The sequence below is a fragment of the Microcoleus pseudofavosus SVA1_A4 genome (assembly GCF_036700565.1).
In the GTDB taxonomy this organism is placed as follows: domain Bacteria; phylum Cyanobacteriota; class Cyanobacteriia; order Cyanobacteriales; family Microcoleaceae; genus Microcoleus.
The window spans coordinates 1-56,433 of sequence record NZ_JAUBPE010000039.1 but is presented as its reverse complement, the minus strand read 5'-3'; the positions used below and the strand labels follow the sequence as shown (position 1 = coordinate 56,433).

Annotated in this window: 58 protein-coding genes (1 of these 58 only partly in view); 28 read left to right on the top strand and 30 right to left on the bottom strand. The window is 45.7% G+C overall.

The window, feature by feature from the left end; all coding sequences use genetic code 11:
• Window positions 1–854 carry the 3' portion of a hypothetical protein gene (locus QUA02_RS18050; RefSeq protein ID WP_333029606.1) on the top strand. The gene continues 139 nt to the left of window position 1, outside the view, so only the last 854 of its 993 coding nucleotides appear in the window; its start codon lies beyond the left edge, outside the window; the stop codon is at window positions 852–854.
• Window positions 855–919: 65 nt separating this feature from the next.
• Window positions 920–1,726, top strand: a complete 807-nt coding sequence (locus tag QUA02_RS18045) for a DUF4142 domain-containing protein (protein WP_333029605.1) — start codon at window positions 920–922, stop codon at window positions 1,724–1,726.
• A 384-nt stretch (window positions 1,727–2,110) separates the two neighbouring features.
• On the opposite strand, the gene QUA02_RS18040 is transcribed toward QUA02_RS18045, so the two are convergent.
• Window positions 2,111–2,479, bottom strand: a complete 369-nt coding sequence (locus tag QUA02_RS18040) for a Lin0512 family protein (RefSeq protein WP_333029603.1) — start codon at window positions 2,477–2,479, stop codon at window positions 2,111–2,113.
• A 272-nt stretch (window positions 2,480–2,751) separates the two neighbouring features.
• On the opposite strand from QUA02_RS18040, the gene QUA02_RS18035 reads away from it, so the two are divergent.
• Window positions 2,752–3,666, top strand: coding sequence for a branched-chain amino acid transaminase (locus tag QUA02_RS18035; RefSeq protein WP_333029602.1), 915 nt, complete (start codon window positions 2,752–2,754; stop codon window positions 3,664–3,666).
• 164 nt (window positions 3,667–3,830) lie between these two features.
• Window positions 3,831–4,115 carry a tetratricopeptide repeat protein gene (locus QUA02_RS18030; RefSeq protein ID WP_333029601.1) on the top strand — a complete coding sequence of 95 codons (285 nt, stop codon included), beginning with the start codon at window positions 3,831–3,833 and terminating at the stop codon, window positions 4,113–4,115.
• Between the two features lie 22 nt (window positions 4,116–4,137).
• On the opposite strand, the gene fghA is transcribed toward QUA02_RS18030, so the two are convergent.
• Both fghA and QUA02_RS18020 read right to left on the bottom strand, forming a co-directional pair.
• Entirely contained in the window at window positions 4,138–4,992 is an 855-nt protein-coding gene (gene fghA, locus QUA02_RS18025; protein ID WP_333029599.1) for an S-formylglutathione hydrolase, read from the bottom strand.
• A 230-nt stretch (window positions 4,993–5,222) separates the two neighbouring features.
• A complete protein-coding gene (locus QUA02_RS18020) occupies window positions 5,223–6,332 on the bottom strand; it encodes an S-(hydroxymethyl)glutathione dehydrogenase/class III alcohol dehydrogenase (protein ID WP_333029597.1) in 1,110 nt (369 codons plus the stop codon).
• Between the two features lie 78 nt (window positions 6,333–6,410).
• Here QUA02_RS18020 and QUA02_RS18015 point away from each other — a divergent pair, with 78 nt between their 5' ends.
• From QUA02_RS18015 to sppA, 3 genes are all read left to right on the top strand, one after another.
• Entirely contained in the window at window positions 6,411–7,094 is a 684-nt protein-coding gene (locus QUA02_RS18015; protein ID WP_333029595.1) for an SDR family oxidoreductase, read from the top strand.
• A 144-nt stretch (window positions 7,095–7,238) separates the two neighbouring features.
• Window positions 7,239–8,288 (top strand): type 2 isopentenyl-diphosphate Delta-isomerase, encoded by a 1,050-nt coding sequence (fni, locus tag QUA02_RS18010; protein WP_333029594.1) that lies wholly within the window; start codon window positions 7,239–7,241, stop codon window positions 8,286–8,288.
• A 261-nt stretch (window positions 8,289–8,549) separates the two neighbouring features.
• A complete protein-coding gene (gene sppA / locus QUA02_RS18005; protein WP_333029592.1) occupies window positions 8,550–10,370 on the top strand; it encodes a signal peptide peptidase SppA in 1,821 nt (606 codons plus the stop codon).
• Between the two features lie 313 nt (window positions 10,371–10,683).
• On the opposite strand, the gene QUA02_RS18000 is transcribed toward sppA, so the two are convergent.
• A complete protein-coding gene (locus tag QUA02_RS18000; RefSeq protein ID WP_293149310.1) occupies window positions 10,684–10,953 on the bottom strand; it encodes a GlsB/YeaQ/YmgE family stress response membrane protein in 270 nt (89 codons plus the stop codon).
• A 299-nt stretch (window positions 10,954–11,252) separates the two neighbouring features.
• On the opposite strand from QUA02_RS18000, the gene QUA02_RS17995 reads away from it, so the two are divergent.
• Entirely contained in the window at window positions 11,253–12,440 is a 1,188-nt protein-coding gene (locus tag QUA02_RS17995; protein ID WP_333029591.1) for a glycosyltransferase family 2 protein, read from the top strand.
• A gap of 124 nt (window positions 12,441–12,564) precedes the next feature.
• On the opposite strand, the gene QUA02_RS17990 is transcribed toward QUA02_RS17995, so the two are convergent.
• Window positions 12,565–13,275: a carbonic anhydrase gene (locus QUA02_RS17990; RefSeq protein ID WP_333029590.1), complete on the bottom strand. Its 711-nt coding sequence runs from the start codon at window positions 13,273–13,275 to the stop codon at window positions 12,565–12,567.
• Between the two features lie 218 nt (window positions 13,276–13,493).
• Here QUA02_RS17990 and QUA02_RS17985 point away from each other — a divergent pair, with 218 nt between their 5' ends.
• Window positions 13,494–14,309, top strand: a complete 816-nt coding sequence (locus QUA02_RS17985) for an MOSC domain-containing protein (protein ID WP_333029589.1) — start codon at window positions 13,494–13,496, stop codon at window positions 14,307–14,309.
• A gap of 19 nt (window positions 14,310–14,328) precedes the next feature.
• Here QUA02_RS17985 and ylqF read toward each other — a convergent pair whose 3' ends face one another.
• From ylqF to QUA02_RS17970, 3 genes are all read right to left on the bottom strand, one after another.
• Entirely contained in the window at window positions 14,329–15,183 is an 855-nt protein-coding gene (ylqF, locus tag QUA02_RS17980; RefSeq protein WP_333029588.1) for a ribosome biogenesis GTPase YlqF, read from the bottom strand.
• A 166-nt stretch (window positions 15,184–15,349) separates the two neighbouring features.
• Window positions 15,350–15,409 (bottom strand): hypothetical protein, encoded by a 60-nt coding sequence (locus tag QUA02_RS33660; protein WP_445305183.1) that lies wholly within the window; start codon window positions 15,407–15,409, stop codon window positions 15,350–15,352.
• A gap of 80 nt (window positions 15,410–15,489) precedes the next feature.
• Window positions 15,490–15,903 carry a universal stress protein gene (locus tag QUA02_RS17970; RefSeq protein ID WP_333029586.1) on the bottom strand — a complete coding sequence of 138 codons (414 nt, stop codon included), beginning with the start codon at window positions 15,901–15,903 and terminating at the stop codon, window positions 15,490–15,492.
• Window positions 15,904–16,087: 184 nt separating this feature from the next.
• Here QUA02_RS17970 and QUA02_RS17965 point away from each other — a divergent pair, with 184 nt between their 5' ends.
• The gene (locus QUA02_RS17965) at window positions 16,088–17,287 is read left to right on the top strand and encodes a phosphoglycerate kinase (RefSeq protein WP_333029584.1); all 1,200 of its coding nucleotides are present in this window, start codon (window positions 16,088–16,090) and stop codon (window positions 17,285–17,287) included.
• A gap of 219 nt (window positions 17,288–17,506) precedes the next feature.
• Window positions 17,507–18,223 (top strand): pentapeptide repeat-containing protein, encoded by a 717-nt coding sequence (locus tag QUA02_RS17960; RefSeq protein ID WP_333029581.1) that lies wholly within the window; start codon window positions 17,507–17,509, stop codon window positions 18,221–18,223.
• 226 nt (window positions 18,224–18,449) lie between these two features.
• On the opposite strand, the gene QUA02_RS17955 is transcribed toward QUA02_RS17960, so the two are convergent.
• From QUA02_RS17955 to QUA02_RS17940, 4 genes are all read right to left on the bottom strand, one after another.
• Window positions 18,450–19,115: a response regulator gene (locus tag QUA02_RS17955; RefSeq protein ID WP_333029580.1), complete on the bottom strand. Its 666-nt coding sequence runs from the start codon at window positions 19,113–19,115 to the stop codon at window positions 18,450–18,452.
• Between the two features lie 316 nt (window positions 19,116–19,431).
• On the bottom strand, window positions 19,432–20,778 hold the full coding sequence (locus QUA02_RS17950) for an EAL domain-containing response regulator (RefSeq protein ID WP_333029578.1): 1,347 nt from the start codon (window positions 20,776–20,778) through the stop codon (window positions 19,432–19,434).
• Window positions 20,779–21,179: 401 nt separating this feature from the next.
• On the bottom strand, window positions 21,180–21,449 hold the full coding sequence (locus tag QUA02_RS17945) for a hypothetical protein (RefSeq protein WP_333029575.1): 270 nt from the start codon (window positions 21,447–21,449) through the stop codon (window positions 21,180–21,182).
• An 80-nt stretch (window positions 21,450–21,529) separates the two neighbouring features.
• Window positions 21,530–23,434 (bottom strand): protein kinase domain-containing protein, encoded by a 1,905-nt coding sequence (locus QUA02_RS17940; protein WP_333029573.1) that lies wholly within the window; start codon window positions 23,432–23,434, stop codon window positions 21,530–21,532.
• A 309-nt stretch (window positions 23,435–23,743) separates the two neighbouring features.
• On the opposite strand from QUA02_RS17940, the gene QUA02_RS17935 reads away from it, so the two are divergent.
• The 3 genes from QUA02_RS17935 (at window position 23,744) to QUA02_RS17925 (ending at window position 26,119) form a co-directional block, all read left to right on the top strand.
• Entirely contained in the window at window positions 23,744–25,294 is a 1,551-nt protein-coding gene (locus QUA02_RS17935; RefSeq protein ID WP_333029570.1) for a phenylacetate--CoA ligase family protein, read from the top strand.
• A gap of 85 nt (window positions 25,295–25,379) precedes the next feature.
• The gene (locus QUA02_RS17930; RefSeq protein ID WP_333029569.1) at window positions 25,380–25,796 is read left to right on the top strand and encodes an element excision factor XisH family protein; all 417 of its coding nucleotides are present in this window, start codon (window positions 25,380–25,382) and stop codon (window positions 25,794–25,796) included.
• Window positions 25,784–26,119 (top strand): XisI protein, encoded by a 336-nt coding sequence (locus tag QUA02_RS17925; protein WP_333029568.1) that lies wholly within the window; start codon window positions 25,784–25,786, stop codon window positions 26,117–26,119. Before QUA02_RS17930 ends, QUA02_RS17925 begins: the two co-directional genes overlap by 13 nt.
• A 42-nt stretch (window positions 26,120–26,161) precedes the next feature.
• On the opposite strand, the gene QUA02_RS17920 is transcribed toward QUA02_RS17925, so the two are convergent.
• The 6 genes from QUA02_RS17920 to QUA02_RS17895 form a co-directional block, all read right to left on the bottom strand.
• Window positions 26,162–26,899 carry a Uma2 family endonuclease gene (locus QUA02_RS17920; protein ID WP_333029623.1) on the bottom strand — a complete coding sequence of 246 codons (738 nt, stop codon included), beginning with the start codon at window positions 26,897–26,899 and terminating at the stop codon, window positions 26,162–26,164.
• Between the two features lie 153 nt (window positions 26,900–27,052).
• The gene (locus QUA02_RS17915) at window positions 27,053–28,141 is read right to left on the bottom strand and encodes a Rho termination factor (modular protein) (RefSeq protein ID WP_333029567.1); all 1,089 of its coding nucleotides are present in this window, start codon (window positions 28,139–28,141) and stop codon (window positions 27,053–27,055) included.
• A 579-nt stretch (window positions 28,142–28,720) separates the two neighbouring features.
• Window positions 28,721–29,434 carry a ParB N-terminal domain-containing protein gene (locus QUA02_RS17910; protein WP_333029566.1) on the bottom strand — a complete coding sequence of 238 codons (714 nt, stop codon included), beginning with the start codon at window positions 29,432–29,434 and terminating at the stop codon, window positions 28,721–28,723.
• Window positions 29,434–30,936: an AAA family ATPase gene (locus QUA02_RS17905; RefSeq protein ID WP_333029565.1), complete on the bottom strand. Its 1,503-nt coding sequence runs from the start codon at window positions 30,934–30,936 to the stop codon at window positions 29,434–29,436. Before QUA02_RS17905 ends, QUA02_RS17910 begins: the two co-directional genes overlap by 1 nt.
• Before the next feature lie 182 nt (window positions 30,937–31,118).
• Window positions 31,119–32,168, bottom strand: coding sequence for a fatty acid desaturase (locus tag QUA02_RS17900; RefSeq protein WP_333029563.1), 1,050 nt, complete (start codon window positions 32,166–32,168; stop codon window positions 31,119–31,121).
• 257 nt (window positions 32,169–32,425) lie between these two features.
• A complete protein-coding gene (locus QUA02_RS17895; RefSeq protein WP_333029562.1) occupies window positions 32,426–32,707 on the bottom strand; it encodes a hypothetical protein in 282 nt (93 codons plus the stop codon).
• Window positions 32,708–32,827: 120 nt separating this feature from the next.
• Here QUA02_RS17895 and thrC point away from each other — a divergent pair, with 120 nt between their 5' ends.
• Entirely contained in the window at window positions 32,828–33,952 is a 1,125-nt protein-coding gene (thrC, locus tag QUA02_RS17890; RefSeq protein WP_333029560.1) for a threonine synthase, read from the top strand.
• Window positions 33,953–34,191: 239 nt separating this feature from the next.
• Window positions 34,192–35,046 carry a formyltetrahydrofolate deformylase gene (purU, locus tag QUA02_RS17885; protein WP_333029558.1) on the top strand — a complete coding sequence of 285 codons (855 nt, stop codon included), beginning with the start codon at window positions 34,192–34,194 and terminating at the stop codon, window positions 35,044–35,046.
• 130 nt (window positions 35,047–35,176) lie between these two features.
• On the opposite strand, the gene QUA02_RS17880 is transcribed toward purU, so the two are convergent.
• Window positions 35,177–35,791 carry a hypothetical protein gene (locus tag QUA02_RS17880; RefSeq protein WP_333029556.1) on the bottom strand — a complete coding sequence of 205 codons (615 nt, stop codon included), beginning with the start codon at window positions 35,789–35,791 and terminating at the stop codon, window positions 35,177–35,179.
• A 255-nt stretch (window positions 35,792–36,046) separates the two neighbouring features.
• Here QUA02_RS17880 and QUA02_RS17875 point away from each other — a divergent pair, with 255 nt between their 5' ends.
• A complete protein-coding gene (locus QUA02_RS17875) occupies window positions 36,047–37,072 on the top strand; it encodes a YihY/virulence factor BrkB family protein (RefSeq protein ID WP_333029555.1) in 1,026 nt (341 codons plus the stop codon).
• A 51-nt stretch (window positions 37,073–37,123) separates the two neighbouring features.
• Here QUA02_RS17875 and QUA02_RS17870 read toward each other — a convergent pair whose 3' ends face one another.
• Window positions 37,124–37,312, bottom strand: a complete 189-nt coding sequence (locus tag QUA02_RS17870; RefSeq protein WP_333029553.1) for a hypothetical protein — start codon at window positions 37,310–37,312, stop codon at window positions 37,124–37,126.
• Here QUA02_RS17870 and QUA02_RS17865 point away from each other — a divergent pair.
• Window positions 37,311–37,973 (top strand): hypothetical protein, encoded by a 663-nt coding sequence (locus tag QUA02_RS17865; RefSeq protein WP_333029551.1) that lies wholly within the window; start codon window positions 37,311–37,313, stop codon window positions 37,971–37,973. The genes QUA02_RS17870 and QUA02_RS17865 overlap by 2 nt on opposite strands.
• A gap of 165 nt (window positions 37,974–38,138) precedes the next feature.
• Here the strand turns inward: QUA02_RS17865 and QUA02_RS17860 are convergent, their stop codons facing one another.
• From QUA02_RS17860 to QUA02_RS17850, 3 genes are all read right to left on the bottom strand, one after another.
• Window positions 38,139–38,831 carry an MAE_28990/MAE_18760 family HEPN-like nuclease gene (locus tag QUA02_RS17860; protein ID WP_333029550.1) on the bottom strand — a complete coding sequence of 231 codons (693 nt, stop codon included), beginning with the start codon at window positions 38,829–38,831 and terminating at the stop codon, window positions 38,139–38,141.
• 111 nt (window positions 38,832–38,942) lie between these two features.
• On the bottom strand, window positions 38,943–39,476 hold the full coding sequence (locus QUA02_RS17855) for a DUF262 domain-containing protein (RefSeq protein WP_333029548.1): 534 nt from the start codon (window positions 39,474–39,476) through the stop codon (window positions 38,943–38,945).
• Window positions 39,477–39,703: 227 nt separating this feature from the next.
• Entirely contained in the window at window positions 39,704–39,937 is a 234-nt protein-coding gene (locus QUA02_RS17850) for a hypothetical protein (RefSeq protein WP_333029547.1), read from the bottom strand.
• Window positions 39,938–40,142: 205 nt separating this feature from the next.
• On the opposite strand from QUA02_RS17850, the gene QUA02_RS17845 reads away from it, so the two are divergent.
• The 4 genes from QUA02_RS17845 (at window position 40,143) to QUA02_RS17830 (ending at window position 41,463) form a co-directional block, all read left to right on the top strand.
• A complete protein-coding gene (locus QUA02_RS17845; protein ID WP_333029546.1) occupies window positions 40,143–40,319 on the top strand; it encodes a ribbon-helix-helix domain-containing protein in 177 nt (58 codons plus the stop codon).
• Between the two features lie 53 nt (window positions 40,320–40,372).
• Complete coding sequence (locus QUA02_RS17840; protein WP_333029545.1) at window positions 40,373–40,549, top strand: ribbon-helix-helix domain-containing protein; 177 nt, start codon at window positions 40,373–40,375, stop codon at window positions 40,547–40,549.
• A gap of 157 nt (window positions 40,550–40,706) precedes the next feature.
• Complete coding sequence (locus QUA02_RS17835; RefSeq protein WP_333029544.1) at window positions 40,707–40,997, top strand: hypothetical protein; 291 nt, start codon at window positions 40,707–40,709, stop codon at window positions 40,995–40,997.
• A gap of 7 nt (window positions 40,998–41,004) precedes the next feature.
• Window positions 41,005–41,463: a hypothetical protein gene (locus tag QUA02_RS17830; protein ID WP_333029543.1), complete on the top strand. Its 459-nt coding sequence runs from the start codon at window positions 41,005–41,007 to the stop codon at window positions 41,461–41,463.
• A gap of 84 nt (window positions 41,464–41,547) precedes the next feature.
• On the opposite strand, the gene clpB is transcribed toward QUA02_RS17830, so the two are convergent.
• Complete coding sequence (gene clpB / locus QUA02_RS17825; RefSeq protein ID WP_333029542.1) at window positions 41,548–44,163, bottom strand: ATP-dependent chaperone ClpB; 2,616 nt, start codon at window positions 44,161–44,163, stop codon at window positions 41,548–41,550.
• Window positions 44,164–44,248: 85 nt separating this feature from the next.
• Between clpB and QUA02_RS17820 the strand changes: the two genes are divergently transcribed.
• Both QUA02_RS17820 and QUA02_RS17815 read left to right on the top strand, forming a co-directional pair.
• Entirely contained in the window at window positions 44,249–44,548 is a 300-nt protein-coding gene (locus QUA02_RS17820) for a type II toxin-antitoxin system RelE family toxin (protein WP_333029541.1), read from the top strand.
• A 79-nt stretch (window positions 44,549–44,627) separates the two neighbouring features.
• A complete protein-coding gene (locus QUA02_RS17815; RefSeq protein ID WP_333029538.1) occupies window positions 44,628–44,834 on the top strand; it encodes a type II toxin-antitoxin system prevent-host-death family antitoxin in 207 nt (68 codons plus the stop codon).
• Window positions 44,835–44,910: 76 nt separating this feature from the next.
• On the opposite strand, the gene QUA02_RS17810 is transcribed toward QUA02_RS17815, so the two are convergent.
• The 5 genes from QUA02_RS17810 to polA form a co-directional block, all read right to left on the bottom strand.
• A complete protein-coding gene (locus QUA02_RS17810; protein WP_333029536.1) occupies window positions 44,911–45,294 on the bottom strand; it encodes a hypothetical protein in 384 nt (127 codons plus the stop codon).
• Window positions 45,295–45,500: 206 nt separating this feature from the next.
• Complete coding sequence (locus QUA02_RS17805) at window positions 45,501–47,216, bottom strand: sensor histidine kinase (protein WP_333029535.1); 1,716 nt, start codon at window positions 47,214–47,216, stop codon at window positions 45,501–45,503.
• 259 nt (window positions 47,217–47,475) lie between these two features.
• On the bottom strand, window positions 47,476–47,997 hold the full coding sequence (locus QUA02_RS17800) for a hypothetical protein (RefSeq protein WP_333029534.1): 522 nt from the start codon (window positions 47,995–47,997) through the stop codon (window positions 47,476–47,478).
• Window positions 47,998–48,549: 552 nt separating this feature from the next.
• Window positions 48,550–49,122: a thermonuclease family protein gene (locus QUA02_RS17795; RefSeq protein ID WP_333029533.1), complete on the bottom strand. Its 573-nt coding sequence runs from the start codon at window positions 49,120–49,122 to the stop codon at window positions 48,550–48,552.
• 11 nt (window positions 49,123–49,133) lie between these two features.
• On the bottom strand, window positions 49,134–52,211 hold the full coding sequence (polA, locus tag QUA02_RS17790; protein WP_333029531.1) for a DNA polymerase I: 3,078 nt from the start codon (window positions 52,209–52,211) through the stop codon (window positions 49,134–49,136).
• Window positions 52,212–52,348: 137 nt separating this feature from the next.
• Between polA and QUA02_RS17785 the strand changes: the two genes are divergently transcribed.
• The 3 genes from QUA02_RS17785 to QUA02_RS17775 all read left to right on the top strand — a co-directional run bounded on the left by QUA02_RS17785 (window position 52,349) and on the right by QUA02_RS17775 (window position 53,889).
• Complete coding sequence (locus QUA02_RS17785; RefSeq protein ID WP_333029530.1) at window positions 52,349–52,615, top strand: hypothetical protein; 267 nt, start codon at window positions 52,349–52,351, stop codon at window positions 52,613–52,615.
• Window positions 52,616–52,801: 186 nt separating this feature from the next.
• Window positions 52,802–53,068, top strand: coding sequence for a hypothetical protein (locus QUA02_RS17780; RefSeq protein WP_333029529.1), 267 nt, complete (start codon window positions 52,802–52,804; stop codon window positions 53,066–53,068).
• A gap of 161 nt (window positions 53,069–53,229) precedes the next feature.
• Entirely contained in the window at window positions 53,230–53,889 is a 660-nt protein-coding gene (locus tag QUA02_RS17775) for a LuxR C-terminal-related transcriptional regulator (protein WP_333029527.1), read from the top strand.
• A 148-nt stretch (window positions 53,890–54,037) separates the two neighbouring features.
• On the opposite strand, the gene QUA02_RS17770 is transcribed toward QUA02_RS17775, so the two are convergent.
• Window positions 54,038–56,017, bottom strand: coding sequence for a sensor histidine kinase (locus QUA02_RS17770; RefSeq protein ID WP_333029526.1), 1,980 nt, complete (start codon window positions 56,015–56,017; stop codon window positions 54,038–54,040).
• 96 nt (window positions 56,018–56,113) lie between these two features.
• Between QUA02_RS17770 and QUA02_RS17765 the strand changes: the two genes are divergently transcribed.
• Window positions 56,114–56,433 (top strand): hypothetical protein (locus QUA02_RS17765; protein ID WP_333029524.1); only part of this gene is annotated, 320 nt, incomplete at its 3' end.

The following is a 56,433-nucleotide window of genomic DNA, read 5'->3' as shown; positions in this document are numbered from 1 at the left end:
GTGCTGGAGGCAGTGGCACAAGCGGTACGACTGGTACAACTGGCACAAGCGGTACGACTGGTACAACGGGCACAAGCGGTACAAGCGGTACGACTGGTACAAGCGGTACGACTGGTACAAGCGGTACGACTGGTACAAGCGGTACGACTGGTACAAGCGGTACTGGCACAACCGATACAACTGGTACAAGCGGTACGAGTGGCACCGGTACAAGCGGTACAAGCGGTACGAGTGGCACCGGTACAAGCGGTACAAGCGGTACGAGTGGCACCGGTACAAGCGGTACGAGTGGCACCGGTACAAGCGGTACGAGTGGCACCGGTACAAGCGGTACGGGTACAAGCGGTACAAGCGGTACAAGCGGTACGGGTACAAGCGGTACAAGCGGTACAACCGGTACGACAGGCACCGGTACAAGCGGTACAAGCGGTACGACAGGCACCGGTACAAGCGGTACAAGCGGTACAAGCGGTACGACAGGCACTGGTACAAGCGGTACAACCGGTACAAGCGGTACAAGCGGTACAACCGGTACGACAGGCACCGGTACAAGCGGTACAACCGGTACGACAGGCACCGGTACAAGCGGTACAAGCGGTACGAGTGGCACCGGTACAAGCGGTACAACTGGTACGACAGGCACCGGTACAAGCGGTACAACTGGTACGACAGGCACCGGTACAAGCGGTACAACTGGTACGACAGACGGTACGACATCGGCGCCGACTGACACGAATTCTGGAGTTTTGAGTGCTCGGCGCGATCGCCACAACAATTTGGGGTGGCTGGGTGCCCTGGGCGCGTTTGGTTTGCTCAACTTGTTTCGGAAAAGCGGTACAGCGTCCCATCGCTAGTTTCGGGCGATTCCCGTAGGGATAGCTTCGCGCGTACTTTTGAAAACTTAGAGGCTTAGAAATTCATGACTTCACTCAATCGCAAAAGTTTGTTCCAAAAATTGGTAACAGTTGCCGGAATTGCCGGCGTTAGTTCCTCGATAGCTGTGCCGGGATTCGCAGAATTAAACCGCCAGAGTCACGGCTTCAACCTGTCGGGCGATCGGGTTTTTGAGCTTGCTCAAAACGATTCCAACAATCTTAGTCCTTCTGACTCTCCTATTATCGATCCCAACAACAATAACAATCCCGGCCGTTCTCCCAACACTCCCAATAGCCCCAACAACAATAACAATCCCGGCAGTTCTTCCGACACTCCTAATAGCCCCAGCAACAATAACAATCCCGGCCGTTCTCCCAACTCTCCCAGAGGCGAAAATTCTCCTAATTCTCTCAGCAGCAGAGACAAAAACTTTGTCATGCAAGCCGCTCAAACTGGTATGCTGGAAGTGCAGCTCGGCAGGTTAGCCGTGCAGCGCGGTTCTAGCGCTAGTGTCAAGCAGTACGGGCAACAAATGGTTGACGAACACACGCAGAAAAATCAAGAACTGATGCAGTTAGCAATGCAAAAGGGCCAAGAAGTTCCAACCGAAATGAGCAGCCAGAACAAAGCTTTGAGCGATCGACTTTCCCGGCTATCGGGTACAAGTTTTGACGCAGCTTACAAGCAGGCCATGATCGACAGCCACAATCAGGCTATTGCTCTGTTTCAGGCTCAATCTCAACAGGGACAAGAGCCCGAGTTGAAGGCTTGGGCCGCCCAGACTTTGCCGAACCTTCAGGCGCACTTGCAAATGGTTAACCAAATGTTGGCAGATACCACCCAACAGTAATATTAGGTAGAGTCCGATCGCTTCAAACCCGATCGGACTCTACCTTTGCTGCTGGGACAGGGAACAGCAATAAATTTTTCTAAATGCTATAATTTTTGAGGACAATGGAAGATTTTCTGCGCCGTTTGTTGGGTAGCAACATTACAGTGACGTGGCTGTTCTTAATCGTAGGGTTTTGCTGGATTGCTTACATACCCGGACGCCTGAGAAATTAAAAATTATCAATTAAAACTTAAAAATATTCTCGGGTGCGTCAGAACCTCACATTTTCTCCCGTATTGCATGAGAACCATCAGACGCACCCTACCACGATCGTTCGATCGCCCGATCGCGGAAACAAGCTTGCGTGCGATCGGGCGATTTATTCAAACAACAAACAATTAGTTAATCCTGAGTGTCCACAAAAACAGTCACAGCCGCCACAGCGATTAGCATTTCATCATTTTTATCATTCAGAGAGGCGATCGCCCTTCCTGCCACAATCATGCCCCCTTGCTCGACAATCAGAGTTTTGCTCCCAAAAGGCAGCACCGCCAACACCTCATCGGGCCGCACTTGTTCCGGGTAAGGAACAGCCACCTTTACCTCAACAATCATCTGATTGGGGTCGCTCAAACCCGCCACTTCCCATACGCCTAGGAGAGCATTGTGGGCGATCGCATTCCGCACAGCCCTAGCACAGGCTACAGTCGGTTCCTGCCCGTGCTGGTCTATACCCATCCCCATTTCAATGATGAAACATTTACGCGCCATAGTTGCCCCTTGGTTGATTTTTGTTTGTAGTCGTTAGCACTCTTTCCCAAAACAATTATCAACCAAACAGACCGCTCTTGATATTATTTTATAAATTGATATAACAACAAAAGAATAATCCCAGTGTCAAAAAAGAATTCAACTGTAGGCAAGCTTCAAACCCTTATGAAATCAGTCATTTTAAATCTCAAATCTAAAATGGTATAACTTATGGTAATATAACCAAATTCACCATTCCTCGCGGACTGCCAAACTCATCGCCAGCTTGAATCATGGATAGTTTTCTACCAATTGCCTACTTTCAAAACCAATTTCTCCCATTTAGCGACGCCAAAATTTCCATAGCCACCCACGCACTGCACTACGGAACCGGAGTTTTAGGCGGGTTGCGGGGAATTCCAGACCCCCAAAATGCCGATCGAATATTGCTATTTAGATTAGACCGCCACTGTCAAAGATTAAGTCAAAGTGCCAGCTTCCTCCACTGCGATTTGCCTGCCAGCAAAATCCAACAAATAATCCTTGATTTTGTCCAGAAAAACCAGCCAACAAAATCATTTTATATCCGCCCTTTTATCTACACCTCCAGTTTGGGAATTGCCCCCAGACTGCACAACGTAGAAACCGACTTTTTTGTCTACGGATTAGAACTTTCAGACTATTTGCCCAAAGAAGGAGTCAACTGTAGAATTAGCTCTTGGTACCGCCAAGAAGACCGCAGTTTGCCTTTAAGAGGTAAAATTAGCGGTGCTTACATCACCTCAGCATTAGCCAAAACAGAAGCAGTAGAATCCGGCTTCGACGAAGCAATTATGATGAATTCTCAAGGAAAAGTCAGCGAAGCTTCAGGAATGAACATATTTGTCGCCAGAAACGGTAAATTAGTTACTCCCGGTTTCGAGCAAGATATTCTCGAAGGAATTACCAGAGACAGCGTAATCACAATCGCCCGAGACTTAGGAATTGAAGTCATAGAAAGACCAGTTGATAAATCAGAATTGTTGATTGCAGACGAGATTTTCCTCTGCGGAACCGCAGCCAAAATTACGCCAATTAATCGAGTGGAAAACTATCAATTGCCCAAAAACCGACCCCTCACCGAAAAACTCTTGCACAAACTCACGGGAATCATCGAAAATCGCGATAGTAACTACCAAGACTGGGTATTTCCCATCAACCTAAATTAACCGTTTGTAGTGAGGAGTTCAGTCCTTCTTGTAAGGACTAAATTCCTCACTATAAACCATCAACTGGACTGCTGTGTCCTTACACCCGTCTGCTGTATTTCATCGGCTTGAAAACTTCTATATCGACGCTCCATAATTAACTAGATCGATAATTAAGAAATGCGATGGAAGCTCAAGAATTTTACGAACAAGGATTCGACCTCGGTCGCAGGGGGCTTTACGAGGAAGCAGTTGCAGCTTTTACTCAAGCAATAAATCTCAATCCTGACTTTGTAGAAGCTTACATGATTCGTGCTACTGCTCGAAGTGGAACAGGAGATTTACAGGGGGGAATTGAAGATTTTGAGAAAGCTATGGATATCTACAGGGCTAGAGGACAATCGCAAATAGCTGATATGCTTTTAGTCCCCTGGAGTGCGCTGCACAATGAAATTAGGTTTAAGGACTAAAGTCCTTACTACAAACTAAAGTTCACTCACACAAAACAGCCGCGTGATGCCGAATGTGCTCCTCCATAAAACTCGCAATAAAATAATAGCTGTGATCGTAACCTTCCTGCATCCTTAAAATTAGCGGCTGTCCCGCTTTTGCACAAGCTTCCGCGAACACTTCCGGCAACAACTGCCCGTCAGCAAGAAACAAATCAGCAGTGCCGCAGTCAATCAAAATCGGACGATTGTATTGCGCTGCAACAACCAATTCACTAGCATCCCAAGCCCTCCAAATCTCTTTGTCGCCGCCGAGGTAGTTTGCAAAAGCTTTTTGTCCCCAAGGGCAGCGCATTGGCGCGGAAATAGGCGCAAAAGCGGAAACTGAAAGATAGCGATCGCCATTTTTCAAAGCGCAAATTAAAGCCCCGTGTCCGCCCATCGAATGACCGAAAATTCCCTGTTTTTCCGGTATCGCCGGAAAATTTTCGGCGATTAAATTCGGCAATTCATCAACCACATAACTGTACATTCGATAGTGAGAATTCCAAGGTGCGGCTGTCGCATCAACATAAAAACCCGCACCACTTCCTAAATCCCAATCGTCATCTTCGCCAGGAATACCAGTATTGCGCGGGCTTGTGTCGGGCGCAACCAGCATTAAGCCGTATTTTGCCGCAAATTGTTGCGCCCCCGCTTTTGCCATAAAGTTTTCTTCCGTGCAGGTTAAACCTGATAGGAAATATAGGACGGGTACGGGTTGAGATAAAGCTTGCGGCGGCTGATAAACCGCGAATTTCATCTCGCTGTTGCAAGCGGAGGATTGATGGCTGTAAAAGCCGAGTTTGCCGCCGAAACTTTTATATTCTTTGTGCAGTTTTAGGGATTCAGAGAGCATAATTAGGAATTGGGAATTGGGAATTGGGAATTAAGCTTTGTTCTATCTCACATCTTGCACCATTCTCAAGAACAGGCAAGATGCCTGTTCCACAAAGAGTGAATTTTCTTGTGGAACAGGCATCTTGCCTGTTCATAAAAAGCTTATTGAGAATGGTGCAATATCTCCGTTCTATCCGTTACATCCGTTACAAAATCCGTTGCCGAACCTCTTCCTTCACCTTCACAAACTCAAAAAGTCAAAACTGTGCGAATTACTTCGCCTTTGTGCATTAAATCAAAGGCTTCATTGATTTTGTCGATCGGCATTACCCGAGATACCAGACTGTCAATATCAATTTTACCGTCCATGTACCAATCAACAATCTTAGGAACATCAGTTCGGCCTTTTGCCCCCCCAAAAGCCGTGCCTTTCCAAACCCTGCCAGTTACTAGCTGAAACGGGCGGGTGCTAATTTCTTGACCTGCTCCCGCTACCCCGACAATTACGCTCACGCCCCAACCTTTGTGGCAGCATTCCAAAGCTTGACGCATCACATTAATGTTGCCGATACATTCAAAACTGTAATCTGCTCCGCCTTTGGTTAAATCTACTAAATAAGGCACTAAATCGCCTTCGACTTCGCGGGGATTGACAAAGTGAGTCATGCCGAATTTTTCCGCCATCTCTCGCTTGTCGGGATTCAAGTCTACCCCGACAATCATGTTAGCTCCCACCATGCGAGCCGCTTGAATTACATTCAAACCCACGCCGCCCAAACCGAAAACTACCACATTAGAACCGGGTTCTACTTTTGCAGTATTAATGACAGCGCCGATGCCAGTTGTGACGCCGCAGCCGATCAAACAAACTTTATCAAAAGGAGCATCTTCGCGAATTTTTGCTACTGCAATTTCCGGCAATACTGTATAATTAGCAAAGGTAGAAGTTCCCATGTAATGGTAAAGTTTTTGCCCGTCTAGGGAAAACCTACTCGTGCCGTCGGGCATCACTCCCTTGCCTTGAGTCACGCGAATTGCTTGACAGAGATTGGTTTTTTGGCTCAAACAATATTCGCAGTTGCGACATTCGGGAATGTAGAGAGGAATTACCCGATCGCCCACTTTGACACTCGTGACTCCCGGCCCCACTTCTGCCACAATCCCGGCTCCCTCGTGGCCTAAAATAGCCGGAAACAAACCTTCAGGATCGGCACCGGAAAGAGTGTAAGCATCAGTGTGACAAACACCCGTGGCTTTAATTTCCACCAGCACCTCTCCAGCCCTCGACCCATCTAGATCAACCGTTTCAATGCTCAAAGGTTGGCCGGCACTGCGAGCAACGGCTGCTTTTACTTTCATGCTTTCTCCCTGCGATCGATTTGTCAATTAACCAGTCAATATGTATTGTATTACTTAAGGTCAAAATTCAGCAAATCTATGACAAAATTAATTGTAATTACCGGAGTCAGTCGCGGTCTCGGTCTTGCCATGACTGAAAAGTTTATTGAATTGGGACATACAGTTGTGGGATGCGCCCGTTCTTCCGAAGCGGTGGAAAAACTCCAAGAAAAATATAGTGCGCCGCACCATTTTACTTGTTTGGATGTCGCAAACGACGATCGCGTAAAAGCTTGGGCAACAGAAATGCTGGCCAACTACTCGCCCCCTGATTTGCTCATTAACAATGCAGGTGTAACTAATCATCTTGCGCCTCTTTGGAATGTTAGTAACGAAGAATTTTCGCAGGTAATTGATGTTAATATTAAAGGTACGGCTAATATAATTCGTCACTTTGTCCCGGCAATGATTGCTCGAAAAAGCGGCATAATTGTCAACTTTAGTTCTGGTTGGGGAAGGTCAACTTCGCCGGAAGTCGCGCCCTATTGCGCTTCTAAGTGGGCGATAGAAGGACTTACGCGATCGCTCGCTCAAGAATTGCCCGCAGGTATGGCGGCGGTTCCTTTGAATCCGGGGATAATTCACACGGATATGCTGGAAATTTCTTTCGGAGAAGATGCGGCAAGTTACACGTCAGTCAAAGGATGGGTGCAAAAAGCAGTTCCTTTTTTGCTGAAGTTGAAACCTTCAGATAATGGAAAGGCCCTGACCGTTCCTGGATAATACAGCAACCATTGCAGAATTTGCGAACATCTCTCTTTTCTTTTCCTCTGCGCCCTCAGCGCTCTCTGCGGTTCATTAAAAAATTCAAAAATGAAATAAAATTGCTATATTCCCAAATCACAACTCTTTCCCCAAATAGCCACAGTGAACTTGCCGCTAACCTCCCCGTCGCAAACCGAAACCCGCAAAGCAGACCACCTGCGGATCTGCCTCGAAGAAGACGTACAATTTCGCGAAACTACCAGCGGCCTCGAACGCTACCGTTTTGAACACTGCTGTTTGCCAGAACTCGATCGCAGTGAACTCGATTTAACCTCCACATTCCTCGGCAAAAAACTAGCCGTTCCCCTGCTAATTTCCTCCATGACCGGCGGCACAGAATTAGCCCAGACAATCAATTATCGCCTCGCCGATGTCGCTCAAGAATACAAACTCGCAATGGGAGTCGGTTCTCAGCGAATCGTTGTAGAAAAACCTCAACTAGCTCCTACATTTGCCGTGCGCCGCCGCGCTCCCGATATTCTACTATTTGCTAATATCGGAGCCGTTCAACTAAACTACAATTACGGTTTGGAAGAATGCCAAAAAATCATCGATATTCTTGAAGCAGATGCCCTAATTCTGCACCTCAATCCGCTGCAAGAGTGCGTTCAAACGGAAGGTGATACTAATTTTAAAGGACTGCTAGATAAAATTGCTAAATTGTGCGATAAATTACCAGTACCGGTGATTGCTAAAGAAGTCGGTAACGGTATTTCTGGAAAAATGGCACAGAAATTGCTCGCGGCTGGAGTAAGTGCGATCGACATTGCCGGAGCAGGAGGCACTTCTTGGGCGAAAATAGAAGGAGAGCGAGCTAAAGATGGCAAGCAGCGCAGGTTGGGCGCAACCTTTGCCGACTGGGGAATACCGACAGCCGAGTGCATTGTCAGCACCCGCGCCGCAGCGCCGGATGTTCCTCTGATTGCCTCTGGAGGCTTGCAGAATGGGTTGGATGCAGCGAAGGCCCTCGCCCTCGGTGCGGATATCGCGGGACTGGCGCGGCCGTTTCTACAAGCTGCCGCCGCATCGGAATCAGCCGCAGCCCTCCTAGCTGAGGTCTTAATTGCAGAAATCGCCACTGTGATGTTCTGTACGGGCTGCGCTAGCTTGGACGAGTTAAAACATTCTGGGGTTTTGGAAAGGTTAAGATAAAAGTGAGTCAGTTGGCAGTTGGCAGTTGGCAGTTGGCAGTTGTTAGTTGGCATTAGTCAACAGTTAACAGTTAACAGTTAACAGAGGCTTGTAGGGTGCGTCAGTTAGAACACTTACGTTTACAAGGGAAACACTTCTGTACTGACGCACCATACTATCGTCTTTTAAATGCCGAACAGCTTAGTCAACAGTTAACAGTTAACAGTTAACAGTCAACAGTCAACAGTCAAAAGTTAACGATGTCCAATTACCAATTATCTAATGAGAGATTTCCTAAAATATACCTGTGCAAGTTTGCTGGGAACCTTCCTAGGATTGTTGCTGCTGGGCAGCATCGGATTGGGGGGACTGGTACTGCTAATTGCTGTCGCCGCATCGTCGTCTAAAGATTCGGGCCCGCAAGTTAAAGATAAGTCTGTATTGGTATTAGACCTTTCTTTAAATATCACCGACAGCAAACCGAGCCGCAGCACTAGCGCGGCGATTGAAGAAGTGCTTTCGGAAGATTCCGGCGATACAGTGACGCTGCGGACTGTTTTAGACGCGATCGAATCTGCGAAAAAAGACCCGAAAATAGTTGGCATTTATCTCGAAGGTAGCTCGGATTCTAGCAGCAGCGGGTTTGCCAATCTCAAAGAAGTTCGATCGGCCTTGCAGCGTTTCCGAGATGCCAAAAAACCCATTTTTGCTTACCAGATGGACTGGAACGAGCGAGATTATTACCTCGGTTCAGTTGCAAATACAATTGCTGTCAATCCTTACGGCGCTTTGCAACTCAACGGTTTTAGCAGTCAGGCAATGTTTTTGAGCGGTGCTTTGGAAAAATACGGCGTGGGAGTGCAAGTGACTCGCGTCGGCAAATACAAGTCAGCCGTCGAACCGTTTTTGCTCAAAAAAATGAGTCCCGAAAATCGCCAGCAAACTCAAAAATTGCTCGGAGATATGTGGGGAGAATACCTGAAAACTGTCGGCCCGAGCCGCAAAGTGACCGTTCCGCAACTGCAAGCGATTGCAGATAATGGCGGAACTTTGATGGCTGACGAAGCTCTCAAAAGCAAATTAGTTGATAAAGTTGTATACTTTGACGAAATTACGAGCGAACTTAAAAAACTCACAGGAACCGATCGCGAAAACAAATCTTTCAAGCAAATTAGTTTGAAAAACTACGCGAGAGTTGCTGAGGATAAAGACTCAACTCGCGCTGACAAGAAAAATCAGATTGCTGTACTTTACGCCGAGGGAGAGATTGTAGACGGCGAAGGGGGCCCGACTCAAGTAGGAGGCGATCGCATCGCTGAAGAATTGCGGAAAATCCGGGAAGATGACGGCGTAAAAGCAGTGGTTTTGCGCGTCAACAGTCCCGGAGGCAGCGCGACGGCGGCCGAAGTCATCGGGCGCGAAGTGGTGCTGACGGGCAAAAAGAAACCAGTTATCGTTTCGATGGGCAATTTAGCAGCATCCGGCGGCTATTGGATTGCGATGGGTTCCAGCCGCATTTTTGCCGAACCGAATACGATTACCGGTTCTATCGGCGTTTTTGGAATGCTGTTCAACGCCGAAAAGTTGGCTGCTAACAACGGCCTGACTTGGGACGTGGTGAAAACTGCCCGCTTTGCCGATACTAACACGGTTTCCCGCCCGAAAAATCCTCAAGAATTGGCGAATATTCAGAGGATAGTCGATCGCATTTACGATCGATTTATTACTAAAGTCGCCGACTCCCGCAAACTGCCGAAAAACAAGGTACAAGAAATTGCTCAAGGCAGGGTTTGGTCTGGTACGGCCGCGAAACAGTTGGGTTTAGTCGATGAAATTGGCGGCCTTGAAGATGCTGTCAGAGAGGCGGCGAAGCAAGCTAAACTGGGCGAGGATTGGCATTTGGAAGAATATCCAAAACGCCGCAGTTTGGAGGAGCGAATTTTGGAAAGACTTTCAGGCGTTCGCGTTTTGAAACCAGCCGCCAAACTCGACCCGCTAACGGCCGAAGTTAAGAAAATGCAGGATGAATTGGCTGTTCTCAAGTCAATGAACGATCCGCAGGGAGTTTACGTTCGCTTGCCTTTCAATTTGCGGATTGATTAATTAATTGATACCAAATCCGGGCTTTTTAGTTTATTCTTCAGTCCCTGTCTGCTGGGAATTCCTCGGTTAGTCCTGGACGCACACACTTTATCTGTAAAGTGCTCCGCGCGCACCTTACCACTACTTGGGGCGGAGTAGACTATTTTTTGGCCGCAAGTCCTATCGTGGAACAGGCCGTCCAGCCTTTTAAGCGAGAATTTTTTAAGATGTGAGTCTCAACCGCCGATCCCGATCGCTGAAAAACCCGGTTTCTTCAAGAAACCGGGTTTATGAATACCCTAAAAGTCGATCGGCTGGGAATTGGCAATATTTGTTATGCAGCACGCTGAGTTAACAATCCCCAGATGAAAAGTACCACGATCGCACCGATGACTGCAAAAGCTATGCTGGGTAGAGTCAATGCTCCGAAGGAAGCTCCCGCGCTCGTCCCCACGAAGACTTGACCTAAATAACCTCCCACCAGCGCGCCGATAATTCCTAAAACTGTTGTGGCCAGAAAACCGCCGCCTTGAGTTCCCGGATAAATGGCTTTGGCGATCGCACCGGCAATCAGTCCTAAAACGATCCAAGCAATAATTCCCATTTCTCTTTCTCCTGATATCTTTAACTTTTGTGGTGTCTTGTCTTATGTTTTTAGAATAACAACTCCTATCGGGCCCTTACCTCTACCGTAGGGAAGAATCGAAAGTAGTAGGATTTCTGATGAATCGTCCGAGTTTGAGGCTTTTTAATACCTCAAAAGAGTTAACCCACTTTTTCTAGGGAAGAAAGGTACTTATGCTCAAGGCAAAAAGGAAATAGGAGAATCTTTTCTGGGACTTTTTGTGTTTTACTGGTAAAAAAATTACAATATTTCTGTGAAACGAGGAAAGTTTGCGCCCGATGAATCTGACTCTGTGCACGATCGTGAAGAATGAAGAGGCAACACTGTCGCGCACTTTGGACAGCGTTAAGGGTGTTGTTGACGAAATAGTTGTGGTGGATACGGGATCGGGCGATCGCACCCGTGAAATTGCCCGAGAATCCGGGGCGAGGGTTTATCACTTTGAATGGTGCGACGACTTCGCAGCGGCGCGCAACGAGTGTCTGAAGCACGCCCAGGGCGACTGGATTTTGGTATTGGATGCCGATGAGGTGTTGGTACCGGAGATTGTACATCAAATTAAGCAGGCTATTGGGAGCGATCGGCTGCTGCTAATCAATCTCATCCGCCAAGAAATCGGTGCCTCTCAATCTCCCTATTCCCTAGTGTCGCGCTTGTTTCGCAATCGCCCCGACATCCGCTTTTCTCGCCCTTACCACGCAATGGTAGACGACAGCGTGGCTGAGATTTTGCACAGGGAACCAAAATGGAAAATAGCTTCTCTCCCCGATGTGGCGATTTTGCACTCGGGTTATCACAAAGATGCGATCGCCGCCAAAGGTAAATTCCAAAAAGCTCAAGCTGCGATGGAACGCTATATCGCTTATTATCCAAACGATGCTTATGCTTGTAGCAAATTAGGCGCTTTGTACGTAGAAAGCGGGGAACTCGGGCGGGGAATTAATTTATTAACCAAAGGCTTGACTGCTGCGGCAATTGATGATTCTATTGTTTACGAACTCAATTATCATTTGGGAATTGCTTACCGCCAGCAGCAGCAGTTTGTCAAAGCCAAAGAACACTATCAAGCGGCAATTAATACAGATGTTTTCCCTGCACTCAAGTTAGGCGCTTACAATAATTTGGGCAATTTGTTCAAAGATGAAGGAGATTTGAAATCTGCTGAAAAAGCTTACAAAGCAGCCTTAAAAATTGACCCCAATTTTGCAGCAGGTCACTACAATTTGGGACTGACGCTGAAGGCAGCCGGAAATTTAGCAGATGCGATCGCCTATTACCGACAAGCGATTAAAATCGATCCAGAACACGCCGAAGCTCATCAAAACTTGGCAGTAGCGCTGCTGAAAATTGGCAAAATGCCAGAGAGTTTAGCAGAATTCAAAAGAGCGATCGCCCTTCACGAACAGCGCCGCCCCTTTGAAGCAGAACGCCTGCGCCGGGGACTGCAAGAAATGGGGTTGATGTAAACTTGCATATCTACTTGGTCGTTACCTAGTAATTTGTAGGGGCAATCCCCGATGGTTGCCCCTCAATGCCCAAGGGTAGGCACTCTTGGCACTACCCTACAAATTCTGAAAATTACCAGCAAAATCAAGCAATTATCTCTACTTTGCCGCTATCCAAATCGTAGCGGCCCCCAACAACTTTAAGCTTGCCCGCTTTGACTGCTTCAGCTAAAATAGGCGACGAGGATTGTAACTTATTTACATTGATTTTCACATTAGCTCTGACTGCGTTATCCCACGCATCGCCTTGGACACCTTTTGTGGTATCAACTGCGGGTTTAATCGCCGCCACCAAAGTGCTAATGTGACCCGGCACAGCTTTGCCATCTAAAGCTGCTTTAACAGCACCGCAGCGTTCGTGACCCAGAATTACTAATAGCGGCACGCCTAATTCTACTGCGGCATATTCCATATTCCCGAGCACCACATCGTCGAGAAAATTTCCAGCTACTCGGATATCAAATAAATCCCCCAATCCTTGGTCGAAAATAATTTCGGGAGCAACCCGCGAATCAGAACAAGCCAGGATGGTTGCAAACGGATGTTGACCCTGTGCTACTTCTACAATTCGCGATCGGGCTTGGTCGGGAAATGTCCGTTTTTGCTCGAGGTAGCGTTGATTCCCCTCCATCAATTTCTTGAGAGCACCGTCGGGAGTAAGGTCAGAAATTGCCTCTGCCTTTGCGACTTGGGCTTGCAAAAGCGCAGGTGCAAAGCTTGCCGCCACCATCCCTGCACTAGCCCTCAACATTAAATTGCGTCGCGAAATCATGCCTGTTCTTTCGCTTTTAGTCATTGCTTGCAACTCGGTTCAATTGTTTGTATTTTTTAGCATAAGATATACCGCAAGCTCAGCCAGACTTCTTTAATTTTTCTTTACAAGCAGCTCCGGCAAAATTTAAATTTTCAAAAAGTTGCCCATTTTTATTTCATAAAGCTAACTGCGGTCATCCTTCTGACCGCAGAGGATGCTAGAATGTATCTAAAACGACAATTATTTCTCAATAAATCGAAATGTCTTACGTCGCCAGCATTCATATCTATCCAGTCAAGTCCCTTGACGGCTTAGCTGTCAGTCAAGCAACTATTCTGACCAGCGGAGCTCTAGAAGGCGATCGCTCCTTGGCAATCTGCGATGAAGCAGGAGAATTTGTTAACACTAAGCATAACAGCGGAGTCCCTTTTCTGCGCTTATCATTTGACACCAAAAATAGAATTGCCGGCCTGAAAATTCAAGACACCGAAGAAGAATTTTTTTTTCATGTAGATAGAGAACGCCTGCGAATAGAATCTTGGTTGAGCAACTACTTCGGTTTCCCCGTCAAGTTAATTGAAAACTTGCTGACAGGCTTTCCCGACAATGCCGCTGCACCGGGGCCAAGCATTATCAGTACCGAAACAATTGCCGAAGTTGCATCTTGGTTTCCGAGAGTTTGCGTTAACGAGATGCGCCATCGCTTGCGAGCTAATATTGAAATAGGAGATGTACCGGCTTTTTGGGAAGACAAGCTTTTCCCAGAAGCCGATGAAGTTGTCAGGTTTAAAATAGGGACAGTAATATTTGAAGGTATTAATCCCGGTCAGCCCTGTATCCTATCTACGCGAAATTATGCGGCGAAAGAAGCTTATTCCAATTTTCAAAATGTACTAACAGCCAAGCAGAAGGAAATCAGACCAGACTTGGTAAAAAAATGGCATTTAAATCACTTGAGTCGGCTGATAGTTAACACGCGAGTGCCACCTCAAGCAGCAGGAAAAATAGTACACATAGGAGATCGAGTTGAAATTCTCGGTGTCAGCAAATCCCTATTTAATACCATTCATGATTAGTTGTAGGACAGGAGTCTTATCAAGCCGGCGGCAACTCCAAAGCAAGCTGACCCAACACACCCGTTCTAAAATCGTTTAACATTTGCCGCGCCGTTCGTTCCACATCTCCTTTATACCTGTCTTTTGCTACCTCGTGCAAATAATCTTCACCATTACTAGATGCTGCATCTAATTTATACCTGGATTTAAAACCAGATACTGATATCAAGGTGTCATCGGCCGCCTCAAGCCCGCGGAGCAAATCTACCATAGCCGCAGCTACTACCTGATTGTCGTAAGCTGCTTCGCCAATATCTTCGCAAATAGCTAATTTTATGGCATTTTCTTGATCGTTAATTCGCGTGGGAATCACTCCGGGGGCGTCTAATAACTCAATTTCGTCAGAAATCCGAATCCATCGAAGCGATTTAGTTACTCCAGCTCTGCGGGCACTGTCTACCACTCTCCGCCCTAACAGCCGATTAATTAAAGCAGATTTTCCGACATTTGGAAAGCCCATTACCACCGCCCGGACTGGACGGGGCAGCATACCTCGATTGAACCTTCTTTTATTTAGCTGCACCCCAGCATTCTGCACGGCATCCGCCACAGCGTCTACTCCTTGACCGTGCTCGGCATTGGTAAAATACGCAGTTTCCCCCTGTGATTCAAACCATGTTTCCCACGCCTCGCGCGATCGAGCTGTAATCATGTCCATGCGGTTGACGACCAATACTCGCGGCTTGTCGCCCACCCAGGTCGGCATTTGGGGGTGGTAAGTAGCCAGTGGAATGCGGGCATCTCGGACTTCGAGCACCACATCTACCCGCTTTAGCTGTTCTTTTAATGCCCGTTCAGCTTTGGCAATGTGACCGGGATACCAGTGAATTTTCATTAGTTAGTTGACTGTTGACTGTTGACTGTTGACTGTTGGCAGTTGACTGTTGACTGTTGACTGTAGGCAGTTGGTTAGTTGTTAATGGTCAGTTGTTAGTTGTTAGTTGTTAATGGTCAGTTGTTAGTTGTTAGTTGTTAATGGTCAGTTGTTAATGGTCAGTAATTTAATGACAACCGTCAACGGTCAACTGCCCACTGCCCACTGCCAACTGCCCACTGCCCACTGCCAACTGCCCACTGCCAACAGTCAACTGCCAACAGTCAACAGTCAACAGTCAACTGACAACTGACAACTGCCAACTGACTAAGGCACAATCAAAACTGCACAAGGAGACAGATTGATCACCCGATTGGTAACGCTGTCAGACGCCCCATCATCGGTTAAACCCATCCCCCGACAGCCCATTACAATCAAATCGGCCCCAATTTCGTCAGCCACATCACAAATCGTGAAAGCCGGTTTGCCTTCTCGCTCAATGATTTCAGCTTCGATTCCCTCCTGGGAAAACATCGATTGGGCCTCAGACAGCAGTTTGGCGACTGCTTCCGGGGAACTCATCACCTCTCGCGGCGGGGAGTCGGACTCCTCGGCTGGGGGTTCGACTACCGACAGAATAACTAAACGAGAGGCGTAGGTTTTCACGATATTGACCACCTTTTCGGCAGCTTCGCGGGCTTCTCGGCTTTGATCGACAGGAAATAAGACAGTCTTGAACATAGTGCGCATCTCCCGGACGCGGACTCCGATAAAATGTTTACGTTGAGCCAATCAGTGCCGTTTGTTTCATCTTCCGTTTTTTGTACGGACGCGGTTGAATGCGTCCGAGGCCCCAAGTGCAAGTGACCAGTGCCGCCATTTCAACGGAATTCGACAAGAACACACATATTAGGAGGTTAATCCTGTGACCAAAAAAACTGTAGCAAATTTATCGGCATCGGACTTATCGGGCAAACGGGTACTGGTGCGGGCGGACTTTAACGTGCCGCTCGACAACGGCAATATCACCGATGATACTCGCATCCGGGCTGCTCTGCCGACAATTCAAGATTTAGCGTCCAAAGGTGCTAAGGTCATTTTGTGCAGCCACTTCGGCCGTCCCAAGGGTGTGACTGAGAAGTTGCGCTTGACGCCGGTTGCTAAGCGGCTGTCAGAATTGTTGGGGAAAGAAGTCAAAAAGACTGACGACTGCATCGGTGATGAAGTCGCTGCTACAGTCGCCGCGATGCAAGATGGCGATGTGCTGTTGCTGGAAAATGTCCGCTTCTACCCAGAGGAGGAGGCAAACGACCCAGAATTTGCTAAGAAGTTAGCTTCTGTGGCCGATTTGTATGTCAATGATGCTTTTGGTACGGCTCACCGGGCTCACGCTTCTACTGAGGGCGTTACTAAGTATCTGAGTCCTTCTGTGGCTGGGTTTTTGATGGAGAAGGAACTGCAATATCTCGGCAGTGCGATCGACAATCCCCAGCGTCCTTTAGCTGCTATTATCGGCGGTTCTAAGGTTTCTAGCAAGATTGGAGTAATTGAAAAACTGCTCGAAAAGTGCGACAAATTGCTGCTGGGAGGCGGCATGGTTTTCACGTTCTACAAAGCTCGCGGTTTGAACGTTGGCAAGTCTTTGGTGGAAGATGACAAGCTGGAATTGGCTAAATCTTTGGAAGCTAAGGCGAAGGAACGGGGAGTTACTTTTCTGTTACCTACTGATGTGGTAGTTGCTGACAAGTTTGCTGCGGATGCCAACACTCAAATTGTCTCCGTTGAGAACATTCCTGACGGTTGGATGGGTTTGGATATCGGCCCAGATTCTGTGAAAACTTTTCAAGATGCTTTGGCTGATTGCAAAACAGTCATCTGGAACGGGCCGATGGGCGTATTTGAGATGGAGAAGTTTGCTGCTGGAACTGAAGGTATTGCTCATTCTTTGGCTGGACTTACTAAAACTGGTACTACCACAATTATCGGTGGGGGTGACTCGGTGGCGGCTGTGGAACAGTTGAATTTAGGCGAACAAATGAGCCACATTTCTACTGGTGGCGGTGCTAGTTTGGAACTGCTCGAAGGTAAGGAATTGCCAGGTGTTGCTGCTTTAGATGAAGCTTAATTAAGTAGTAGGGACACGGCAAGGCCGTGTCCCTACGGGGATTTATAGATGGCGCGGTGTACTTCACAAACATGGAATCTGCTGTAAGTGAATAAGTTTTTTGGGGATTTACCGCAGAGGGCGCAGAGAACGCAGAGCAAGAGAAAAGAAAGAAGTAAATGGGTTTAAAGTCTACAGTTTGCTAGTATAATTAATCCGAAGTAGCAGTGAGGTTTGTTTGTGAAACTTAAAATCTTGGCAACTGTAACGGCAAGTTTAGCTTTGTTTTGGCTTGCAGCTCCCGTTAAAGCTCAAAATCCAGATCATGTCAGGCAATTGCTGGAAAGTAATGAATGCGAAGGCTGTGACTTGAGAAATGCTGATTTATTCAAGGCTAGCTTGTCCAGAGCAAATTTAAGAGGAGCCGATTTAAGCGGAGCAAATCTCTATGAAGCTAATTTGTTAGAAGCGGATTTAAGTGATGCTAATTTGTCTAATGTTAATTTAGTCAATGCCGAGTTGTACGGTGCTGACTTGGAGGGTGCTAATCTGCGGAATGCGGATTTGTCTAATGCTTTTTTGGGGCGAGCGAATCTGAGGAGTGCTGATTTGCGCGGTGCTAAACTTTTTAATGCGAATCTGGGTGAAGCTTATCTGTTACAAGCTAATTTGTCGAATGCCGATTTGAGGCGATCGCTGCTTTTTAGAGTTAATTTAAACCGTGCGAATTTAAGCGGAGCGGATATGTCTTTCGCGGATGTGCGCGATACTAATTTGCAGAATGCTATTTTGTCAAATACTCGGCTTCCTAGGGCTCAATTGAGCGGTACAAATATCGATGCGGCTAATAATGTGCGCCAGGCTGATTTGGAACGTGCCAACTTGCGGGGTACGAATTTGGGGCCGGGGGTTTGTGTGATAACTAATTTTCCTTATTGTGTTTTGAATTTGGAATAATCGGCCTGCTGAGTGCGTCAGCCGCGATTAATTTGGCAGCTACGGGAGTTTTTGACTGGCTGCCGCGCCCTAGGTTTATATCATGTCCGCCTAAATGCCAGTCATTGCAAAGTTTACGACAGCAGACGCAAGCAATCTTAAGCCCCTGGGATTGCTTGACTTCGCTTCGTTCCGTTCTCTTGGGACATATCGTAAGTAATTTGCCGGACATGATATCAGAGCTGAGCTAAGTTTGCGGTGGTTTGTATCCCTTTTCTAGGGCAAATCTCACAAGCTGGGCTCGATTTTCTAGCTGTAATTTGCTGAAAATGCTGCCTAAATGAGCTTGCACAGTCCGGGGGCTAATAAACAGCCGATCGCTAATTTGTTTGTTAGTATAACCCTGAATAACTTCCCAAAAAACTCTTTCCTCGGCTGGTGTTAAGGGTAAAGGTGCAGGTGCTGGCAATAGTGCTACCACTTTTGGCTCCACCGCCCTAGCGGTAGAAGTTTGCAGCAGTCGGACAATCTCGGCGTGAATGCGGTGAGAGCGCTCTAACTGCGCCTTCACTTTAGCTAAGATTTCTTCAGACTGAAAAGGTTTTACCAGATAATCGTCAGCGCCGATCGAGTGACCTTCAACTTTTGACTCAATCTCGCCTTGACCTGACAAAAATATAAACGGCACCAACTGTCCCAAACGTGTAGTTCGCAACCGGCGGCAAAACTCAAACCCGTCCATTTCCGGCATCATGACATCTGAAATTACCAAATCTGGGGGGGCATTCTCAAAAATCAAGAGCGCCTCAACGCCAGAATTAGCACATTCAACCCAGTATCCTTGGCTTTCGAGGTACATTGCCAAGACTGTTTGACTGTCTGCTTCGTCGTCCACTACTAATATTTTTTCCATGACAGGCTTGCACCAATTCCAGTTGACAGTTCTTGAAACTGCGGCTCCCAAAATAGGAACTTCAATGAGTTTACCTGCTGCAACTTGATAAAGGAGCGCAATTTCAAGACGCCACGATTCCTCAAATAGTCCTATTACGGGCGCCGATCGCCTAAAATGGGAAGAAGTAGACGAATATTGGGGAAAATCTCCTTCTTTGATTCGCTAATTCTTAAAAAGCTACAACTTTTTAGGAGGGGTCGTCAGCTTTTTCGCATACTAAAATAGAAGGTAAAAGAAATAATTTTGCTTTATTATACAGAAATCCTGGTGACAATTACACTATTCCTAGACCCGACATAGAAAGGTTTTTAGATTTTTCGGGTTCGGACACAGGTACAAATGGGATAACGCGAGCAGGTACTGCTGCTAGGGGCTGCGCCAACAAACGCTGGTCGGCAACCAACATACTTTCAAGTATCGGTGCGGGTTGGGGGCGGCTGAACAGATACCCCTGCATGATATCGCACTGGTGCTGTTTCAAAAAATCTAATTCTGCTTCTGTTTCCACTCCCTCAGCAATTACTGTCATATTCAAACTGTGACCCAGTAAAATTACTGCTGTAGTAATAGCAGCATTTTGAGTATCTTCGTTGGCATTGCGGACGAAAATTCGATCGATTTTTAAACTGTCAAAAGCAAATTGCTTGAGATATCCTAAAGTAGCATAACCGGTGCCGAAGTCGTCAATGGCAATCCGAATTCCTAGAGCTTTAAGTTGGTTTAAAGTAGCGCCTGCGACTGTCGCATTTTCTACCAAAGCGCTTTCGGTCATTTCTAATTCTAAATTAGCAGGCTCTAAGCCTGTAGTTTCCAATATTTGCACGATTCGCGCCTTAAGTTCCGGGTCGGACAACTGCCTCGCCGACAAATTTACTGATATCGTAAACGGCGAAAACCCCGCTGCCAGCCAAGTAGCGGCTTGAGCGCAAGCTGAAAGCAGTACCCACTCGCCAATCTGAATAATTAAACCTGTTTCTTCTGCTAAGGGAATAAATTCGCAGGGAGAAATTATTCCTCGTTCGGGATTTTGCCAGCGCACTAAAGCTTCGGCGCCGATAACTTGGCCGGTAGCAATATTCACCTGCGGCTGATAGTATACCTGAAACTCACCTTGTGCCAAAGCGTGGCGCAGCAAAGCTTCGAGAGCAAACTTTTCAGGAGAGAGAGTCGTAACCTTGGTCGAGTCGTTAACTAAATCTTTGAGTCTGGCTTCTGCTTGGTGAAGCGCGAGTGTCAGCGGTTGAGTAATAGTTTGGCGTTTCGAGACGCGAGAAGCAATGGCTCCCAGCAATTCAGCCTTGGTAAACGGCTTTGTCAGGTAATCGTCGGCTCCCAATTCCATCCCCCGACGAAAATCGGTTTTGTCACTTTGAGCCGTGAGGAAAATAAATGGAATTGTTGCAGCTAGGGAGTTTTGCCGCAGCGTCCGCAACACGTCATAACCGTCGAGTTCCGGCATCTGCACGTCGCACAAAATTAAATCTGGGATCTCCGAAAGTGCCATCTGCACCCCAAATCGACCGTTTTCTGCCACAATGACCCGGTAGCTGTGAGATTCCAGAAGTTGCAGAAGAGTTTCCCGGATTAATTCGTCGTCCTCAATTACTAAAATTTTGAGCATGATACTTGGATAACAGATGGCACTATATATCAGAACCTGACTAACTCTAGCATACTCAAACTAGCGAATTACTGATTCGGCCAATTAGCCAATAAACCATTAGCCAAATGGCTGAATATTTTCCGTCGGTTCTTAAGTAACAATAAAAGAACTGGCACAATAGGGAAGAGTTCGATCTCTTTCAAAAGCAGAAAAATGCAGCGCCAGACTCGTTTAATAAATTTTTATTACAAAATTTTATTCGTTTGTCATAAAAAATATAATGTCCGGTTAATTGCCCACAATTAGCCCGTGTTTGTAGTGAGGAGTTTAGTCCTCTCTCGATGGATGAATCAGGATGCTGTGTCCTGACGGAGAAGTTAATTATGGTTGTATAACCGGACATCATATTATGCACTGCTTTAATTCACAGGGCCAGTGGAATTCGCGCAAAACTTGTCGTCTACAATTGCAGAATTGATACTGACAGCCTGCATTGATGATGACGGAATGATGAGGTCTTGCGGAACGACAACTGTCTTTTTACAAACAAGCTCGCTGCTGCCTACAGAGGCAAAGTTCCAAGCATAAAATTCGGGATTGCTGACTGTCGCATTGGCGGGATGTAAACCTAGTGCAGTCACCAATACGAATCCCAAAGTTACTAAAGCTACGATCGCGAATCTCAGCATATTCTTTTTTTGAACCGGAAAATTTACCCGATCGGTATTACCTTATTATTGCCTGGGTCGATCTAGAGCGTCAATAGCAGTTATTCCGCCGTCAGATTCAACTCGTAAGCGATCGGCTCGGATGCCTGAGAAACGACCACGAATTCATAATAACCAGCATCATCCAGCAATCCAGACCAACTAAGCCCCTCTGCGTCTTCCAGCAAAGCTCGCGCGCCCTTGGTCCGCCCCGGAGAATAAATTGACAGCAGAGTAGATTTGGGCGGTGCTTGCAAATTCACGCGCAAAGTTTGATTTTGAGCGAACCGGGCAATGTAAGCTTTCCCTTCTCCGGGTTTGAGATTGCCTGTGAGGGTTTTGCTGTTCGATCGGCGGTCAAATTCAACGCTTTCGACAGTGGCTCCAGCTTGCAAAGATGTGAGGGCGTCGGCGGTAATTGCTTGCCAAATTTGTCCGATCGGCAAACCGATGAGATTGCGATCGCGCGGCTGTTGTGGAAACCAATAAAAGAACTTAGCATCAGCCAAATCGTACAGAGCCCGACTGCTCAAATTCAGCTTGTTAACCTCAGTTTTCCAGCGATCGATATCGGCGGTGTCGTAAGTGCCCAACCGCGCTCTAGCGTCGCTGCTGAGGTTTTCCAGCTTGTCGAGCAACTCGTCGCCGATTTTCTGCCACCTTTCGCGCCACTGGCGATCGTCTGAGCCTTCTTTTAACAATCGTCCGCCCAATTCCGGGTATTTGGCATAAAAAGTCTCGTCCACAAGATTGACGTAACCGTTATAGAATCGATCGTCAATTTTGAGCTTGACAAAGCGATCTTGCAAAGCATCTTCTTGCTGCTGCTTCGGGCTGGAAGGCTGGGGAACTTTCTGCACTTTTGATTGCAGATTTAACAAAAAATTGCCCGCAAACCAGCCAACTCCCCCCATACTTGAGAGCACCGCCACCACAAACAAAACCATTTTCCAAGCAGGCATCTTTTGCTGATTGCCAATAGCAGCTCGCACCGGAGTTCCCGGCAGTTTTGGCGCGGGGGCGGGCACGGGTATAGGCGAGTGCTCCGGTGGCTGCGTGGGTTCAAAATCCGGGGCTGGTGGCAAAGGCGGCTGTAAAGGCGGATTGCCGGAGAGAGCGAGCATTACCTCGCGAGCCGAGGAGTAACGCTGGCTCGGCTGTTGAGCAAGCATTTTATCCAGCACCAGGGACAAATTCGGAGACAGAGAACATTCCGCCCGCCAGTTCCAATTCAGGGTATGGCTGTCGAGCAACTGATGCGGTTCCTTCCCCGTCAGCAACACTAAAACCGTCGCCGCCAGAGCGTACAAATCGCTGTGGGGATAGACGATGCCCATTTGCATCTGTTCGAGGGGAGCATAGCCGAGCTTGCCGATGCGAGTCGCGGGGGCGGGAGTGCCGTTAGCCTCAGCAGCGAACAGAGACTCTACGGTGGCGGCGACTTGTTTTACTCCGCCGAAGTCGATCAGCACCGGCATCCCGTCAGACAGCCGCAGAATCAGGTTGTCCGGGGAGATGTCGCGGTGAATCACTCCCAAAGAGTGAATGTATTCGAGCACGGGCAAAATCTGGATCAGCAGTTGATTGATTTCTGCCTCGATGAACCGCAAACCCTGACGTTTGCGGGCGTCCAGCAGGAAGCGGTAGGTTTGGCCCGGAACGTAGTCTTGGACGAGAAATAGGTAGCCTCGATCGATAATACTGACTCGAAACAGTTCGCGGAAGCGCGGGATTTGATTGTGTTGCAGTTTGTAGAGCACTCCCGCTTCCCGCTCAAACAGTTCCTCGGATTTTTGTAAAGCGTAACTTCCGTGTACTTGGGGCGCAAATTCTTTTAAAACGCAGGGTTCGTTAAATCGGTGGGCATCTTCAGCGAGGTAGGTGCGCCCGAAGCCTCCGTGTCCCAATTCGCGGACGATGCGGTAGTGATTGTTGAGAGTTATGCCGGGGTAGATGGGATTGTTCATGGGAACTTGCTGCGTCGGATTTTCACGCTTGACTGAGACTGGGAGTTTTGGGCGATCGCTGAATTAATCTTGCCATAGTGTGTCAGTGTTGATTAGTCGATCGGCAGCTTGCCTATCCCCTGTGGTTATTGTTAAAAAAGCGGTTTCGTGGTATTCAAGTTTATCCACTGCGCCATCTTTTCGATTCTATCGACCTCAAAGTGTGTTCAAATTTTTAGTGTCCAGCCCAATGTGCGATCGGGTCGCGCCGCGCTACTAACTGAATCTTGAGCGATCGAGGTGCAAAATACGCATTTTAAGGAGCAAATCATGCAGCCAGAACAGCGTCAGCGAGCAATTGGGGCGTTTGAAGAGTTTTTGAGGGCGCCGCTTGAGGAACGATTGCAACACCAGCAGAATCGAGTTGCCGAATGCGGGGCGATCGCGCTTTTCCAAAAAGTCGCGGCCACAGTACCAGCTTACCAGACTTTCCTAGCTGCACTCAACATCAATCCCGCCTCAATTCAAACCTTTGAAGACTTCCAAAAATTGCCGCTAATTACCAAAGAGAATTATTTACGCTGTCACCCGCTACCTCAGTTGTGCTACCAGGGCAAATTAGAAACTTGCGATTTCATTCCTGTTTCATCGGGTTCGACAGGAAACCCGACATTTTGGCCGCGTTTTATCAGCGACGAGTTGCAAATAGCCGCTCGTTTTGAACAAATATTTCACGACAGTTTTTCCGCCGATACTCGCTCAACTTTAGCTGTGATTTGCTTTGCTTTGGGGACTTGGGTAGGCGGAATGTACACTGCGAATTGCTGCCGCTATCTAGCGAGTAAGGGTTATCCCGTTACAGTTGTAACGCCTGGGAATAATAAGGCTGAAATATTTCGAGTTGTGCAGGAACTTGGGGAGCATTTCGAGCAAGTAGTATTGTTGGGATATCCGCCGTTTATCAAAGATGTGATTGATAGCGGAATTGCTGGGGGTGTGGAGTGGCAAAAATATCGAATTAAGATGGTGTTTGCGGGGGAAGTGTTTAGCGAAGAATGGCGGAGTTTGGTGAGCGATCGTACTAATTCTGACAATCTATATTACAACTCTGCGAGCCTTTACGGTACTGCGGATGCCGGCGTTTTGGCCAACGAGACACCGCTGAGTATTTGCATCCGCCGCTTTTTAGCAAACAATCCCGAAGCAGCACGCAATTTATTCGGGGAATCGCGGTTGCCAACGCTGATGCAGTACGATCCGAAAAGCCGCTTTTTTGAAGTGAATAATGACGGCACGCTGTTATTTTCTGGCGACAACGGCATCCCGCTAATACGCTATCACATCTCTGATAACGGCGGTTTAATTTGTTACGAAGCAATGCTCAATTTTTTGGCTGAATGGGGATTTAACCCTGTGGCACGTTTGCAGCAAGCAGCAGCTATGAAAGTTTCTGATTTCCCCAGAGGAATTCGCTGCTTGCCATTTGTCTATGTATTCGGGCGATCCTCTTCGAGGGCTTCGCTAACGCACTTTACCGTTTCCTACTTCGGTGCTAACATTTACCCGGAAAATGTCACCGTAGGTTTAGAAGTTCCGATTATTCGGGAATGGGTGACGGGAAAATTTGTGCTGCAAGTCAAGGAAGATGCGGATCAAAATCGGTTTTTATCTGTTGTTGTGGAATTAGCAGCGGGGGTGGAGGGCGACGAGGAGATGAAGCAGGCGATCGCATCTTCAATTCTCGCGCAATTGCGGCGGCTAAACAGCGAATTTGCTAATTACGTTCCGCCCGAATATCAGTTACCTGTCGTGACATTAACTGCGACGGGCGATGCGGAGTATTTTCCGATTGGGGTGAAGCACCGATACACGCGGCAATAAGTAGTTTGAATTGATGAGCTATCAGTTTTAAAAAGTCTTGTGTTATTCTATAATTAGGGTGAGATTTGATGGTTCAGCATAGAATATGCCAGCAAAAGACATCTACCACAATACTGTCATAACAGCGCTAGAAAAAGACGGCTGGACGATAACAAACGATCCGCTACCCTTAGAAATTGGCGGTCGTTCCCTATCCGTCGATTTGGGTGCAGAAAAACTATTTGCTGCCGAAAAGCAAGGTCGCAAAATTGCTGTAGAAGTGAAAAGTTTTCTAGCAGCTTCTCCGGTGCATGACTTAGAAGAAGCTCTGGGACAGTATATTGTCTATGAAGATATTCTAGAGTTTTCAGAACCAGAACGGAATATATATTTGGCTGTTCGGGAAGAAGTTTATCTAGATATTTTCTCTGAGCCAATTGGGCAACTTTTGTTACGCAAAAAAAGACTCAAACTAATTGTTTTTGATTCATCAAAGGAGATAATTGTAAGATGGATAGACTAGATGAATATCGCCAATTTATTCACAATGTTTTAGATAGTTATGCCAGGATTCCTAACAGTTACGGACAAGTTAAAAACAGCGTTATTGTCGATCGCGAACAAAACAATTTTTTACTGATGCACGAAGGCTGGCAAGGGCCTCAAAGAATTCACGATTGTATCGTTCATGTGGAAATTATCGACGGCAAAATCTGGATTCAACAAGATGGTATAGAAACGGGAATTACCCCAGAACTTGTAGAATTAGGAGTGCCTAAAGACAAGATAGTTTTAGGGTTTCATCCGTATCACGTTCGGCAGCATACGGGATATGCGATCGCCTAAACCAGCTTACAATACAGGAAACTTGAATAAAAAGGACGATCGCTAAATTGTATCGGGGTCAACATTTAATTCTCGCAGTTTCGCGGCCAGGCGATCGGCTCGTTGAGCTTCTTGTCCGGCTCGTTGAGCTTCTTGTCCGGCTCGTTGAGTCTCCCTTTCTGCAACCTCTTCAGAAGTAGGGACAAGTTCTCCTTCTGCTGTAAAGAAACGCAATTTTCCCCCACAAATTCCGAGACTCAAATCGAGCTGTTGACTCCGCAGATGCCCGGATTCGTTCGGTGCGATGGCTTCATATTCCCCGTCAACTAAATGAAACCCAGCTAATTCTAAAGTTTCGGGATCAAACCAAAAGTAGTCGTGAGTGCGAAAAGTATCTTGATAGAGTTGTTTTTTAAAGTTTTTGTCTGTATCCGCTGTTTTGGGAGACAGGATTTCAACGATGATATTGGGGTACTTTCCCTCTTCATCCCAAACTACCCAGCTTTTCCGAGTTTTGCGTTCAGTTCCGAGTACCACAAAAAAGTCAGGGCCTCGGAAGTCTTTCGATTTGAGTTGCTTGGGACTGTAATAAATGGTGAGGTTTCCAGCAGCATAGAAATCATTTCTATCTCGCCACAGCCATTCTAGACAGTTGAGGAGTAGGATTATTTGTCGGAGATGCAGTTCTGTTTCCACGGGAGGTTCGTCACTGTATAAATCGCCAGGAGGAAAGATAAAGTTTTCCGGTATCTCTTGTTCTAGTATCTCTTGGGTAGTAGCTAATTCTGCGGTTGCGGACATGGCTGCTTGGTGAGGAGTAAGAGGTTGTGTGTCTATTTTAGCAAGGTTTTCATATCTCGGCCGAGGACTATTCTGAAAGCCCGATCGCGCTTTTTGCATAAAAACGCGATCGAACACCAAAAAATTAGTTTTTAACTATTAGCAAGTACCCCTTTATTTGCCGTCAGTTGCTCTGAGAGCCGCCAGAATTTCCGGTCGTTTCATGCGCGCGTAGCCCCGCACTTTCCGGTCTTTGCCGATCGCCTTCAATCGTCTCAGCGAAAGAGTTTCGTAGTCTTCCTCTGGGGACGGAAACGGCAACTCCAACTGCAACTGCGGTAGCTGAGGTTTCTGCTGTGCCTTCGACTGCTTCTTCGGCTGCGTTTTTGACTGCTTCTTCGGCTCTGCCTCTGGCTGTATTTCTGAGTGACTTGCTGCGGCTCCCAGTTGGCGGCGGAGCGTTTCGATTTGATTTTTTAGGTCATTTTCTACGTCTTCAATGGCGTCGGAAACAAACTTATTAATTGTTTGGACTGTGCGTTCTAATTTTTTTGACAGCAGTTTTTCCAGTTCATCCAACTGTCTCAACGCACCTTCAAGATTCATCTCAGAAATAACCGCAGATGTCGGAGGACTATTGCTGCCAGATTGTTCAACTTTTTTAGCCAATGTATCTACCTTTTCATGATTTTTTTTTTCAACTTGTTCGAGCAAACGCTTAATCTGTTCTATTTGGTCGCGATCAAAGTTCTGCTCAGTTAGAGCTTTTACTTGCTTTTTTAGCAAGTCTTCATTTTTTTTAACAGATTGTTCTATTTGCTTTGTTAGACTCTCTACCTTTTTTTGAAATGATAGCTCAAATTGTTGCAGTATAGTCTCAATTTGTGCAGTCCTCTGAGTCGGTTGCGGAGCTAAATGTTCCATTTCTGCTCGAGCAGCAGCTACCTCCTCGTCGGTCATTTCAAAAACCCAAGCCCACATTTGCTCGATGCCGAGTTCTTTAGCAACAATACACCAATCAGCGCCGCAGACAACTTCATATTCTTCTTCGTTGCTGTAAGCTTCTGTGCGGCGTACAATTAAAGGAATCAAGTTGCTGCCTTGCTCGATGAGACTTCTCCTGAGAGCTTCGCGGCGTTCGCGGGGAATTTCGCCCCGCTGAGGCTCTGGTACTGCAATTTGGGAAGTGTAAATCTGACTGTGACTAATTGGCTTAATCCGCAAATATTCAACTATTCGGTTTTGATCGGACGATCGATCCATCTTGTTACAAGTCCCCTTTTGTCATTAAAATCTCGTGTTTGGGTATTTATGTATGTTTGCACTTTACAGCCTGCGTTTTAAGGGATGCAGGACTAACCCAAGAACTCTAATTGTAGGGTGCGAGACAAACACCTTACCCAGACCGTGGTAATTTAAAGGGTTTCTTGGGTTGAGTCTTCCCAGTCTGCGATCGAACTCGGTTATCTGGCGGAGATATGGCGTTGCTGCTGTACCTGTGCGGCTGGCTGTGCGGTGACAGCCCGGGCGGCAAAAGTTACTGCAATTCCTAAAAAAAGCGGCTGTGATGAGTTTAACTGCCTGCGGGACACCAATGATCCACTGCTTTACTCATCTTTACTTTTTTTGGCGTCAGGGCGATCGGGCTGGCGTTGCGAGTTGCGATCGCAATTGCGATTTATACCACAGCCAGCTTTAATATCGCCCTTATTCTTTAGTCTCAAGCGAGAGGAATGAAAGTTTGTGTTGAATGGATTTCAACCGCCGAATCATATCGGATTTTTCAACTTTTGTCGGGCGGGCTTTGAGCGCCCCCAAAATGCAATTTAGATGGCTGAAAGCTTATAAATATTTTTGCCACTTGTCAATAAGCTTAATCATTGTTTTCTCGCCTAACCCTTTACCTTTAATGCGTTCCAACACATTTTCAAAAGAGGCAAACTGCTCCAAATCTCGCTCTTTGATGATTTCTTCTATTATTTGAGCTTTGATGCCAGCATTTTTCAAATTTGTAGCCAATTTGAATTTATCTTGAGTGTTGAGTGCTTCCAACAGCGGAACAGGCTTGGGAATGCGGCTTTCAACATCTTTAACCCTCTCTATCAGCGCCTGTTTTTCCCGCGTGTACTCGGCTTTCAATTCATTAATTCTGTTTTCCAATCGAGTTTCAATATTTGTCAGCCGCTGTTCTAAGCTGGAGGACGGTTGCGGAACCACACTTACACTTTGATGCTCAGTGATTGCGGTTTTTCTGCGAATTTCAAGTTGTTCGAGGAGAAGTTCTTCATTTTCTTCTTCCAGGATGAATGCTCCGATTGTCTCGCCTTTGAGAGGTTCTATTTCCTTTGCTCTCGCCGCCGCATAGTATTCAAAGTCTCCGTCTACTATTTCGTAAGCATCCATACCGTTTCGGCGGACAATTATCGGATTAATCAATCCTCCTGACTCTAAAATCAGTCTCGCTAATTTATCCAAATCAGGCTCTGCAAAATTGGAACGGGGAACGGCGGATGTAATTCTTTTCACTGCAACCAGTGACGGAAATAATTTTTTCATTAGTTTTTACCTATTTTTTCCAAAACTTCGAGTGCTAGCATTTCAAATTCTTGGGATGCGATGCAATCAGGCTTAAAGTCTAGCACTGAAATCGGATCGGCGATTTCCATATTTCCCACGATTTGAAATTGTTCTGCACACTTTGCTAAATCGTCTCTTTCGTAAATTACGCTGTCCATGATTTCAAGGTCGTACCGTTTGGGAATTGCCTCCCTCCGCTTGGGCAAACTGTACTGTACAAATTTAACATTAGTTGAGATTTTGCAAGGGAGAACGCCTAAAATTTCTAGTGGTTTCTTGCCAATTGTTTTTTTGAATCCATTAACTTTTTTGATAAATTCCTTGACATTAATCAGTCCTTGATTGGCAAAAGGTTTTAAATCAGAAGGAATAATTACATAATCTGATGAATTCAGGGCAACTCTAGCGTAAAAATTTAAAGAGGGCGGCGTATCGATCAGTACAATATCATACTTATCCTGTACTTCTGCTAGTTTTTGAATTAAAATCATTCGGCTGTAATCTAGGTTATTGATTTCGGTTTCATATTGCATTAAATCAATATGAGAAGGAATCACATCTATTGGGGGATTACAAAAATTAGACTTGCGAGCTACTTCGGCGATCGAGTAACCATCTTCCTGTTGCAAAACATGAAGAATGTTGCTATGTTTCAAATCATCTTGTTCTTCATCCTCAAATTTGACTAATCCTGTGGCAAAGGTTGTATTGGCTTGACTGTCTAAGTCGATTACCAAGACTCTTTTACCTTGCTTGCTCAGCGCTGCGGCTAAATTGACTACTGTTGTAGTTTTGCCAACGCCGCCTTTATTGTGGTAAACTGCAATGATTTTCATCGTATTTTTAGTTTTTTGGGGAACGGTTACATCGGATTTAACTTGAGGCTTAACGGGATTATTTTCAGGTATTTGTTCCGGTTCTGAGATTTGACTTGGCTCAGGTTCTGCGGTGACGGGATTCTTTGGCTGTACTGGGACTTCGCTAACTAACTCAGGACTAACCAAATTAATTTTACTATCTTCCAGTTCGAGATTATCGGGATTTTTTATAAATCTTAAACGATCTCTGCCAATTAAAGCGATAATTTCATCAATTCTAGTTTCAAGGTCTTGTCCAGCACACTTAAATACTAGCAGAATATCAGCGGCGATTCTTTCGTAAATTCTAATTTCTTTACCGTTAGTTATGAGTCCGTAGCGGATGCTCAAACTTGTTAAATAGCGATTGAGTTTTCGCAGGTGGCGGTCTAAATTTTCTTTCGGATGTTTAGCCTCCATGACTACACTCATCGGCGAGTCTGCATCGACAACTATGGGGATAACTTGGGTGGCAAATGAGAGGAAGTCTAGACGAATATTCCCAAATGCTATTTCTTGGTGCCAAGTGTCGGGGGTATAGCCTAACTTTGGTAGCAGATAGCTGACAATGAGTTTGCTTTCTACTTCGCTTTCGTTGCGACAGTTATTGGGATTGAAAGTCATTCGATTTTAGATTTTAGATTTTAGATTTTAGATTTGGAATGACTGATTTAATAATGGTACGGATTGTGATATTGACAGTAGGGTACGCATTCCTCCCCTTACAAAGGCTACGAATTGTAATATCGAAAAACCCGGTTTAGTTTGACAAACCGGGTTTTTTGGGGAGCGATCGCGTTTCCAAACTACTTTGTTTGAGCGTTAAATTCCTCCAATGTCAGATAGCCGCCCGCGGGATCGTACAAATGACAGTTGTCGGCAATCCGCTTCATTAAAGACCAAGAAAATTCTGTTTCGTAGAGATGATCTTGCCAGTTTTCCTTCAAGCTGCTGTGGGCGAGGCGCAAATTGTACCAGGGAATAGCAGTTGAAAGGTGGTGGGGAACGTGCACGTTAATGTCGTGGCACAGAAACTCTACCCAGCGGGGATAATCGCAGTGAACTGTTCCCGATAGTTGCGCTTGGGCTTCGTTCCATTCTTCCGGTTCTTTAAATGAAATGTCTGGTGCTGTGTGGTGGACGATCGTAAAAGTGCTCATCCAGAAATGGTAAACCATCCAGGGCATCAACCAAAATTTGACAAATCCCCAAATGCCTGTTGTTGCAATTAAAATCGGAAATCCGATCGCAGCACCGATCAAAACTACAAAAACCGAAAACCGGACTTGTTCTTGCTGTTTGCCTTTGAAGCGCCACCACATGAAGTGTACTTTTGCCCAGTGGGCGATCGAGCCAATCCACCACATCCGACCGAATATTAAACTATAAGCTATTTGTAAACCCTTGGGAGTAGCAGCGTAGTCTTCTGCTGTCATCGGCTGCCAAGCATTATCCTCGCCAATTTTGTTGGTGTGTTTGTGGTGGTAATTGTGTCCGTGACGCCATGCGTGAAACGGGAAAATTAACGGCAAAAATGCTAGGTGTCCGACTAAATCGTTTACCCAGCGCCGGTTAGCAAATGATCGGTGGCCGCAGTCGTGCCCGATCACAAAAAAACCGGTTAATCCGGTACCTGTGAAAATCCACATCAGGGGTAGTAGAAACCAAGGCGATACTGCTATGCCCCAGTAACCGACAGCAACTAGCAAAACGTTGACGATGACTTTTGTCCAAGCTTTGCGGGGGTTTTTGACGAATACTTCCCGCGGCAGGGTTTTGAGAATATCTTTGAGGCGCAAGTTGGAGGTGTCACTTGCGGATGTCAAACTTAGTGGTTTTTCGATCGATGCTGTCATAAACTGATTTCGATTCTCCGTGTGCTATGAGCATGGCTTAACAAAATTAGCGCATAAAAAAGCGCAGTCAAATATCAGCTCGTTGCCAGCAAGAAGCAGACGAGTTGAGCAGTAGGCAGGCGCGTTGTAGCAAATGCTAGCGATCGCTATCCGCAGTTAGGAATTTCTAGCACTTTCGGCAAAAAAAACTGCGGGTAGCAAAACCTTCGTTTTTATAACACAGGGGCAGCACAATTAGCATTAGCGACTGTTGTCTGCTAGTTGCTGTGGCTGCCAGAAATCGGGTCGAGAGGCGGCAATCCAGCGATCGAGCGTTGCTGTTTGAGGCTTTGCACTTCCAGCAGCAAGGAATCGATTTCTGCTTGCAAATGCAGGAACTTAACTTGCTGATCGGCTTGGTAGGGGCACTTCACCAAATCTACTTTGCGGGCAAAACTGGTCGATAGCGTAGAAGAACTAGCCATTTCGGGATTGCTCGCGGTGACTTGAGGCCGGGAAAGAGTGGATGAATTATTTGACATTAGTAATTGAGTAGACATATCTACACATTCACACCATTAAGTTACTTTAACCTGAACCGATCGTATTAAACATCAAATTAACCGATCGAGCTAAAATTAGTGTAAATTCCTCGGCCATTGCCTAAAACCATTGACATCGTGACCCTGATTCTACCTGCTACTGACTCTGCTGCTAACTCCGCTGCCCGCGCAGCCTCGCCGAAACGCTACGGCTGGCCGGGCTTGATCGAAGCTTATCGCCCCTACCTGCCGGTGACGGAAACCACGCCGGTAGTGACCCTCCAAGAGGGCAATACTCCCCTGATTCCAGCACCTGCGATCGCCTCTCTCATCGGTAGAGACGTGCGCGTCCTGGTCAAATACGACGGCCTCAACCCCACTGGTAGTTTCAAAGACCGGGGGATGACAATGGCGATTTCCAAGGCAAAGGAAGCTGGTGCGGAGGCTGTAATTTGCGCCAGTACCGGCAATACTTCGGCATCGGCGGCCGCCTACGCCCGACGCGGGGGAATGCGAGCTTTCGTGTTGATTCCCGAAGGTTACGTGGCTTTGGGCAAGCTGGCGCAAGCTTTGCTTTACGGTGCGGAAGTGATTTCGATTGGGGGAAATTTCGATCGGGCCCTAGAAATTGTCCGCGAAATGGCTGTTAACTACCCCGTGACCTTGGTAAATTCGGTGAATCCTTACCGCTTGGAAGGCCAGAAAACCGGCGCTTTTGAAGTCGTTGACGCTTTGGGCGACGCCCCCGACTGGCTGTGCATTCCCGTCGGAAATGCGGGAAACATCACAGCATACTGGATGGGTTTTTGTCAATACCATCAAGCCAAAAAATGTTCGCGCCTGCCGCGGATGATGGGATTTCAAGCCGCCGGGGCTGCGCCTTTGGTAACGGGCCAACCCGTGGCGAACCCAGAAACCCTGGCGACGGCGATTCGGATTGGGAACCCGGCTAGCTGGAAACAGGCGATCGCAGCTTCCGAAGCCAGCCGCGGCAGTTTTGCAGCAGTCACCGACGCCGAAATTCTCGACGCTTACCGTTTGCTAGCATCACAGGAAGGAATTTTCTGCGAACCGGCGAGTGCAGCTTCTGTGGCCGGTTTGCTGAAGGTAAAAGACCAAGTTCCGACTGGGGCGACGGTGGTTTGCGTGTTGACTGGTAACGGTTTGAAAGACCCTGATACGGCAATTAATCACAGCAACAATCAGTTTAAAAGCGGCATTGCTCCGAGTTTGGATGCAGTAGCTGGGGCGATGGGATTTTAGAAGAAGAAAGAAGGAAGATCGAAACAGGCAAGATGCCTGTTCCACTCTTAGTTAAAATCTCTTGTGGGGTGGGCATCTTGCCCGCCCGTAAGCCCATCGAAACAGGCAAGATGCCTGTTCCACTCTTAGTTAAAATCTCTTGTGAGGTGGGCATCTTGCCCGCCCCTAAACGTATCAATAAACCCCTGTGAGATAACTTGTTCTTGCTCGACTCAGCGAGACAATTTTGCTATTCTACCATGACTAAGCCTACTGCAACCCTGTTAATTGCCTGTCCCGATCGCAAAGGACTCGTCGCCTTACTTGCCAATTTTATCGCCTCCCACAACGGCAATATCATCCACGCGGATCACCATACAGATTTTACCGCCGGATTATTTCTGAGCCGACTAGAATGGCAATTAGATGATTTTGATTTAACCACCGAACAAATAACACCTGCTTTTAGTGAAATTGCCAAGGATTTACAAGCCAATTGGCAATTGCATTTTTCCCATAAAATTCGACGGATTGCAATTTGGGTCAGTCGTCAAGATCATTGTTTGTTAGACTTGATTTGGCGACAAAAATCGCAAGAAATTCGATGTGAAATCCCCCTGATTATCAGCAACCATCAAAATTTAAAGCCCATTGCCACACAATACGGTATCGACTTTGAGTATATTCCCATTACTAAAGACAATAAAGCTATTCAAGAAGCACAACAGTTAGAAATTCTTAAGAAATATAAGATCGATCTAGTAGTTTTGGCGAAATATATGCAAATCTTGAGTCAAGACTTTATCATAAAATTTCCCAATGTGATTAATATTCACCATTCATTTTTACCCGCGTTTGTGGGTGCAAATCCCTACGAAAGGGCTTATGAAAGAGGGGTAAAAATTATCGGTGCAACAGCCCACTACGTTACACCCGATTTAGATGCGGGGCCGATTATCGAACAAGATGTTGTGCGCGTGAGTCACCGCGATGAAGTGTCCGATTTGGTTCGCAAAGGTAAAGATTTAGAAAGAGTTGTATTAGCAAGAGCCGTGCGATATCATTTACAAAATCGTGTTTTAGTTTACGGCAATCGGACTGTGGTTTTTGCTTGAAAATTAGGCTTCATACCAAATCCGAGCGCTCGTTCATATTTATTTTGGAGTGCGAGCTTCTAGCTCGCGATCCATGCCGCGAGCGAGACGCTCGCACTATATAATTGCGATGCTACCGGATTTGATATTGCTAATTTTCAAAAGGCGGTAACTGAAGTAACTGGTTTTTAGAAGGCGGAAGTTGAGCCGGATTGTGGCGGATTTCGATCGCACTTTCGCCCGGATTTCCGGTGGTAACAGGTACTATCTCTAAAGAATATGCTGTCTCTTTTGTTACAGGAGCAGGATTTTTTGCCTTCGCGAGCAAGTCAACGGCATCTCCGAGGGCGCTAGTTAAATTTTTGCTGGTTTCTGCGTGGCGGGATTCTTCTTGTTTGAGGGCTTGAGTCAGTTGTTTAACTTGTTCGATCGCCCGATCGCGCTCTTGGAGAACTTCTGCTAACTTAGCTTGAAGTTCGCCAACTGTTTGCAGTTGTGCGACTTCCTGCTGGCGAGCAACTCCAGCATCGTCGCCTTCGGGCACAATGGGGGAAAAATTTTGTAATTGCTCGATTTGTGCTTCCAGAGAAGCGATGCTTTGCTGAGTTAATTTAGCATCATTCCGCCGCTGCTCCGCTTCGGTATTGTAGAGTTGGCGCCACTGAGCCGCACTTTCACCGGCCTCATCGCGATCGCGCGAAACTTCTGTTAACTGCTGTTGCAACCGCTTGATTTCATCTAACCACTGTCTGACATCCTGAGCCATAATATTGATTTTAGATTTTAGATTTTAGATTTTAGATTGGGAATTGAGAATTGGCAATTGCGACTTGATAATGGCTTAATTAATTAACGACTTGTTTCATATCAAATCCCGTGGCATCGGAATTATGTAGTGCGAGCGTCCCGCTCGCGATTTGGGTAGCGAGCGGGACGCTCGCACGCTATATCATCCAAATATATTATTCCGATGCAACCGTCCATGATATTACCTCATCTTTCGCCCCGTTTCCTATGCGCTATGAACATTTTTTACTGGCTGCGGTACCTGATTTTAGCTTTGTTTAAGGTGCTTTTGAGGCGACTTCGAGCGATCCAAAGCAAATTTGGTGGTTTTTGGCTGTTTTGTCGGTGTTTGACTTGGGGCACGCTCAAGGAAGTCGGCGCGAAGGCGGGAGAACAGCGGTTGCCGGGGCTGTCTGCGGAAATGGCCTACAATTCTATGCTGGCGCTGTTTCCGGGGCTGTTGGCCGTGTTGTCGGCGATCGCCCTATTTGAACCTTTGCAGTCAACACTGTATCAAATCGCCCGTCTTTTGGGCGAAGTCATACCCGATAACGTTCGGAATTTGATTGGCGGCTTAATCAAAGAAATTTTGTTAACTCGCAGTAAAGGGCTGTTTTCGGTGAGCTTTTTTGCGTCGGTTTGGGTATTTTCTGGAGTAATGAGCGCGGCGATGGCTGCACTCGATCGCATCCATGAAATCCCCAGCGCTCGAACTCGACCATTTTGGAAAGCAAAACTTATTTCTCTGGCCCTGAGTATCGGCACAATTATACTATTGATTCTGGCATCGGGAGTAATATTTGTCAGCGACTTAATTGTGCAAGCTATTGCCCGCCAGAGTTGCCTGCTGGAGTCCGTCGCCACTTGCGATTTAAAAGATGTCCAAAACTGCTTGCTCCCCGCCGGCAATTGCCCTTTGGAGTCGGAACTATTAGGTGTTTGGCGGCTGTGGCGCTGGCCGATTTCTTTGGGAATTGTATCACTGGCTTTTGCCTTTGTTTACCGCTACGGGCCGAGCCGCCGTCAACCAGATATTCCTATTTTGTCGGGAGCTGTTTTTGCTGCTATTTTGTGGGCGCTGTTTTCAGCTTTATTTCGGTTTTATGTTTGGCATTGGGGCAATTTTAGTTGGACTTACGGCACGATCGGAACTTTTATTGTGTTGCTGCTGTGGCTCGATCTTTCTTCTTTGGTGATGCTGATCGGCGCTCAGTTGAATGTGACCGTTGGAAAGGCAATGAAACAATCAAAATTAAAATAATTTGTTAATTGTTAATTGTTATTTATTATTTGTTATTTGCCGGATGCTGGCTTACCGACGGAGTAAAGTGCTGAGGATACCCGCAACAAAAGACAACAAAATCAGTATCCAGATAACAGCACCGGGAATGAATGTCAAGATGCCAACGCCTCTGAGAATCCAAACTAGCAAGGTGAGGCCTAGGATAGTCCAAAAGATGCGGGTAGATAGTCGCATTTGAAATCTAGGAGAATTAGTCATGTTGAATGTTAAAGTTTTGTCTGGATCAATGATAGCTGCTTTGCTGGCGATCGGCAGTTACCTCACCTTAATTTCCACTCCCGGTTCCGCTGTTGCGCTTGGGGGTGCAAATGTCCTGGGGGAAGCGGTAAAGGCTGCTCAAAAAACACCTGCTGCAAGTTTAACAATTTCCGATCGCACAATTGGAGCGGCGAAGGTGGGGATGACTTTCGGACAATTAAAAAAGGCTCTGGGTTCCACGGCGCAGTTTAAGGTAGAGTCTCCTTTTATGGTAGACTTTGATTCTGTGGCAGTTAGTCGATCGGGAAAAGTGCAATATCGGATTATTTATGCTGCGGGGACAAAGCTAAAAGATACGGATGTCATTGAACTTTTAATGACTGAAAATTCTAATTATAAAACAGTTCAGGGCGTCGGGCCGGGAATGACTCTGAAACAAGCTGAGGCCATTTACGGTAAGGCTACTTTATCTTATAACGTGGATAATGAATCGAGAGAAGGGGTTGTATTTGCCAAGCAACCCACTAGAAACATTATGTTTGTTCCCAAGGCTGATGGGAAGCAGTTTGCGGGGGTTTACGGGGCCGGTCAAGGGGGATTTTATCAGACTAATAAATATCAGCCGAATGCTGTAATTAAGTCTGTGATGGTGCGGAAGTAAGTTATCAGTCCTGGACGCAAAAACCCGGTTTTTTAACGTAATTGCGTCATTTGAGGTTGATGGCGATCGCGAGAAACCGGGTTTTTTGCTATTTCTGCCGGCTGTAGGAAGTATTCTCGCAAAAACCCGGTTTCTGGACACCTGCGCGGACGAAGAAAACAAAAATTAAGGATTACCTGTGGGTAACTCCAAATACTCTTCATTGTCAAGATAATCTCTGATATTTTCCAGTATTTGCGTCAAATACTCTACGACTTCTTCCTTCATTTCTAATAGTTGCTTAATTGTCTTATCTCGCCCAACTTCCTCAAAAGACTTAATGCCGTGCGCTAAGTCATTTCTATTACTTTTAATCACTACAAGATTTTGCCCGTTTTTTGTCTTAGCAAAGTCTGTTTGATATGAAAAACCGTATTTGTCTGCTATTTCTTTAATTAACCTAGCATCCACATTCCCCGAAAACAGTTCTTCACGTTCAAATGTAGCTGTGATGATATCAGTAGAGAGTTGGTTAATTGTTAAATAAATTTTCTTAGGAGAACGATTTTTAAGATTTTGGAGGACGATAAGTTTAATTTTGGGTTTGAGTTGGTCAAAGGAAATTGATTTATTTTTAAATTCCTCAAATATGGCTTCAATCGCATTTCGCATAGTGGATTCAACTAAGTTATACAGCAACAAAAAACCATTAGCTTTGAGAGTTTTTGCTAACTCTGGATCGAGGCTTTGAATTTGGTATTTGCCAGCAGGATCGAATAAAGCTAACTTCGTTGTCTGTTTTTCCAAGCTCTCCAAAAAAATGAAGTAATCGTTCACCTCTTTGGCGCGTGTATTAAAGTCTAAAAATACAGTATTCATGAGTGTGACATGGCAGTTAATTGCGGAAATATTCAATACGCGCAACTACTTTATTTCTAAAACGGGTTGCCTCAGATTGTGTGCAGTATGTAAAATGGATTTACATTGCAATTAAAATGATTGTATCCGCTCAAATAAATCTCTTCGGACTTCCTCATTCGCAGCTTCAGTTAATTGGATAGTCCGAACTGTCTTTCGGTTGAAGTTCCTCTGGCGAGGCATGAGTAAATCACTAAACTTAAATCCATTTAACTGCTCTATTTTTTTGAGTCCAATTAAGGTTAATTCGTTGTTAACAAATCTAGTTAGGGTAAGAATGCGTTGTGCACCGTATACGATCTCTAAACGTGGTTCATCATTTTCATCATGGCCGATATCAACAACGAATATAGAAGGTATTGGCAGCCCCCAAATTACCGATTCGATAAACTTTGATTGCCTTGCTTCATCCCAAACAAGTTCGCGTTGGTAGTCGGGAATAAACAACTTATTAGTATCATCGTTAATTCCTTCCATATATTTTTGAACAAGTATTTCGAGGGGATAGTCTCTCGTATCGTAATTAATTTGCTTCTGCTTGTCGCGAATTTCCATTTCAGCAGCATTTCTGTCTTGAAGCGTAATTTGTTCTAGTTGCGATCGCATATTTTTAAGTAACGAGAAAGTGTTGTGGATACGATAATTTTACCACAGCCCAAGGTTGATAAAGTCCTGTTCGGAGAATTTTAGTCTTGAGGCCACCCCAGTATAAATTCTGATTTGGCTGAGAGGGTACGGACGATCGCACTTATCAAAAAAAATGCGTGAAGCGAAGCTATCCCGTAGGGAATCGCCAATGTTTAGTTAACTGAAACCGCCGCGAAAATTACCATTTATAACGCGCTGGTGACAGAATTGGAAGGGCGGCCCAACGCGGATAAACAGTGACTGTCCCCGCTTATATCGAACACAACCTCAAACTTAACGTGAGGTATAGTTTGTCGCAAAAACTGAAAATGCCCGTCTGCATCTGAACGATTGCGGAAGCGGGCAACAATTATCCATTGCTCAGAGGGTAACAAACGGGCGATCGCCCAACAACACAAGCGGTCTTTGTATGTCAACATAGAACTCGTCTCCATTGATATTTTTGGAGCCAGAGCCAGCCCGGAACCTTGGACAGTGAGGGGCTGGCTTCTGACGTTTTAAGGCCTGAGCCTTATATACACTAATAGCATAATTTGATGTTAAAAACATCAAATGACACAAAAATATATCTAATGACGTGAGAGTGTAAAATTGAAGACAATTGAAGTAAAACCATGCCAGCCCATGCCTTCACGAATGCGAGTCACAGTTACGCTGCCAGAAGACGTTCATCAAGCCTTGTCCGAATGGGCAGAAGAAGAAGATAGAACCCTTGCAAACCTGCTATCCCATGTGGCAGCTAAAGCAGTCAGAGAGCGCCAAGAGCAGAAAAAGGAAGAATCAGAAAGCGATCGCCCTTAAGCGATGGCCACGGCGTAAGATGGAGTGTGTTGAAATGTTTTGCAGTACAACGAATGGCTTCACGGGGACGAGTTACCGCATACTTGCCAGAAGAGATTCAAAAAGCTCTCGAAGAATGGGCAGAAGAAGAAAGCAGATCCGTTAGCAGTTTGGCAACGTACCTGCTGACGAAATCTGTTCGAGAACGTCAAGAACACAAAAAAGATAAATCAGAAAGCGATCGCCCTTAAGCGATGGCCACAGTCTATATCTTTAACAACCGAGGAGACAATACTGCCAGAAGACTACACAGAAGCAGAACTTTTCAGCAATCCTGAAGGCATTGCCCGATCGCGAGCGATCGCCTTACAGCAAGCTCTATCACCACCCGCGCAATCTAGAGTAACAATGGGTGCTGGGGTTGTTGAAAACGCCCAAGAAAACCGCAGAGTAGTGATAGGAACCAGCGAACCCAATGGTTACTTGCGCCCTGGAGTAAAGTCTGCACTCTTACTCGGAGAAACCGTTATTCCCGGTTTTGGCCATGCGGAAGCTGACATAGTTGCTTGGGCCGTTAAAAATGATTGTAAAGTAATTGCAGTAGCAGCAGGGCGTCCTATGTGTGAAAACTGCGTCCAAACGATAGAAGGCGCTGGCGGCTTAGTCGCAAGTCCCCAAAAATCTAATCCAAGGAGTTAATTACACAATGACAGAAAATCGCTTAGAATTTATTGATGCTGAACAATCGGAAATGCTGAAACAAGCAACTATTTCCGAACAGCGAAGTGCAGCTAAAGCCGCTTGTAAATTCGCAATTGAACGCACTAGATTAAGTCACCCAATTCTTGACGAAGGATTAGAAGCGCTAGAAAAAAGTCAATGCGGTGATGTTTCACTTCAAAACAAACTTAAATCCTTGGTCGATCGACTCGATGAGATTCAGTGGGACTTGCAAGAAAAAATGGGAGAAGGCCATATAGAATTATCAGATTATTTAGCTGCATTTCACACAGCGCGCGCAGTTAATTCACTCTATTTTGCCCTTTATGCAGATCCTTTTGTAGCAGCATCTGAAGCTATTTATGAAGCTCATGCAGCTACAGATGAGTTAGTTACTTTGAAACAAAAGATTTTAGAAGTTTTTCAAGCACCTACCGTGATTTAGAGAAAAAAAGGCCGCGCGATCGCAGCTATCCCGTAGGGAATCGCCCCTCAAAAAAAAGGTGGGCCGCAGCCCACCCTACTCAAATTATTTCGCAGTCACCAACCCAGCCGGCAGCCGCTTAAACGCCAACCTTTCATTCTCGATATCCACAAAAATCGTATCGCCGTCAGCAAAATCTCCCCGCAAAATACCCTTCGCCATTTGCGTTTCCAACTCCCGCTGAATTCCCCGCTTCAAAGGCCGCGCACCGTAAACAGGATCGTAACCAATTTCTGCTAAGAAGTCGATCGCCGATTCCGACAATTTTAGAGACATTTTGCGATCGGCTAACCGTTTTTCCAAGCGCTTGACTTGCAACTGCACAATCTGCCGCAATTCCGGCTTACTCAAACCGTGGAAAATAATCGTTTCATCAATCCGGTTCAAGAATTCCGGGCGGAAAGTTCCCCGCATCGCCTCCATCACCAGACTCCGCATTTTTTCGTTATCTCCCGCCACATCTAAAATGTATTGAGAGCCGACATTCGATGTCATGATAATCACAGAATTCTTAAAGTCTACTGTGTGACCTTGAGCATCGGTAACGCGGCCGTCATCCAGAATTTGCAGCATGATATTGAAGACATCCGGGTGCGCTTTCTCGATTTCATCGAATAGAATTACCGAATACGGACGGCGGCGCACAGCCTCAGTTAATTGTCCGCCTTCGTCGTAGCCGACGTATCCCGGAGGCGCACCAATTAAGCGCGAAACTGCGTGTTTCTCCATGTACTCCGACATATCAATTCGCACGATCGCCTCTTCGGTGTCGAAGAGATAAGATGCTAATGCTTTCGCCAACTCGGTTTTGCCTACACCCGTGGGGCCGAGGAAGATAAAACTCGCAACGGGACGATTTGGATCGGCTAAACCTGCGCGCGATCGCTGAATTGCATCTGCAACCGCCGTCACCGCTTCATCCTGCCCAATTACCCGCTTGTGCAGTTCATCTTCCAAGTGCAGAAGTTTCTGCATTTCCGATTCAACTAACTTGCTGATCGGAATTCCCGTCCACTTAGAAATAATCTCGGCAATATCAGATTCGGTGACTTCTTCCCGCAGCAGAGTTTTACCTGTAATTTGACTTGCTGTCAGTTTAGCTTCCGCTTCTTCCAGTTGTTTTTGCAACTCGGTTAATTTACTATATTTCAACTCAGCAGCGCGGTTAAGGTCGTATTTTAACTCAGCTTGTTGAATTTCAATATTCACCTTGTCAATCTGTTCTTTAATCTTTTGAATGCTGCCGATGACACCTTTTTCCGATTGCCATTGCGCGTTCAAACCGCTTTGCTGTTCCTTGAGATTTGCTAAGTCTTTTTCCAGTCTTTCTAAACGGTCGATCGATGCAGCATTGCTTTCTTTTTGCAGCGACAGTCTTTCCATTTCTAGCTGCAAAACCTTGCGATCTATTTCGTCTAGTTCTTCCGGCTTGGAAGTAATCTCCATTTTGAGTTTAGCCGCCGCTTCGTCCATTAAATCAATGGCTTTGTCAGGGAGGAAGCGATCGCTAATATATCGAGTAGACAAAGTAGCCGCCGCCACTAACGCGTTGTCGGAAATTTTAACACCGTGATGCACTTCGTAGCGTTCCTTCAAACCGCGCAGAATTGAGATAGTATCTTCAACTGTTGGCTGGTCAACATAAACTTGCTGAAAACGGCGTTCTAGTGCTGCATCTTTTTCAAGGTACTTGCGGTATTCGTCGAGAGTTGTAGCGCCGATACAGCGCAATTCTCCCCTCGCTAACATCGGTTTTAGCAAGTTGCCGGCATCCATCGAGCCTTGAGTTGCACCCGCACCGACAACGGTGTGAATTTCATCGATAAATAAGATGACTTTGCCGTTGCTGTCCATCACTTCTTTGAGTACCGCTTTCAAGCGTTCTTCAAATTCTCCCCGGAATTTTGCACCGGCAATTAATGCGCCCATATCTAAGCTGATTAATTGTCGGTCTTTGAGAGATTGCGGCACATCTCCGGTGATAATTCGCTGGGCGAGTCCTTCGGCGATCGCAGTTTTTCCTACTCCCGGTTCCCCAATCAATACCGGGTTATTTTTGGTGCGGCGGCTCAATATTTGAATCGTGCGGCGGATTTCGTCATCTCGTCCGATTACCGGATCGAGTTTGCCTTGACGCGCTGCTTCTGTCAAATCTCGGCCGTATTTTTCCAGCGCTTCGTATTTGCCTTCTGGATTTTGATCGGTCACTTTGTTGTTCCCCCGGACTTGGGTAATTATATCTTTGAGCTTGGCTTCATCTAGTTTAAATTCTTGCAGTAGATTTTTGCCGAAACGATCGTCCTTAACGTACCCTAGTATCAGGTGTTCGATCGAAATAAATTCATCACCGTAGTCTTTTCGATAAGTTTCGGCGCGATCGAGCAAAGTGTCGAGAGAACGACCTAGATAAACGTTGCCGCCGGTTCCAGAGATTTTCGGCTGGCGGCTGATAAACTCATCAGTGCGATCGCGCAATTTTGCTACAGACACTCCTGCTTTGTTAAATAAGCTGCTAGCCAGTCCCGATTCTTGTTCCAGCAAAGCTTTCATCAAATGTTCGCTTTCTAGCTGCTGCTGCTGGGCTCCTTTGACAACTTCTGGAGTGCGCGCTAGAGCTTCCCAGGCTTTTTCGGTAAATTGGTTCGGATTATTCGGTTGCATAAATTTTAATTCCATGAATTGAAAAAGAGCGATACTGTAGAGGCAAAAGCTCGATCGCCCGTATAATTGTCATTGTAGGGAGTGAATGTCGGGCGATCGGATCGGTGTTCCCCTCTCTGTAGATAGGTATTTCCGTCCTTTGTCGCAGTCCCTCGCAGGGAAAAGCTCCACTGTCGCGCCTGAAAGCGGCACTTTGATGAATTACCAAGTTGAGTTTAAGCCGAAAGCGCTCAAAGATTTACAATCTTTGCCAGCGGAGGTACAAAGCCGAGTTTTGACTAAAATTGAGTTGATGCAAAATAATTTGGCGGGAGATGTGAAACGCTTAACAAACTATACGCCAGAGTATCGGTTGCGGGTAGGAGATTACCGAGTTTTATTTTAACTTGAGGAAGATGTTTTAGTAATCTACCGCGTCAAACATCGAAAAGATGCTTACTCTTAAACGACTGGAGGAAATATCAATGATTCCATTACATCCCGAGTTTATTACCAAAAACGGCAAAAAAGAATTTGCAGTGATACCTTACGAAGAATTTGAAGCACTGCAAGAATTAATTGCTAATATAGAAGATTTAATGGATTTAAGGGCGGCCAAAGAAGAAGAGGCAAATCAGCCTTCTGTGCCCTTAGCAGAGGTGAAACGAATGTTAGGATTACTCAATAATTAATCCGTGTATTAATGTCAAAATTCGTGTTTTTTACTTCTTCCTTCCTTCTTTCTTATTCCTTCTGAAAAAATGCCTCCTAAACCTGTGTTTCCTGCAACTGTGGGGCAACTTGAATCTGTGGCATCGGTTCGAGGGGAGTATTTACAGGTGCGAACCTGCAATAGCACACAACAATTGTCTCAAACTCGCTGCTAGGTAAATCTTCCGAGTAAGTCTGAACTCTGACGACTTCCCAGTCTCCTACTCGGCTGTGCGTGCTCGCAGCGGGAAATTTTGGATCGGCAAACTTTTCTATCCGGTGAAATTCTCGAAATCTGTACCCCGGTTGAGGAATTGGTCGGTTAGAAGAGTCGAAGTGTTCGGCAAGAATGTCAGTGAGCATTCCTGTATGCGCTAGCAGTCTGTTTTCTGCACCTTCTTCTTCAGTCAACTCAGCTCTAAAAACGATATACTTGCCCATTTGTCCACTTTGTATTATGGTTTTCTAGAAAAGCCTGTCTTGGGCAGGCATCATGCCTACTCTACAAGAATTATTGCAGATATCTAATAACTAATGACTAATTTTGTAAGGTGCGTCGCTGTAAGATTGTCTATTTTTTTAGGAACTTTTGATGGCGACGCACCCTACGACTAATGACTAATGACTAATGACTGGCGATTCATCCTTCATGCCTGCATAACCACCCGTTCCGGGAGACTGACAATAAAAGTTGAACCTTTACCGTCCTCGCTTTCGACGCTAATTTCGCCGCCGAGAATTTGACACAAACGCTGGCTGATTGTCAGTCCCAAACCCGTGCCTCCGTACTTGCGGGTAGTCGAGGCATCAGCTTGGGTAAAAGGTTTGAATATCTGCTCTAATTGCTCGTCCGTCATGCCGATGCCGGTGTCGCTGACTCGAAACATTAAAACTTGAGAAGTGTAGTTTGAACCTGAGTAAAAATCATTATTTTTATTTTGTTTCGCCGATCTTGATTTTTCAATTATAATTCTTTCGACGCCGATAGTAATGACGCCTTTTTCGGTAAATTTCGCAGCATTGCTGAGCAAATTGAGGAGAATTTGCCGCACTTTTGGTTGGTCGGCATACATTGTGCCGAGTTCGCCTTTGGTTTTCAGCGCTAAAGCATTGCCTTTTTTTTCTACTAGCGGTTGAGCCGTAGTCATCACTTCTTCAATCATGGTCGCCACGTCGAAGTTTTCTAAATAAAGCGTGACGTGACCGGCTTCTATTTTGGAAATGTCGAGGATGTCGCTGATCATGTCGAGCAGGTGTTTGCCTGCGGTTTGAATTTTTTCTAAGTCGGGGAGAAAATCTTCGGAACCGGAATCTTGAGCATCTTCTTGCAGCATTTCGCTGTAGTTGATGATGGCATTGAGGGGTGTACGGAGTTCGTGGCTCATGTTGGCGAGAAATGCACTTTTCGAGCGGTTGGCAGCTTCGGCTGCTACTTTTGCTTCGTGCAAGTCTTCTGTATATTCTGCTACCCGCTGAATGAGTTCGTTGAGGGAAGTTGCTAGCATTCCCACTTCGTCGGAAGTGGTAACGGGTACTTGCAAATCAAAGTTCGATTCTTCTGTCACTCGCTGAGCGATGAGGGTGGTGGCTTCTAAGGGGCGGGCGATCGCCCCGCTGGTGTATGCTGCTAGAATTGCTGCGATCGCGGCTGATATCAAGAGAGAGCAAACGAGAATCAGAGTTCCGAGTTTTTCTGCTTTCTCGTAGGTTCTAAATGCCTCGTCTGCTTTCTCGCGAAAGCTGGTGGCCAGTTGGGCTGAATCCAGGGAAAACTGCTCGAGTTTCAAAGCGGTTTCGCTAGTGACAAAATTGTTTAAGTTCCGCTGAAAACCTAGTCGCTGTTTCGGGTTCAAACCAGATAATTTTGTACTCCCCAACAGATTCTGTACTTGTTGGAAGTAAGCTTCTACTGTTTTGCCGTTGACTTGACTGAATTCTTGAAGCAGTTGGTAATCTTGGGCAACTGCGGAATTTGAAGTCAGCGACTGGGTTTGAAGTTGTTCGAGTTGTCCGCTCATCTGGGCGACGCGGGTCAGGAATTCCGAGCGTTCGCGATCGAAAATTTGCGGTTTTGCCGTCAGACTCGCCAGCTCTTGCTGGTGAATTCTGACTTCCTGCACCGTATTATTTAGGTTGGTCAGGATTTCCGCTTTCTCTCGGTCGATCGCTAGTTTTTCTCTAACTTGCTGTTTGTGATAGGATTCTACTCCCCGTCCTGCCACAGCACCCAAAATGGCAATACCAATGACCAAGGCGTATCCGCAGCTAATTTTCTGCCTGATACCCAAGCGACTGAACAGATTTCTCAACTTTGTTTGAGGAGAGTTCTGGGGTTGATTTTTCGAGGCTAAGGTTGAAGACATGGGAAATATACTCGTCACCCTGAGAGGCAATATCTATATTCTAATTGATGCCTGCGTGAGGGTAAATAGAGTTTTTCATCCTCAACTCAATTTCGGCACTTTCGGGTCTGTGCAGGGTTCCACTGATTTCTCTGCTTGACAGTTTGGCGAAGTTGTGAATAACTAATTAAAATTTACGAGTTATAAGTTGCAAGTTATGAGTTAGATTTGTTATTCACAACTTAACTCAACTCACAACTCACAACTTGTAAGTTCTCCTCTACTGGCAAACTCGAAATTGTGCTATCTCAGCAGGAATTTTTGAAGCATTAGGTACATTTGCAGAGGCAGGAACGAAGATTCCCATCCCGAAATTGCAACCCTCTGCCTTCGTGCATTCGCCCGGTTTGGCAGTAATTTGATATTCGCCTTGGGATGGGGGAGTAAAAGAGATTGACGCTAGTTCCCCTGTCTTTTGACTCGCAGCGATTTCCTGGCCGCTTGCATCCTTGAGAGATAAGTTTAAATCCTGGCAATTTCCGTCGCAAGTGGCAACAAAAACATACTCCACATCAGGATGCAGCGTGGCTCTAAAAGGAGATGAAACTTGCTTGCGAACTTGACCCAGCAACGGCACAAATACTAATTTTTGACCGTTGCTTTTCCGCTGGTCAACTTCTGTTTTCAAGCGACAAACAACCGTTTTTTGGTCGTCGGTCAGTTCTTGAGCAATAGCATTTCCTACGATTGCAGTACCGAGGATCAGGGCAATGCCGGAAATAACCAGATGTTTGAAATTCATTGATGTCCCTTAAAGTTAATTTTGGGTGATTGCAATAGACCGCTTTTGTCAGCAGTCTATTGGTTTATCTGGAGCCTATCACATTTGTTGACTTTTCAAAAAAAAAGCTCCGATCAAAGTGCGATCGAACTCATCTCTGGTTTTAGATGAATCTGGCGTCAGCTATCGCCGAAAATCCACAGATTGCGGACGGTAGGAGCAGAACCTCGTCCTGATTGTATTGTACTAAATTAGGGCGATCGGCATCGCGCTCTAGAAACCCGGTTTCTGGGCGGATGCGGAGCCGCTAAACCTAAGATTTATAGTATAGACGGGGTTTAACAAGACCTGAGTGAGTCCAAGACTGTAAATGTCTGATACAGGTTCCCAAATTCCCGACCAACAACATAATACCAATTTAAAAAAGTCTTGCTACAATCATCAATCTTATACCAATTCTTAAAAGTCGTAGCTCCCCGTAAGGACACGGCATTGCCGTGTCCCTACTCAAAATCCACCCGTTAAATCCGTTAAATCCGTTCTACAATCCCTTGCCTAACTTCCTGATTCCCCTCATTTATCGCTGTTCCGAAAATTCCACGCAGGAACAAACTTAGAATCACCCCAAACGCCGCGGCGATTTTTCTTAGCTTCGGCCTCCGCTTGTTCCAGAAGACTTGCACTCGGACAGTTTTTCAAGTAAGGACGGTAAACCATTGCTAATCCTTCGCGGATCAAAACTTCTTGGGCAAATGTACCGTTTGGCAAGCGAACTTCGCTAACTTTGCGGCCGTAGCGGTCAGTATCAGTGACGGTCAAAACAATGCGACCGCCCCCTTCTTTGACTAGCTGCTGCATTCTTTGGTGCGCTAGATTTCCCCACTTAAATTGATTTTTTTGGGCTGATGCTTTGCTATTTTTCTCAGCATTGGTGTGCGCGACTTCCGGTGCATCTACACAGGCAAAACGCACTTTGATATCTTTCCCGGCGCTATCGCTGGCAACAAGGGTGTCGCCGTCGCTGACTCGCTTTACAGGATAGTTGTTGGGCGCTAACTTTGGTTGACACCCGAAGGTTAACAACAGCATAGCAACTGCGCTCAAGCTTTTTATTTTTGGGAAAATCGCGATTTTAGTTTGGCTCATATTTCTGTGTTTTATTTAGTTTCCATCCAATTTTGCCCAGCGTGGATATCAACTATCAGCGGTACGCTAAGCGGCAGAGCATTTTCCATCGCCGTTCTAATTTTCGGCTGCAATTCTTCCCATTCATCGGGAGGGACTTCAAAGATTAATTCATCGTGAACTTGCAGCAGCAGCCGCGCCTGATAGTTTTGCAAAATTTTGTGTACCTCAATCATGGCAAGTTTAATGATATCAGCACTGGAGCCTTGAATGGGAGCGTTGGCTGCCGCCCGCAAAGATTGGGCATCATCTCTGCTGAGAGATTTAAGTCGATCGGAGTGAATGTCTTGGGGATTGCGGCCTTTTAAGTCGCGGATGCTTTCGCTCTCGAAGTTCAAGTAGCGGCGGCGGCCGAGTATTGTGGTAACGTATCCGAGGGCGATCGCATCTTTTTTTACTTTCTCCAAAAATTCAAAAACCTTACTGTAACGCTCGTTAAATCGGCGAATAAATTCCTTGCCATCTGCTGCGCTTTTACCCATCGATTTGCCAAACTTAATCGCCCCCATACCGTAAACTACCCCAAAATTAATCGTTTTTCCAAACCTGCGCTCGTCGGGAGTTATTTCTTCCTTTTCAAACAACAGTTGAGCCGTCACGGTATGCACATCTCGGTTATTTTGATAAGCTTCAAGTAACACAGGTTCTTGACTCAAGTGAGCCAAAATTCGCAGTTCAATTTGAGAATAGTCAGCCGACACCATCAGCCAACCTGCTTCCGGCAAAAAAGCCTTGCGAATTTGCCGCGAAAACTCGGTGCGGATGGGAATATTTTGTAAATTTGGATTGGAAGAAGAAAGCCTTCCCGTACCCGTTGCAGTTTGGTTGAAATCTGTATGCACTCGCCCGGTATCAGCACGAACTAACTGCGGCAAAGCATCGACATAAGTTGATTTCAACTTAGATAATGTTCGGTGTTCTAATAAATCGTCTACAATCGGGTGGTCTCCTTGCAATTTATCCAAAACAGCCGCGTCTGTAGAGTATCCCGTCTTTGTTTTGCGAGACTTTTTCTGAAACTGTTCGGGGATTTTTTCTAACAAGATTTCGCTGAGTTGTTTGGGCGAACCTAAGTTAAACTTCCTCCCCGCTGCTTCATAGGTATTTTTTTCGAGTTTTGCTAATTTTATTTCTAGCTCTTGCGAGAGGGTATTGAGATAAGCTGAATCAATGCGAATTCCGCAGTATTCCATTTCAGCTAAAACTGGCTCTAAAGGCTGTTCTACTTTTAGCAGTAAATCGTTCAATGGTTTTTCGGGCGAGTTAGCTTGATCGGCTTCATCTAACTCTGATTTAAGTTTTGCTACTAACCCAAATGTGGTGTGAACATCCATGCCGCAGTAGTCGGCTACTTTGACAATACTGATGTCAGCAATTGTTTTGTTTTTTGGTACTAATTCCTTGTAACTTTCTGCGACAATGCCTAAGTATTTCCTTGACAATTCGCTGAGACTGTGGCTAGTTTCTGGGTTGAGTACGTAACTGGCTAGCATGGTGTCAAATACGACGCCGGCTAGTTTGATGCCTTGACAACGCAGGATCGATCGATCAAATTTAGCATTTTGCAGTGCCTTCGGATAATTTTCGCCTTCCAAAATCGGACGCAAAGCATTTAAAACCGTGGCTTTGTCCAAATTTGTGCCGGTTTTGTGTCCCGTGGGAATGTAAGCAACATCCTCTTCTCCGGTTCCCCAACAGCAGCCAATTCCGACTAATTCGGCGTCTCGCGGTTCTAAGGCGGTGGTTTCGGTATCCCACGCCACGGGTGAGGCTTTGTCTGTGAAGGTTTGCAGCAGTTGGACTAATTCGTTTAACTGTTCGATTGTTTGAATTATTCGCGGTTTAATTGGTAGTTGGTTTTCCTGCTGGGCGGCTTTGGTTTCTGCCGCACTAAAAAACCACAATTCGTCTGCTTCTGAAATTTCAGAACTTGCAGCGGAAAAATTACTTGAATTATCAGCGTTAGGCAATTCAGAGACTGTAACTTCTCCCTTTTTCCAAACATCCGTTAAATCCGTTACAGAATCCGCTGCCGAACCTTCCCTCCGAACATCCGTTAAATCCGTTACAGAATCCGCTGCCGAACTTTCTTTTTCCGCACCACCGAACCGCTTTTGAATTTGTTTGACTTTGGTTAAAAATGTTTTAAATTCCAATTTTTCCAGCATTGCAATCAAGGCTGCTTCGTCAAAACCTTTGAGCTGGCAATCTTCTAAATTGATTTCTAAGGGAACTTCTTGAATAATTGTCGCCATGCGCTGAGAATGATAAGCAGCTTCCTTGCCTTCTTCTAGCTTTTTCTTAGTTGCGCCTTTAATCTCGTCGATGGCTGCATAGATTCCGTCGAGGGTATTGTAAGCTTCCAGCAATTGCAGGGCGGTTTTGTCGCCGATGCCTTTGACTCCGGGAATGTTGTCGGATTTGTCGCCGCAGAGGGCTTTGTAATCTATTACTTGTGGGGGCAAAATGCCGAGTTTGGCTTTGACTTCTTCGGGGCCGTATTCTTGGGATTTGCCTTTGCCCGATCGCCTAAGTTCATCCGTGCTCAAATATAACACGCTGATGTGTTTCTCGGTTTCTACTAATTGAAACAAATCTCGATCGCCCGTTAGGATTTTAACCGCATAACCCGCAGCACTGGCTTTGTTTGCCAAGGTTCCCAAAACGTCATCGGCTTCGTAACCGGGAGCGGTGACTGCTGGTAAATTTAGATAGGTGAGGAGTTCTTGCAGGTTTTTGAGATCGGGGATAAAATCTTCGGGAGTTTCGGCACGACCGGCTTTGTAGGTTTCGTCGGCTTCGTGGCGAAAAGTGGGCGTGGCGAGGTCAAAGGCGATCGCCATGTACTGGGGGTCGTGGGCCGCCATTACTTCCAGCAGCGACTTGAGAAAGCCAAAACAGACGCTGGTGGGAATGCCCGTCGTAGTTCGCAAACCCCCATCTCGACTTTTGGCGAAGGCGAAGTAGGAGCGAAAGGCCAGGGAGTGACCGTCAACTAGGATGAAGGTGGGTGCTTGATTTTCCGACACAGACACAGATCCCGATCGCACGAAAGTATTTTCTCATTGTAGCTACAGCAGAAGACGGACTTGCGTAAACACGCAATATTATTTGCGCTTACTCCCCTATCAACCGGAAGACTTGAATGACAGAATAAAACTATCAACTTTACAAACAGGTCTGAATCATGAACAAGGTAATGGTTACGCTCATCTCTCTAGCTACCCTTGGGCTAGGCATTGCTGTTCCCCTCCAAGCCAATGCTCAGACTATGAAGCAAACAACAAAAGTTGCGCTTGAATCCCAACGTCACCATGAATACCGCGTCCAGTATCACCGCCCCAATCAAAAAAAATGGATAAATGCTGGCACTTTCAGAGCTCGTGTAGCTGCTAACAAAGAGGTTCAAAAACTAGAGCATAAAGGTTATAAAGCCAGAATTGTAACTCTGTAGGCTTACAGAATAGAGGGAGAAAATATTCCATTGAGAATTTGCCGCTTTGTCCAGAATTGAGGTCGAGTTTTCTTCTTCTGAGACGGACTTGGGTAAACACGCAATATTATTTGCGCTTACTCCCCTATCAACCGGAAGACTTGAATGACAGAATAAAACTATCAACTTTACAAACAGGTCTGAATCATGAACAAGGTAATGGTTACGCTCATTTCTCTAGCTACCCTTGGGCTAGGCATTGCTGTTCCCCTCCAAGCCAATGCTCAGCCTATGAAGCAAACAACAAAAGTTGCGCTTGAATCCCAACGTCGCCATGAATACCGCGTCCAGTATCACCGCCCCAATCAAAAAAAATGGATAAATGCTGGCACTTTCCGAGATCGTGTAGCTGCTAACAAAGAGGTTCAAAAACTAGAGCATAAAGGTTATAAAGCCCAAATTGTAACTCTGTAGGCTTACACAATAGAGGAGGGAGAGAAAAGGCGAGTGTTACTCGCCTTTTTTCTCCCTCACGATTATCATTATCAGTAACAGCTCACGTTAGATAGCCAGTCTAAATAGTCGTGAAAACGAGTGTGCTGAAGAAATGATAAAATAGTTATGGCGGTCAAACAATGAGTTCTCAAACACAACGCTTTCTGGTCATTGAGGATCACCCTGAAGTCGGTCAAAATAATTGTGAATTTTTGAGGATGGTAGAGCCTCAGTGTTCCTGCATTATTCAGGAAACCCCTGAAGAGGGGATTGAGCAACTCAAGCAAGAGAACATAGATTTAGTAGTAGTTGACTTACAATTTGGGACTTTGACAGGCGAGGAGTCAGCCAAGCCAGGTTTAGCGCTACTAAACCACATTTTTGAGCATCACCCTCTGTTAAATGTTCTCGTCTATACCAGCGAACCAAGCTATTTAAGGCAAGTTCTGAAGCAAATATTTGAACATCAAGGGGGATTTGCTGTCGTTAATAAAATGGAAAGACGGAATGCTTTTCTAGAAGGAGGTCGTAGTGCTTTAGCTGGACAGTGTAAGATTCCTCGTAATTTAATGAACGAAATGCCATTGACTGATAAGGATAGAACGGTACTGGACTTGTTATGCAACCAAGCCCTTACAGATCAGGCAATTGCAGATCGGATGCATATATCCCTCAAAACAGCTCAGAACTACGTTCAGAGTCTCAAAGCAAAACTGAATGTCGATCAGCTTGACGGTCAACTTACTAATACCCGAATCGCAGTTTGCATGGAGGCAATTAAACGTAGGTTGATCGGGTAGTCATAGGTTTTTTTTCTATCATCTTATATCGTTTCCGGTTGCATCGGAATTATATATTTGGATGATATCAGTGCGAGCGTCCCGCTCGCGGAGTGGATCGCGAGCGGGACGCTCGCACTACATAATTCCGATGCTACCGGATTTGATATTATGGGGTGTCCATCGTCCATTCAAGTGTTACCCGCATCCCACCTTCTTCTAATGGAACCCTTTGCCAAGCCCCATTGGGGAGCTCAGCGGCAATAGTTTTCATCAGTTTAGTGCCATATCCACCACTACGACGTTTCTTGTGAGGAATATCTAATAAGATAGGGGTTAGGCTAGTTCCATTATTCTCGATCGCTAATCGGCACTGATGATCTTTTTGAGTAAGCGAGACTGAAACTTGCGTTGCCGATCCGTTTGGAGGTTGGGCATGGCGAATCACATTAGCGATCGCTTCTCGAAAAAAGCGAAAGATATCCTCTCTCGAATCAATCCAAGCACTATCAGATTTGGGTTCTCGCAAGGGTTGTAGATGCTCTTTGACACTCAAGGTTAATTCTCTTGAGTTAATCAGTTTTTGGAGCCATTGGTGTATCCCCCGATCCAGTCCAGATTGCAATTCTGGTGTAATCTCTAGCTTTTCTGCAATTGTGCGCGTGCTGCTGAGCTGATTGCGAAGCGCAAGCCCAACTGCTTCTAATCGATCTAAGATTGAGTTCATCAGGGGAGATGGATGACTGAGGGCTAGAAGTTCAATACTATCCATAGCCAATTTTAGTTCTTGAAGTGGGCCATCATGAATGTCTGTTGCGACTCGATGGAGGAGTTTCCGCGATTGCAAAAGAACAGCCTGTCGCTCAGCTAATTTCTGCTGTTGTTGGATAGACTGCCTTAGAATTGAATAAATGGCTACACCTGAACCTGTTCCAACCCAACCTAAGATTGGGATGGATAATGGAAGAATTAACCCTTGATAGAACAAGATAAAACTTAAAGCTACATAGCTTCCTACCAAGATCGGAAGCAGCCAGCCAACCAGCAGATGAACAGGTATAAGTTTATGCTTTTTGCTTTGGCTAAGTATATACAGGCTGATGAAGTCAATACCCAAAGTTGTGATGATGTCGTCATACCAATTCGGGATTCTTGTCAGAAATGAATGGGTCATCAAACTAGCTATTTGATTAGCTTCTACTTCTGCAACAGACATCTCCCCAAAAGGAGATAGTTCTCGATAGGTTTCAAATCCTTTCCCTTCGGGAAGATCGATTAATACAAGTTTATCATGGAGCTTCTGAAGAGATTGGGGGTCAAAGGAAGGATTACAGTGTTCTATCTCTAGCTGAGAGGAAGGACATTGAAAATGAAGATAAATACTAGGAAATGTATCAGCAGAACCCCAGAAGTTCATTTGAAAAGATAAAAGAGTTTGTAAATTGGTAATATTTTGAAAACCTTTGAGATTTCCTGAGTTCATATAGAATTTTTCTAAGGCCATCGTTGCCACAGATTTAACCTTATGATTTATATTAATATCTGGATCGTCTTCATAGCTAAAATTGGAAAATAGCTCGGCTTTTCGAGCTGGGCTGTCTAAGCTTTGTGGATGTGCTGCATATCTGAAGTAACTGACTATCTGCTCTGGGGGAATAGAGGGATTTATACTTTCATTATCGAAAGGAAGTAAATTATTATAGTTATTTAAAACTGAATTTTCTGATAGCAAGTTGCTTGGACGAGCAACCAAAACAATCTGGTTTGAATGTTTCCTAATCAACTCTTGAAAGGGATGTTCTAACTGAGTATCTGTATCGAGTTCAATGTACTGGCTCATTTGAGTAGGCAAATTTATGACTACAAGCTTTGCACCACTGTTGATTAAGGTTTTCACTAAATTTGCATAGAAAATATTCAATTTATATAAGTTATGAAAGTTATATCCTAAAATGGCAGGCTGCTCGATCTTAAGCAGGAGAATTTCATTTGGCAGAAGCCCTGGTTTATGCAGTCGTATTAGATGATCCTGAATGTCGAGCTCCATTTTATTGAGCATAGGTAAGTTGCTAGATACTGCACAGTAAAACAAGCTCCAAGCAGTTACTAAGGCAATACCTATTGCTGGCCGATATCCGATAGTGTTCATTCGATATTTCTATTATTTATTTGTTCGGTGCAGTCAATATAAAATTGTTGGCTTGGGTAGAATTCGGTTTAAAGTAACACACAAATCTTGTGAACAATGTCTAAACCGCCAATGATCCAATTTTGTACTAATCGTTCCATTATAGATAGCACCATTCAAAGAAACCCGTATATTTATCTGACATTATTGCCCTCAATTTCTAGTTTCAGTTTAACCGAGCCTCCTTGTCCAATACCCTCAGTAATTCGTCCAGCACCAATCCAGACTTGGGTTGCTGTGGCTGGGATATCTAACAGACTCAATAAAAGTAAAGTTTGGCATACAATACGAGATGCAAAAGGGGAGCATGTCACTTTTGCGATAAGTATTTATACTTGTGCAGTTTTTCGAGGTCTACCAATTAAGCCATTTAAGTA

Bases quoted from the DNA above. Each gene is read 5' to 3' on its own strand.
- QUA02_RS18020 (WP_333029597.1), bottom strand. From the start codon at position 6,332: ATGAAAGTAAAAGCAGCCGTTGCTCGCAGTGCCGGCCAACCTTTGAGC.
- QUA02_RS17915 (WP_333029567.1), bottom strand. From the start codon at position 28,141: ATGGATCGATCGTCCGATCAAAACCGAATAGTTGAATATTTGCGGATT.
- QUA02_RS17985 (WP_333029589.1), top strand. From the start codon at position 13,494: ATGTCTTACGTCGCCAGCATTCATATCTATCCAGTCAAGTCCCTTGAC.
- QUA02_RS17810 (WP_333029536.1), bottom strand. From the start codon at position 45,294: ATGGGCAAGTATATCGTTTTTAGAGCTGAGTTGACTGAAGAAGAAGGT.
- QUA02_RS17900 (WP_333029563.1), bottom strand. From the start codon at position 32,168: ATGACAGCATCGATCGAAAAACCACTAAGTTTGACATCCGCAAGTGAC.
- QUA02_RS17795 (WP_333029533.1), bottom strand. From the start codon at position 49,122: ATGAGCCAAACTAAAATCGCGATTTTCCCAAAAATAAAAAGCTTGAGC.
- QUA02_RS17780 (WP_333029529.1), top strand. From the start codon at position 52,802: ATGAACAAGGTAATGGTTACGCTCATTTCTCTAGCTACCCTTGGGCTA.
- QUA02_RS18000 (WP_293149310.1), bottom strand. From the start codon at position 10,953: ATGGGAATTATTGCTTGGATCGTTTTAGGACTGATTGCCGGTGCGATC.
- QUA02_RS17830 (WP_333029543.1), top strand. From the start codon at position 41,005: ATGACAGAAAATCGCTTAGAATTTATTGATGCTGAACAATCGGAAATG.
- QUA02_RS17840 (WP_333029545.1), top strand. From the start codon at position 40,373: ATGGCTTCACGGGGACGAGTTACCGCATACTTGCCAGAAGAGATTCAA.
- sppA (WP_333029592.1), top strand. From the start codon at position 8,550: ATGAGAGATTTCCTAAAATATACCTGTGCAAGTTTGCTGGGAACCTTC.
- QUA02_RS18040 (WP_333029603.1), bottom strand. From the start codon at position 2,479: ATGGCGCGTAAATGTTTCATCATTGAAATGGGGATGGGTATAGACCAG.
- fghA (WP_333029599.1), bottom strand. From the start codon at position 4,992: ATGCTCTCTGAATCCCTAAAACTGCACAAAGAATATAAAAGTTTCGGC.
- QUA02_RS17770 (WP_333029526.1), bottom strand. From the start codon at position 56,017: ATGAACACTATCGGATATCGGCCAGCAATAGGTATTGCCTTAGTAACT.
- QUA02_RS17925 (WP_333029568.1), top strand. From the start codon at position 25,784: ATGGATAGACTAGATGAATATCGCCAATTTATTCACAATGTTTTAGAT.
- QUA02_RS18045 (WP_333029605.1), top strand. From the start codon at position 920: ATGACTTCACTCAATCGCAAAAGTTTGTTCCAAAAATTGGTAACAGTT.
- ylqF (WP_333029588.1), bottom strand. From the start codon at position 15,183: ATGAAAATTCACTGGTATCCCGGTCACATTGCCAAAGCTGAACGGGCA.
- QUA02_RS18035 (WP_333029602.1), top strand. From the start codon at position 2,752: ATGGATAGTTTTCTACCAATTGCCTACTTTCAAAACCAATTTCTCCCA.
- QUA02_RS18030 (WP_333029601.1), top strand. From the start codon at position 3,831: ATGGAAGCTCAAGAATTTTACGAACAAGGATTCGACCTCGGTCGCAGG.
- QUA02_RS17950 (WP_333029578.1), bottom strand. From the start codon at position 20,778: ATGCTCAAAATTTTAGTAATTGAGGACGACGAATTAATCCGGGAAACT.
- purU (WP_333029558.1), top strand. From the start codon at position 34,192: ATGACTAAGCCTACTGCAACCCTGTTAATTGCCTGTCCCGATCGCAAA.
- QUA02_RS17820 (WP_333029541.1), top strand. From the start codon at position 44,249: ATGTCGGGCGATCGGATCGGTGTTCCCCTCTCTGTAGATAGGTATTTC.
- QUA02_RS17895 (WP_333029562.1), bottom strand. From the start codon at position 32,707: ATGTCTACTCAATTACTAATGTCAAATAATTCATCCACTCTTTCCCGG.
- QUA02_RS17940 (WP_333029573.1), bottom strand. From the start codon at position 23,434: ATGAACAATCCCATCTACCCCGGCATAACTCTCAACAATCACTACCGC.
- QUA02_RS17805 (WP_333029535.1), bottom strand. From the start codon at position 47,216: ATGTCTTCAACCTTAGCCTCGAAAAATCAACCCCAGAACTCTCCTCAA.
- QUA02_RS17910 (WP_333029566.1), bottom strand. From the start codon at position 29,434: ATGAAAAAATTATTTCCGTCACTGGTTGCAGTGAAAAGAATTACATCC.
- QUA02_RS17995 (WP_333029591.1), top strand. From the start codon at position 11,253: ATGAATCTGACTCTGTGCACGATCGTGAAGAATGAAGAGGCAACACTG.
- QUA02_RS17875 (WP_333029555.1), top strand. From the start codon at position 36,047: ATGAACATTTTTTACTGGCTGCGGTACCTGATTTTAGCTTTGTTTAAG.
- QUA02_RS17920 (WP_333029623.1), bottom strand. From the start codon at position 26,899: ATGTCCGCAACCGCAGAATTAGCTACTACCCAAGAGATACTAGAACAA.
- QUA02_RS17935 (WP_333029570.1), top strand. From the start codon at position 23,744: ATGCAGCCAGAACAGCGTCAGCGAGCAATTGGGGCGTTTGAAGAGTTT.
- QUA02_RS17930 (WP_333029569.1), top strand. From the start codon at position 25,380: ATGCCAGCAAAAGACATCTACCACAATACTGTCATAACAGCGCTAGAA.
- QUA02_RS17845 (WP_333029546.1), top strand. From the start codon at position 40,143: ATGCCTTCACGAATGCGAGTCACAGTTACGCTGCCAGAAGACGTTCAT.
- QUA02_RS18015 (WP_333029595.1), top strand. From the start codon at position 6,411: ATGACAAAATTAATTGTAATTACCGGAGTCAGTCGCGGTCTCGGTCTT.
- QUA02_RS17905 (WP_333029565.1), bottom strand. From the start codon at position 30,936: ATGACTTTCAATCCCAATAACTGTCGCAACGAAAGCGAAGTAGAAAGC.
- QUA02_RS17775 (WP_333029527.1), top strand. From the start codon at position 53,230: ATGAGTTCTCAAACACAACGCTTTCTGGTCATTGAGGATCACCCTGAA.
- QUA02_RS17945 (WP_333029575.1), bottom strand. From the start codon at position 21,449: ATGCTGAGATTCGCGATCGTAGCTTTAGTAACTTTGGGATTCGTATTG.
- QUA02_RS17785 (WP_333029530.1), top strand. From the start codon at position 52,349: ATGAACAAGGTAATGGTTACGCTCATCTCTCTAGCTACCCTTGGGCTA.
- QUA02_RS17990 (WP_333029590.1), bottom strand. From the start codon at position 13,275: ATGACTAAAAGCGAAAGAACAGGCATGATTTCGCGACGCAATTTAATG.
- clpB (WP_333029542.1), bottom strand. From the start codon at position 44,163: ATGCAACCGAATAATCCGAACCAATTTACCGAAAAAGCCTGGGAAGCT.
- QUA02_RS17815 (WP_333029538.1), top strand. From the start codon at position 44,628: ATGATTCCATTACATCCCGAGTTTATTACCAAAAACGGCAAAAAAGAA.
- QUA02_RS17835 (WP_333029544.1), top strand. From the start codon at position 40,707: ATGGGTGCTGGGGTTGTTGAAAACGCCCAAGAAAACCGCAGAGTAGTG.
- QUA02_RS17860 (WP_333029550.1), bottom strand. From the start codon at position 38,831: ATGAATACTGTATTTTTAGACTTTAATACACGCGCCAAAGAGGTGAAC.
- QUA02_RS17880 (WP_333029556.1), bottom strand. From the start codon at position 35,791: ATGGCTCAGGATGTCAGACAGTGGTTAGATGAAATCAAGCGGTTGCAA.
- QUA02_RS17865 (WP_333029551.1), top strand. From the start codon at position 37,311: ATGTTGAATGTTAAAGTTTTGTCTGGATCAATGATAGCTGCTTTGCTG.
- QUA02_RS17870 (WP_333029553.1), bottom strand. From the start codon at position 37,312: ATGACTAATTCTCCTAGATTTCAAATGCGACTATCTACCCGCATCTTT.
- QUA02_RS17955 (WP_333029580.1), bottom strand. From the start codon at position 19,115: ATGGAAAAAATATTAGTAGTGGACGACGAAGCAGACAGTCAAACAGTC.
- QUA02_RS17850 (WP_333029547.1), bottom strand. From the start codon at position 39,937: ATGTTGACATACAAAGACCGCTTGTGTTGTTGGGCGATCGCCCGTTTG.
- QUA02_RS17855 (WP_333029548.1), bottom strand. From the start codon at position 39,476: ATGCGATCGCAACTAGAACAAATTACGCTTCAAGACAGAAATGCTGCT.
- QUA02_RS17970 (WP_333029586.1), bottom strand. From the start codon at position 15,903: ATGTTCAAGACTGTCTTATTTCCTGTCGATCAAAGCCGAGAAGCCCGC.
- QUA02_RS17800 (WP_333029534.1), bottom strand. From the start codon at position 47,997: ATGAATTTCAAACATCTGGTTATTTCCGGCATTGCCCTGATCCTCGGT.